Here is a 57,671-nt window from a genome sequence, read left to right as displayed (position 1 = left end):
GGATAGACAGGATGTTTTCTCGAAGAATTCATAATTTTTTTCGTTTCATAGTATCCGAATCTCTCAGCAAGCACTGACCGTAGATTATGAGGCGCAACCACTTCATCAATGATAAGATCTGAGGCCATCTTATAGATATCGATTTCCTCTTTATATTCTTGCTGCTTATTTTTAATAAATGCAGTTCTCTCTTTTGGATCCGCAATGGCTTCAATTTTATTCGAGTATACCGCATTGACAGCTGCTTCAGGACCCATTACAGCGATTTGTGCAGTCGGCAACGCAATACAGACATCTGGCTCAAAAGCAGGACCTGCCATCGCGTACAAACCTGCCCCGTAAGCTTTACGAACAACGACTGAAATTTTCGGTACGGTGGCGGAACTCATCGCCATAATTAACTTAGCACCATGCCGAATAATTCCTTGCCGCTCCACTTTCGTCCCAATCATGAACCCTGGCACATCTGCCAGGAACAGCAACGGAATGGAGAAAGCATCACATAATGTAATGAACTTCGTTACCTTGTCCGCTGAATCCACAAACAGCACGCCACCTTTTACTTTGGGCTGATTCGCTATAACCCCTACAGGCCGTCCGTCAATGCGTGCAAGAGTAGTAATAACCTCCGGTGCAAATAACTTCTTAATTTCGAATAGACTATTGTCATCTACTAATTGATCGATAGCCTCATACATATTGAATGGCGCATTTTGGTTCTCGGGAATAATTTCCTCCAATGAACGTCCTTCCTTCACCGCACGAGGTTCTGCAAATTTCGCAGGCCCTTCAAAATTTCCAGGGAAGTAAGAGAGATATTTGCGAGCTTCTACAATTGCTTGCTCCTCAGTATCTACTAGCACGTCACCACAACCACTTACAGTACAATGCATGCGGGCGCCACCCATTTCTTCTAGCGTTACCTTCTCACCTATGACTTTTTCAGCCATCCGTGGTGAACCTAAGTACATCGAGGCATTGCCTTCCACCATAATGACAATGTCACAGAAGGCTGGAATATAGGCACCGCCTGCTGCAGATGGCCCAAATAGAAGGCACAGTTGTGGGATGACACCCGATAAACGCACTTGATTATGGAATATACGACCGGCCCCACGACGATTCGGGAACATGTCTAGCTGATCTGTAATACGCGCTCCAGCGGAATCCACTAAATAAAGTAATGGTACACGAAGCTTTTCAGCAGTTTCTTGAATACGGATAATCTTCTCTACTGTTCTTGCACCCCAGGAACCCGCCTTAACTGTAGAATCGTTAGCCATGACACAAACTGTTTGACCATCGATTTTCCCGGTAGCTGTAACGACGCCATCTGCAGGTAGATCTTTCGTTTCACAGTTTGCAAATTTTCCATCTTCTACATAGTTACCCTCATCAAATAAAAGGCGTAACCGCTCTCTAACGAATAACTTAGCTTGTTGTTCTAATTTCTTATGATATTTTTCTGCACCACCCGCCATAACACGAGCGGTGATTTCTTGAAGTTTTTCATTATACGCAGTCTTTGTCGATTCGTTTGTCAATGAACTCCCCACCTTTCGTTACGATTGAATGGTAACTAACACTTCATCTTCATCTACAAAATCGCCTTCAGCACCGTGGATCTTATTCACCGTTCCATCCACTTCAGCTTCTAGCGGAATCTCCATCTTCATGGATTCCAAAATGACGACAACTTGTCCCTTCGTCACTGCGTCTCCTTCTTTCACTTCAATCTGGAAGATTGTACCTGCCATAGTTGCTTTTACTTCTTGCATATCATCACTCCTCATTTTCTAAGTACTAGCAATTATTGAAAATAACTTCTTTATAGATAGTGTATCTTAATCATGAAACCGTTTACAAGTGAATTCTAAACAGTCCCGACAATGTATGCTTGTCGGGACTGGAACTTTACTTACTTTTTGTTAAAAACCTTTGAACTGCTTCATGATGTGCATCACTTTCCCAAAGAACGGAACAGACGCGAGCTTCTTCTTGCATAGCGTGCTCAAGCCCGTTTGTTTTCCATTTCCTAGTGGCGATGGATTTATACGCACGATGTACATTTCTATGTACGTTAAGCTTTGGAGCTAGAAACTGATCAAGCGCTACTTCGGTATCCCCCTCATATACTTCAGTTGCCCAGCCAAGCTCTAATAATTGTTCAGGTGAATGAATGCTCGCTCTACTCGTAAACTGCAGCAAACGATCATGTGGACCATTTTTCTCGAATAATAATGTAGCTCCTCCCCACCCAGCCGTTATGGCCAGTGTACCTTGAATGAATCCGGCCCTTGCATGTGATGCAACCAAACGGTAATCACAAGCTGTTGCCAATTCACAGCCTCCGCCAACTGCTGCTCCATTTACTAGCGCTATTGTAGGCATCGGTAGTGTAGCGATCCGATATAAAATACTAGCCCCCCTGCTAAGCATTGGAAAAGCATCCTCTGCTGTGTGAAAGCCGTGAAAATCACTTAGATCTCCGCCTGAACAAAATGCCAGGTCACCTTCTCCTGTAATAACAGCAAAAGAAATTTCAGGATCATCCTCAATTTGATCTAGAAAGGATTCAAGCCCTTCCATGACATCATAATTTACCGCGTTTCGCATTGCAGGACGATTAATTGTAAAATAAGCTATGGATTGATCGATCTTTATAGAATAAGACAAAGAAATTCCCCCTTTTCCATTTAGCATACCATTTTTGCACAAAACAAAAAAGACTACCTTGAGCCATGGTCTCAAGGTAGTCTTTATTTCGTTGTGTAGAATCTAAATTATTCGCCTACAACGTCTTTTCCTTTGTAGTGTCCGCATGATTTGCAAACGTGGTGTGCCAATTTCATTTCGCCACAGTTGTCGCAAGTAGTCATACCTGGCGCTTCAATTTTGAAATGAGTTCGACGCATATTTTTCTTCGTTTTAGAAGTTCTTCTCTTTGGTACTGCCATTGGGGGGCACCTCCTTATAAGGGTTTACTCTTTATCGGTTTCAAAAAAATTAGCCAATCCCGCTAAGCGAGGATCCACTTTTTCTCCTGCTTCTTGTCGTTGCGCTTCCAATTCCTCATCGGTTGTATAGGACCAACCTTTGCCTTCCACCTGCTGCATCTCATCTGCATTTTCACAGAGTACTTGCATCGGGATTTCAAGCAAAATCAGTTCTTCCAATACAGGAGTAAAATCAATTATTTCCTCATCAACCGGATGAATTTCATCATCCGTCTGAAGTGTCCCCTCGTCCCAGCTGAATTGCTCAACTGTTTCAATGGAGAATGGATAATCGACGTCTTCCCACGTACGTGCACAAGGCAAAGTCATTGAACCTTCTAGCCGAAGCTGGCATGTTAACTTTTTCTCACCAATTGTACATGTTCCACTTACTCGAACAGGCTGAATTGCCCTAATTTCTTCATTCCGATTTTTCACGGAATCCAAATTCACTGCTTCGTCAAACAGTAGCGGGCCTTGCCTATGTTTCCGTAATTGATGAATGGACCATTTCATGTCTATCACCTCAAGACAACAATGTTGATTATAGTATTTAAAATAAGGGATGTCAAGATATTTTCTTGTCACCCTAATAAGTTTAACGTTATAATTCATTATACGCAAGTACAGAGGAGGATTCCATTGTTAGCTACTGGTATTGTCGTCGAATATAATCCTTTCCATAATGGCCATTTGTTCCATCTCAATGAAGCTAAAAGACTTACAGACGCAGATGTCATCATCGCGGTAATGAGTGGACATTTTCTTCAGCGCGGTGAACCTGCAATTGTTGATAAATGGACGCGGGCCCACATGGCTCTGGCCGGTGGTGCAGATCTCGTCATCGAGTTACCCTATGCTTTTGCCACCGCCCATGCACCTCAATTCGCGAGAGGAGCTGTTCAAATCTTAGACGCCCTTCAATGCGAGTATATTTGTTTCGGCAGTGAAGAAGGTCACATCGCACCATTTGTGCATAGTTTGGACACAATGAACACACATAAGAAACTTTACGAAGAAAAAATTAAGTGTTCGATGCAAGAAGGTCTAAGTTACCCGAATGCATTGCGGATTGCTTATGATGAAATTTCACGCACTACTGATGAACCACTCGCTGATTTATCAGAACCGAATAACATTCTAGGTTTTCATTATATGCAAGCCATAAAAGAAATTCGGTCGAACATGATGCCTGTCACGCTCGAGCGAAAAGGCACACATTATCATGATGAGGCATTACCTGAGGATTCTATTGCTAGCGCTACAGGAATACGAAAAGAACTGTTTGCAACCGATGTCGCGCACGTTCAATCTTTCATGCCTTCATCTTCCTATGAGCTACTTCATCAACAGCCTCATCAAAGCTGGGATCATCTCTACCCATTTCTTCGGTACATGATTCTTCGTGAAGGACCTGAACAATTGGCATCCATTGCAGATATCACGGAAGGAATTGAATTTTCTTTATGGCGCGCTGCAAAAGAACACGCCACTTTCCAAGAGTTCATGAAAGCTGTGAAATCCAAACGTTACACATGGACACGAATACAACGAATGTTAGTACATGTATTGACCGGTTATCAAAAATCAACCCGTGCACAAATTACCAGTCCGTCTTATTTACGGTTACTTGGAATGTCTAAAAATGGAAGGAGCTTTTTACGCTCAGTGAAAAAAGAAGTGACTTTGCCAGTTGTAAGTCGTGCAGGTTCACACAAGGACCCTTCACTACTGATGGATATTAAAAGTACAGACATTTATATGTGTGGTATGCAAAGAGAGCCAGGTCTAGATTTTAAAACACCACCCATTTTGTTGTGATACTTTACTTTTCTTCTAGCTTTTCCAAGTAACTTAATGCATCATCAATCGTTTTCACCGGGACAACTTTCATTTTTGTACCGATTTTATCCGCAGTTGCTTTCGCTTCATCATAATTTGAGAGAAGCTGCGGATTCTTCTTTTTCACTTCTTCCGGTAATTCATCTTCCGGCGCGAAGAAGATTTCGATACCTTCACGATCAGCTGCCATGATTTTGAAATCAATTCCACCGATCCGTCCCACTGAGCCATCTTCAAGCATCTCGCCAGTTCCTGCAATATTATAGCCTTTTGTTAAATCGACATCCACCAGGCGGTTCATCAATTCCAGCGTGAACATCAAGCCTGCTGAAGGCCCACCGATTTCTTCTGTACGGATATCTACCTTTGGTTCTGTTTCCAATTTGACCTGCTCTTCAAACTCTATTCCAAGGCCTACTCGACCATCCGTCTCCGGAAGTTCTTTTAATTCTACTGGAACATCCACCTTCCGTTCTCCACGTTCCACTTGTAAATGTACATTCTGACCTTTTGACATACCACTAATCTCTTGCATAAATGCATCTGTTGAAGCGAGCTTTTGTTGATCGATCGATTGAATGACATCCCCTACTTTAAGCTTGCCTGCTGACGCTCCTGCCGGTAATACACCCGCCACAAAGACGCCCGTGAACTTTCTATTGATTGGCAACCCTGCCTTATCAAACGCTACTGATATGGCATGTGTTTTAGAATCAGCCATTAGTTTTATCTGACGCACTCCATACTCTTCATCACTTTCACCATGCCTTCTCACTTGGGTAGCCGGCATTAGCTTCATTTTATCTGAGAACTTTGACCAAGCATACGTTACAGGTGTTGCCTTGCCAATTGCAATGGTCATTAAACTAAATGTTCCTACGTCGTCCGTATCCCCGCCAACTACTTCTACGAGTGGTGCCAAATCATAAGCTCCGCCTGGTCGAGAAATATACATATCTAACGGATAAAGTGCTAAAACAACTACTACTAGCAGGATTACCGCGGCTATCGCCCATTTACGCATTTTCATAAAAGCTCACCTCCATTAATAGCCTGTACGAATACTACATATATATTACGGTAGATGTTCTTGTATTTCAAAAATTAGGAAGGAGTGCGACAGATGCCTTTTATTTACAATCCTGCCGTATCGAACAATGAGTAACGTACTCTTCATCTGGGCGCTAATTGTTTTATTTATTTTGCAGCCAGATGTCGCACATGAAGGAGCCGTTTCGGGTGCCCAATTATTCACTCATGCGTTACTTCCCTATTTGCTACCATATATTATATTAACGCAGTGGTTATTGAAAATGCCTAGCAAGCAAGGCACTAGTCAATGGAGTCGTTACATAAAAGCTTATGTGCTCGGTTCGTTTGGAGGTTTTCCGGTAGGTGCCGTGACCGTTAGTGAAATGAAAAAGAATGGAGAGATTTCTGCAGCTGAAAGTAGTTTGCTTGTTGCTTCTTGTCATGCACCAGGACCTATGTTCATTATTGGCTTTGTTGGTAACGAATTATTCGGTAGTACTACAAGTGGTTGGAAATTGTTGATTGCCATTCATCTAGCTAATATCGTATTTTTCGTATTGGCTATGTCGCTTCTGGGTAGCCGATATCAGCAGACAGCTATACCCATCATCCCTCAACAAGATCATAAAACATCTCCTTTGCTGCGCTCGATCAAGGATAGTTCATCCGTTATATTGTTAGTGGCCACCACGGTCATCTTCTTCTCGTCTCTCGGTAATGTGCTTTCGCATTCCATATCTTCCGTCATCACTGTGGATATGGGAGTGACAAAAACTTTATTGCTTGCTGTCTTCGAGATGACTTCAGGCGTCCAGTCTGCTACCGAGCATTTTGCCGGAGATGCGATGTATCCAATGCTCATCGCGGCCATTCTATCAATTAACGGTATGAGCATCCACATGCAAGTCATGACGATCGCCAAGAGCGCTGGCATACGAATACTCCCCTATGTAATTGCAAGGGTCTGGAACACGTTACTCGTCCCTGTATTGTTCATTTGGATTTATTGAGCAAGTATCAAAAAAGGATGCCCTTCAAGGACATCCTTTTGCATATTTACATTACCATCCTTGCTATTCAAACTTTCTCTTCAGTGCTACATTGACATGTGGTGGTACGAGCGTGGAGACATCTCCGCCATAACGTGCCACTTCTTTAACGATACTTGAGCTGAGGAATGAATATTGACTTTTTGTCATCACAAAGAACGTTTCAATACTTTCGTCCAGTACCCGGTTCATCGATGTGATTTGCATTTCATACTCAAAATCTGAAATAGCGCGTAAGCCACGAACGATAACGGATGCGTTAATTTCTTGTGCGTAATCAATCAACAGTCCTGAAGACGTGTCAATCTTGACATTGTCATACTTTGATGTAGCTTCATGAATAAGTGCAACACGTTCCTCCACTGTAAACAATGGTTTTTTGGAAGAATTATTCATTACGGCAACATGCACTTCCTGGAATGTTTTTGCTGCTCTTCCTATAATATCTAAATGTCCATTCGTCACCGGATCGAAACTTCCCGGTACGATTGCGATTTGTGTCATCCTGTTAGCCTCTTTTCTTGTAAATCGTAATAGCAGTACTTCCATAAATAGCAGAACTGATTTGACTATATGTATCGTAATGTTCGGGCAAGTCTATATGTTTATCATGTTCACAAATGATGGTTGCATTTTCTGCTACTACCCCTTGTGCTATTACGTCTTTAATTACATCATAGTATTCGACCGTTGCATAGGGAGGATCTACAAATAGCAGATCAATAGAAACTTCTTTAGACTTAAGAACTGCAGCAGCCTGGCGTGCATCTCTCTTTTCAATCAGCAGACATTCTTCCATGCGGCACTTTTCTGCATTCGCTTTAATAATAGCGCACGCTTTAGGATTCTTTTCGAATACAATCGCCTGTTCCATTCCTCTTGATAACGCCTCAATCGCAATGGAGCCACTGCCACCAAATAACTCGACAACAGTTCCTCCATCGAAATAAGGACCGATTTTGTTGAAAACAGACTCTTTTACTTTGTCTGATGTCGGACGCGTAGACGTGCCTGGCAAGGATTTCAAAGACGTACCTTTTCTCGAACCGGAAATGACTCTCACTCTTTTCCCATCTCCTTTATCATCTTTTCAATTTGTTCGATAGAAATGGTTTCATCCGACTTATCTATTACTACAAAGAAGATTCGGCGCAACCAATTTTCATCAAAATACAACTTTTTATTAATTGAGGTATAAGGCTTTTCTGTATAATCAAATTTGCTACCATTCATCACGTAGAAAGGCTCTAATTTAGAAAAACGATAGGTGCGATTTGGACCGTCGAAATAAATTGACTGCTCGTTTGAACGCATTGAATAGCCCATCTTCGACAATAACTCTTCTGCTGGATAAAAACTTGTATCTTCCTTTACTATTACCTTCACTTCTGGAACTTCTTCTCCATCAAGCAATACAGTCCGTGGATCAAGTAGCAGAAATGGATAGTTATATCGCTGTTCCTTCATTGTCATATGAAAATACTGCGTGTCGAATGCAAGTATTTTTGACAACGACTGATCCAAATCGGATGACGAAAGTTTTTTACCTATTTTCTCTTGGACGTTTTGGCGAAATGTTTGATATTGCTCTGCCGAGATCGATTTTTTCAAACGAGTAAACGCTGCTTGTTCCGCTTTCGTTCCTACTGGAGCATCTCCAAGTATAGATGCAATCATACTGCTCATAGATGGTTCGTCCGCTTGTAAAATGAAACGTGAATGGACACTCATCCTGGCTACTTGTTTTATTACTTTCGATATATTGCCCGTTTTCTCCACAATAAAACGCTCTGCATACAGCGGCCGATTACCTGAAGCTAGCACTACGCTCACATGATTTCCACCGATGGCTTCCAGCATTTTAACTAGCTGGTCATTATACTTTTTATCGATACCTTCGCCGAAAATTGTCAGCTTGTTTGAAGAGTATGCAAGCGGCACATCCTCTGGTTGCCAATACAGTTCATTAACAAATCCTACGCCACGGTATAAACGGTAGGTAATACGCTCCTTGTTTTCCTTTCCTACACGTTCTAACCCCGTTACCCACATGCCACCAACACTTTGCTCATCAGTCACATGGAGGACAGTCGTCAATGGTTTTGCACCCTGAAGAACCACAAACGGCTTCTTAAATAGTTTACGTCCGGTAAGGGGTGTTTTCTTCGGCAATTTATAGACAACAGATTGTTGATCACGTTCTCCTTCTTCGAATGCCACATTAGAATCATTTAGTCGAGCACATGAAGAGGAATCCTCTGCTTCGCATCCACGCTCTACGCTTTCTTCTGGCCAAATAATCTCGTGTCTACCTTCCGACAAGTTATAAAAGTGGTGACGAATGTACAATCCATCTGCCCGATTGATGACTTCAATTTCCTGACGAAACGTACCTGAAACCGCGTCTTCTCCATTTGCATTGACCGATTGGCTGTAATGCAAATAAACGAGTCCACCGTTTACTGCCGCCAAAAGAAATACAAGCCTTATAATAACTTTCAACATACAACACCTCATCGCATGGTATGATGGACACGAACCATTACTAATTGCCTGAAAGGAAGCGCTTGATTATGATCCAACAACGTTTTATCGAACTAGGGGAAGGCTATAGCGACATCTACGAATTACTCGAGTTAATGTCTACGAACTCCCATCGAATTTACAGAGCCTATATTTTTTCATCTAAACATGATTCTAAAGAACAATTGTCGTTGGCAGTTTCTTTTTCTCCTGCAACTGAAAATAATCATTTCATGCCGATCTATATTTGCAGAGAAGGAATTCGCTATTCTGCAGACAAACCATCCAAACGTTATGACTTGTTTGTTAAGCATGCAGAGTCGCTGAATAAAAAGCCTGTCAGAGTGGAAATAAAACATTCATCTGAATTTGCTGAGAATGAGCTATTTTACCAATATATTACTGGGATCTTACGCTTAAATCACTTGTTGCCGCCGCTAAATTAATAAGCGGCAGCAAATTACAAGCCTGTTTTATAATCATATTCTTTTGCTTTATCGGGCTTTGCATTTTCATATATCGTGCTGACGAAGGGCCGCTGTGAAGGCAATACTTTCCGTACAGCCGACAAACGCTCCAACTTAGTGATCGTTGTTTCCACGTCTTCCATATCACAGTAAAGCACAACGTATTTCATTCGCTTTGAAATATAATGAACATGCCCAAATTTGCGCAGTGATTTTGCTTGTTTTAAATGATGGAGATAGACAATTATGCCTTGTCGATCAATCATGATTCTCCCCCTCTTTCTTACTCCATACAATACCATAGGTGAGAAAAGTCCTGCAACCTTGCACAGAAATTGTTTGCATGGACATAAGTGAAATTAAGCTGATCTTTCATCTTTGTTTGTACACCTTCTCTGGAATAGGTTACACTTAAGAAGACATTTATCTGAATTCAATCGGTCTATTCTTTTATAAGACGACTGGATACAAGTATTTTCTGTTCAGTTGAAGTATAAACATTGGCTAAACAAAAAAGTGAGGACTTACTATAATTATTGAGGAGGTTTTAGATTGGGAAGGAAAACAAATGTTGCATTAACTGTAGGCGCTGCAAGTGTGGCTGCATGGGCGGCTTCAAAAGTGATAGCAAAACCAGAACCTCGCACCGAAAAGAAAGCGCTTCGTTTTTCGGAAATAGCTGTTTTAACTGACGCACAACGATGCCAAGATACAGCAGTGAATTCACTTACCGCTTATACGAAAATAGCTGATTTAGGTGTTCACGGCTTCACGGTCGATGTACGACTTACGAAAGATGAAGAAATTCTTTTAGTGCCAACCCAAGAACTTGTGCTTCCCGATGAAATTGCCGACTATACATTAGATGAAATCCATATCGAATCTAGATACGATCATGATCTTGATACACTGAACGGAGATCTATCTGTCGTGTCATTACGTGAACTGTTGCACAAGTTCCCGCAACTCTTACTTGTAGTCTCTATGAGTGATTGCCCTACAACATATGAAGGAAGTTTAATCCCTTCCAAATTGTGGCGTTTACTAAAAGAGACGGATGCTATAGAACGCGTTGTAGTAACGAGCCAATATGATGAACAAATTGATCGTTTTAATCTATATGCGCAGAATTCTGTTGCTTTAGGTGCCGGTAGTGAGGAAATTAAAAAAGCATACGTCGCTTACACGAGTAAATTTGGTCACCTGTACCGCCCCAACGCAGATCTATTCTGCCTGTCCGAAAAACTCGGTGTGTTTCCGCTTGCTTCAGAAGGCTTCGTTCGCTTCTTACACGATCTCAATATAACTGTATTTTATGAGTTGGATGAGACGGACGAGCTTCCAAAACATGCTAAATTAGACGTTGACGGTTTTATAACAAATCACCCAAAACAATTATTGACGTTCTTCAATGAAAACTAAAGATACAAAGAGTCTAGTTGGTTTATCGAGGGTCCACTAGACACGCGCACAACTGGTACTTCGATTCAGGTGATCTTCTCCTTTGCGAAAATACCTTTATTTAAAAAGTAACCCCCTGCAGAATTATATCTGCAGGGGGTTACTTGTAATTATGAAATACTTTATGCTGAACAAGAACAGCTGCCACCTGAGCCGCAACCTCCGCCGCAAGAACTGTTAGAGAAAGTCCCATCGCCAGCTGGTACTTTCACAGCCTCTGAAACGGACTGGCCAATTAGGATACCTATTTCGTCCAACAAATCCTGCACGTCGTTTTCCGCCAGGCGCAAGGCAGCCACTTCATCTTGTAAATCAAGTTCACGCTTTTGAAGACGAATTTCCTTCATGATTACTCTATAATCTGGATGATAGCGACCAAAGCGCTGCACGTCCTCGTATTGTTCTTTCATTTTAGTGAAATCTATGATCTTTTTTCGTAGATCAGCGTTTGAATATACACGGTCACGTGCGTCTTGATAGGTTTTCACCACTTCAGAACACAGCAGCATCTCGGAAAGTTCTTCCGCCATATCGATGACTCGCATCCACTCATCTGTCATCATCACCAATTGCCGCACCTCCTATCACAACTATCATAACAAAAAACTGGCGTCTCGACTATTCATTAAGATTTTTACTTTTTGGCATTTCTATAACTAAACGATTTTTTCACTTCTTCCATATCGCAAAAATGCATCTTCTGATTCTCTATTTGCTGTATTTGTTCATGTCCTTTACCTGCAATGAGTACAATCTCTCCTGGTTGTGCTTGTGTGACAGCGTAGCGGATTGCTTGGTGACGATCGATGAAGACTTCGACAGGTGTTGCAAATCCTACCATGCCCGACAAAATATCCACAATAATTTGAGACGGCTCTTCTGTTCTCGGATTATCTGAAGTCAAAATTACATGTGAACTGTAGTGAGCAGCTACTGCACCCATTTGCGGCCGTTTCTCACGGTCTCTTTCCCCTCCACATCCAAATACAGTAATCAGCCGTTTTGTGGACTCTGACAATGCCTCCAACACCGCTTGCAAGGCATCGGGCGTGTGCGCATAATCTACATATACTTCAACCCCTGCCTCTTCGTACTTCTCTAGGCGTCCAGTCGGAAGTCGCAGAGCATGCAAATGAGGTTTTATCGCTCGTAATGAATAACCGAGCGCCATTAGAGCCCCTATAGCCGCTCTTGCATTCATTTCATTATGGTGACCTAGATTAGGGAGTAGTACCTTTGGTTGCTGCTTGCCATTAATATGTCGTCTGCTGAAATAAATGGGTGGTTCAGACAACCCTTCTCCTATAACACGACAAGTTTCGTCATCTTCATTGATCACTAGCTGATCAGCCAATGGAATTAGTAGCTTTTTTGCATCGATGTATCGCTGTCTACCTCCATGTTCAGCGTAGTGATCCATTCCAATATTTAAAAAAACACCTACAGTTAACGGACAGTGCGCTAAACGATTAGTGGATAACCCAATCGAAGATGCTTCGAGAACAATATGGGTCACCTGTTGCTCCATGCATCTGCGTAAAATAGGATGAAATTGTTCAGCTGGTATCGTCGTCATGGAATTTTGAATCGTCTCCGTCAGCTTCCCGTCAATATAAAGACCTGTCGTTCCTATAACAGCTGTTTTATGCCCGAGCTCTTTTAACAACTGTCCGATAAAGTGACTCACTGTTGTTTTACCGTTTGTTCCCGTAACGCCGATGATGAGTAATTCCTCAGCTGGATTATCTGAAAACTTCGCGCTTCCATATGAAATAAATAATGAACTATCGGGAATTAGAACAACCGTAACTTCCACCGGTATGCTTGTTAGGTCTATGTTATCCCGATCGATCACTAGTGTTTTGGCTCCGTTTGATATCGCCTCTTCAATAAATGTCGTTCCATCAGACACAACTCCTTTCTTTGCTACAAATACATAATCTTTCTTGACCCTCTTAGAAGATTCCGTAATTCCATCAATTGTTCGTCGAATTGAGCCTTGTAATATAGTGCATGGCCAATCCTTAAGTAATTCAGATAATAGCAAGGTTTCTCGCCCCTTCCCGAACATTTTATTCTTCAGAGAATATAATGAAACGAAGCATAAAGTATTCTATGAAAGGCATAAGAAGAATGTCACGAAGAAAGTTGGGATTCTATGATTATCCAGAAATTTGGAGGAATTGCCATGCAGAATCAACAACAACGAGCAAAGTGTATTCAGCATATTCGACAGGCCTTGTCGAAACACCGCGCCGTCATCGTTGTAGTCTCTGCAATGGGTAGAGAAGGCGACGCCTATTCCACAGACGATTTGCTTACCCTTACGGACTCCTTCTCGAAATCCAGCGAAGCGAGAGATTTGGCTGCTTCATGCGGTGAATTAATCGCTGCAGCCGTAATATCTGCAGAATTATCTACGGAAGGGATAGACAACACGATTATCTATGGACAAAATACAGGCATTCGGACATCGGGAGAATTCTGCAATGCAACGATTGATAAAATTAATAGTACACATATCGTCAATACACTTCAAACTCACTCATGTATCATCGTCCCTGGATTTCAAGGGATGAATATACAAGGAAAGTTTATGACTCTTGGTAGAGGTGGCAGTGATTTGACAGCAATCGCATTAGCTTCTGCATTGCACGCCCGCCATGTAGAGTTTTTCAAAGATGTACCCGGTGTCATGTCTGCAGATCCTCATACTACTTCTAACTATAAGCGATTCGATCGGCTCACATTTGATGAATTCCTCCCATTACTAAAATGTAATCGACCCGTTATTCAGGAAAAAGCAGCGGTTTATGCAAAGCAAAAAGCGATGCCCCTTCATATACGAGGCATCGCATCAAACGAGGAAGGTACATGGATTCTCCCTTAGTCGTCATGTATGGAATTTTCTGATTCAGTCTGCGCTATAAAAGACTGGGTGTAGTATTTATTATAAACACCAATGCCGGTATGCGTGAAGTTCGGATTCAGCAAGACATCCCGGTGTTTTGGAGAATTTAACCAGCCATGCACAGTTTCAATTGCATCGATATAATTAAATGCAATGTTTTCGCCTGCCTTGCCTGGAGTTAGTCCAACATCTTTTAAACGCTCGGCAAACACTTCTACAGGTCCTTCCTCATGAGAACTATATTTACGGAATATCATTTCCTGGCTATGCTTTCTTGAAAGTGTGGCCAGCTTATCACTATATGATAAAAGAGGTAGTTGATGTTCTTCACGCACTTGGTTAGTCAATTCAAACGTCTGTCGCTCCATCGCACGATCTACTTCAGTCTGAACAGTTGATGTTGGTTTTGGCGCTTCGATCATTTCTCCAAGATAGGTCATATCATAGGGTTGGTGTTTCACTAAAGTACTCGGGTTAATGAATCGCACACCTTCAATCCCGCCATCTACTTGATCTATATATAATTGCACAAATAAATTCTCATATGGTATCAGGATACGGTTTTTAATATCGTCGCTATTTAATGAAAATGTATAAATATTTTCTTGAATCGTTACATCAATCTCTGATTCAATCGGTGTAAAGCGGTGAATCTCCTGTACATTTTGTCCGATTTTAAACGGTGCTACATCTGATGCGCCATCAGCAGTATATATTTGATTCACTTTCCCATTCAAAACCCCCGCCATAAAACGTGGTTCTTCCGTATATACCCACCATTCATACTGAAAACTCGATGGTTCAATCCTAGAAGGTTTGCCAAATTGCTCTTCAATCTTATCGACTTTCTGTCCGACAAGTACTGACATGCCTTCTTCAGGTCTCGGCATACCTTCCCCACCGATCGACGGACCTTTTTCAGGCACTGCAATCGGCGAGCCATGTTGTACTGGTGACTCCAGCGGTAGATTTTCACTTACTTTATCAGTCATGAAATAATAGACTCCCATTACAATCAAAAGCAAAACAAGAATCTTCCATCCTACTCTCCACATGTTATCTCCCTTTCCACTTTATATGCTACTCTTATAATAGTATGACGTATCGGTAGAAATCATCTCGACTGAATATTTAGTCAAGATGAACATCTAGTCAAAATGGTAACTTTCTTATATTGTACAGAAGACACACACTATAGTCATCTATATAAGCCGGGAAAGAAAGCGTTGACACAATGTTGTCATTGCAAGTAAAATCGATTTGTTTTATGATATAATAGTATACGTATTCGTCAGGACGAACATAGAGGGGGATATACAGATGTATGTTGAAAATATTGGTCTTAAAGGCCTTGTAGCAGATTTACGAGTAATGGAAGAAATTATGAATAAGAACAATCTTGAAATTGACGGTCAATGGGATTATGAGCGTGTAACTTTCGACAAGAAGTATATTGTTAAAGAAGGTACATACTATTTGCGCGTTTTCGGTGAACTCGTTGAAGGCGACATCGATGGTAGAAAAGCTACAGTTCGTCTAAAGCAACCAGTTCTAGGAAAGCACTACTACCCACACGGTGTGGAGTATGGCGAAGAAGAAAACTTCCCTGCTAGCTTAGTTAAAGACTGTGAACTAACGTTAAAGAAAGTATATGATGAGTTAAAGCAATATAGTTTGTAATGATATGAAAAAGCCGAAGAGCTAAATGTTCTTCGGCTTTTCTACTATTACTCCACTAATTTGGTTATAATAAAAACAGTATCTACGTGGAGGACGATGACTTTTGAAATTTCTTACAAAACGAAATATCATGATTGCATTCAGTATCATCATACTATTGGTCATTATATTCTTTATTTTACCCGTTTCCATTCCCATTATTTTGGCGTTGCTAACGGCACTTTTTTTAGATCCACTTGTAAAATGGGTAGAGATACGATTTAAATGGAAACGTAAAGTTTCGGTCATTGTGAATTTTATTGTCTTTGTTGGAATCAGTGTGCTATTACTTTTCTATACCGTCACCACACTGATCGGTAAAATAGTTCATTTCACAAAAGAAATTCCGAACTACTTAAATTCCCTCTCAAGTGTATGGATTAACACACAAAGCAAACTATTTCAGTACACGGTAGGCATGCCTGAAGATATTTTGGCTATGCTCGAGAACGAATTCAATGAAATTATTGAATCCATTCGTATTTCGATTATCACACTTTTGAGTTATGATCGAATTTTGGCTTTGATTTCGGATATTCCAAATTTCCTTGTCAGCTTTATTGTGTTCATGATCGCACTATTTTTGTTCATGTTGGAATTGCCCAACTTGAAAAAGACTTTTTATTTTCATTTAACAGAAGCCACTGCAGAAAAAGTACACTATATGATGAGCAGATTACGGTTTGTCATACTAGGATTCGTCAAAGCTCAAATGCTTGTCAGTTTAATCATTCTAGCCGTTTCCTTTATCGGCTTATTAATGATTATCCCTAAATATGCTGTAGTTATGGCTTTGGTGATCTGGATTATTGATATCATTCCGATACTCGGTTCCATCATTATTTTGGCACCTTGGTCGATCTATCAGTATATTTCAGGCGATATCGCAATGGGTACAAAATTAGCAATTTTAGCCGTAATACTATTAGTTATCAGAAGAACTATCGAGCCAAAAGTAATGGGCTCCCAAATTGGCTTGTCTCCATTGCCTACTTTGATTGCGATGTTCATCGGTTTGAAACTATTTGGCATCCTCGGTTTCTTCATTGGACCAATGCTCGTCATACTCTTTAATACCGCAAGAGAAGCAGGCATCATTAAACTGAATTTCAAAATTTAATACTAAAAGGGATTCCTCAGTGAAGGAATCCCTTTTAGTATGCATAGCGTACAATAATACGAATTGGCTAGATAAAAAACTGAAGCCACTCCCTTTAGGGTGTGACTTCAGTTTTTACGCGAAATATTAAACACCAAGAATCGCTTTAAATACAGAAGTAGTTTCTCCACCTTTATAAAAGACATACAGCAACAAGTATACAGCGACTCCTGTAATGGCTGTGAAGAACCAGATGATACTTGTGACAGGACCGATTTTACGATGCCGTGCCAGATTGTTCTTCAAGCCTACATGAATCGTAATAACTCCAAAGAAGGCCCCTGTCGTTGCTAATATGATGTGGAAAACTAAAAATACTGTGTAATAAATTTTCAAGTCATCAGGTCCACCAAAAGCTGTATTGCCTATAAATACCGTTCTAGAGATATAAATGATAAAGAACAGTACTGCAGACACAACTGCTGCGATCATCGTTTTTTGGTGCGCTTCTATTTTTCTTTGTCGTATCAAATTCCAACCAATCGCAACCAAAATAGCAGATAAGATGATGAAAAACGTACTGATAGTCGGTAATAGTGGTAGTCACATCCGACACTAACTCCTCTTAGATCAATCAGCCATGCATAGTTAAGTTCTGGCGTTTGAGTAAATCTTGTCTAGTAATTTCGTCCGCATTATCTTTTTCATACTGTGACCAGCTTAAGAAAATACGTCCAATAATAACTACATAAACGAGTTCTTGGATGACTTTCATCAATATACCGCCTAATTGCTGATCATAGAGCGTAGGCATATTTGTAAATAGCTCAGGTCCAGAGATGCCAAGGCCTGACAGTCCAGCTAGAGTTCCGCTTGGCACACAGAGCGCCATCGCTTGCAGCCATGCTTCACCACTGCTGTATGTTTCGTACACAGGTACGTCCACGAAGATGATTAACGAACAAGCGGGTGTAATGAGCAAAGCGCTCAATATTACATAACCGATTTTTTTCAAACCATGTAATTGTGGTTGTCCTTTTACTGTATTCACTACAGGCCACCAGAGAAAAATAGCGGAGAAGAAAAGTGTGATGGTGAAAATAGTGTGTAATGGCAAACTTAACTTCACCTGATCTAATATGAGTGGATAGTGATACATCGAGAACATGAATGTAAATACTAACAAACTAATGAGCGGCTTAGTCAAAACCATGAATATTTTTTTGAAAATCGTCCGTGATAATAGCTTTTCCCATACCCAGTTCGGTATCCCGATGATGAAAAATGGTGCTACAATTAAAAGCAATATAGCCATTTGAGCCATATGAACGGAAAATAATATATGACCGATTAAATCCATTGGTGAACCTTTGACAATATACAGCAACACCATGGATGATAAAAAGTAAACAGCTTGTTGTTTAGTCAACGGTCGTGACCCTTCGAAACGATCTCGCCATTTAACTGTTATGAGATAATATAGAACGATTCCAAGTGCTATCGCTATTAAAAAATAAGGACTCCATAAAGCCCTAAACCCAAATATACTTAACGGCAAAACAACCACTCTCCTTTAATAATCCATTCGTTGAATCTATTCTGTGTATAGTGCCGAAGTATTCACTATATATTCCACCACAGCACAAAATTAACGAAAGTCTTTCCTACTGCCTATTATACGAGCTTACAACGCATAACTCAATGTACGAACTTTGACAATTTTACCTAAAAGTGAATAGAAAAAGAGCTTATGGAAGAATCCATAAGCTCTTTTGTTGCTTACCACCAAACGATTGTTACAAATGTAAGTGGGAGCAAGAACCCTAACATTGCACCTGTAAACATAAACATTTGTGGAATACCGTGTCCTTTTTCATTCATATGCATGAAGTAGTATAGTTGAAGTCCAACTTGTACAGCTGCAAAAAGGAATAATGTAGGAATGATAAAGAATTTTGAGAAACCAGGAACGTCATTGAGATGAGCAAACACCATAGAAAACGATACAAGTGTTAAGAAAATCATCAAAGAAAACATCGCTACTTGGCTGCGCATTGATTCTTTTGCTCGACGTTGAGACAGTGACTGTTCAGCAGGTGATCTTTTAATCATTTGAACTTCTGACATCAACCAATCACTCCCATCAAGTAAACTACAGTAAAGATGAATACCCATACTACGTCAATAAAGTGCCAGTATAGAGAAAATGTATAATACTTAGTTGCGTTATACAAGTTCAATCCACGCTTAGAGTTACGGAAGATCAACAAAGTGATCCATACCAAACCAACTGCCACGTGGAATCCGTGAGTTCCTACTAAAGTATAGAACGCGGAACTGAATGCACTATTACTGAACGTAAATCCTAATTGAACGTAATGAGAGAACTCATACACTTCTAACATCAAGAATCCAAGTCCTAATAAAGCGGTAATCCCTAACCAAAGTTGCATTTTTTTGAAATTAAAACTCTTCAAATGATACATCGCGTATACACTTGTTAGTGAAGATGTTAAAAGAAGCATTGTCATAACAAATACTAACGGTAATGTGTATAGTTCTTGCGTTGTGAAACCAAAGCCACTTGGACCTTTGTTTTTCAAAGCCATATACGTTGCGAACAACGTAGCGAAGAGAATTGTCTCTCCACCAAGGAATAGCCAGAAACCAACGAATTTATTCTTTGCTTCCAAAGTAGCTCTCTCAGGATGAGCAGGCCATGTTTCAGGGGTGAATTTTGTATTCAAATCCATTAGTTACGCCCCCTTTTAATATTTTCTTGATCCTGCAAGATTTGCTCTTTTGTTACGTAGTAACCAAGATCATCTTTCAATGAACGCATTGCCATTGTTATGAATGTGAAAGCAAGACCAAAGATCAATACTCCTAGTCCCCATGAAGTTTCTTGATGGAACATTGCACCGAATCCGGCAATGAATAATCCAAGAGTCATCAACATTGGGATAATTGAACCGTTCGGCATATGAATGTCCGTAATTGGTTCAGCTGGTGTAATCATTTCCTTACTACCTTCCATCTTCTCAATCCACAAAGTGTCTAAACCACGAACTAATGGAGTTGCTGGGAAGTTATAGAAAGGTGGTGGAGATGGAATCGCCCACTCAAGTGTACGTCCGTCGCCCCAAGGATCGTTTCCAACACGCTCATTTTTAATAGTTGTCATAATGATGTTGATCACCATTACTGTAAAACCAATTGCCATTAATAGCGCACCGATTGTACTTACGAAGTTCGCAAGGTTCCAACCTTGTCCATCCATAAATGTCCAAACACGACGTGGCATTCCCCAGAAACCTAACCAGTGCTGAATTAGGAATGTCAAGTGGAAACCGACAAAGAAGAATACGAAAGTAATTTTACCTAATAATTCATTCAACATAGTACCGAACATTTTTGGCCACCAGTAGTGAAGGCCTGCAAAAATAGCTAGTACTACCCCACCTACAATTACGTAGTGGAAGTGAGCTACGATGAAATAAGAATCGTGTAGCTGATAATCAAGTGGTGCTGCCCCTTGCATTACACCTGTTACTCCACCCATTACGAATGAAGGAATAAAACCTAAAGCATAAAGCATTGGAGTCGTAACTTTAATACTACCGCCCCAAATTGTCAGCAACCAGTTAAAGATTTTAACACCTGTAGGTACAGCAATCGCCATAGTAGCTACCGCAAATATTGCGTTCGCTGTCGGTCCAAGTCCAACTGTAAACATATGGTGAGCCCATACCATGAATCCTAGGAAACCGATTAGCACTGTCGCAAATACCATCGCTGTGTAACCGAACAGACGCTTCCGAGCAAATACAGAGAATACTTCAGAGAAAATACCGAATGCAGGTAAAATTAAGATATATACTTCAGGGTGTCCGAAGATCCAGAAAATATGCTCCCAGATAATCGTGTTTCCACCCATCGTATGATCAAAGAAGTTACCACCAAACATACGGTCAAATGTCAGGAAGAACAATCCAATTGTCAACGGAGGGAATGCGAATAGAATCATCGCTGACGCAACAAACGTAGTCCATGTAAATAAAGGCATACGCATATACGTCATCCCCGGAGCGCGCATGTTAATGATTGTTACTAGGAAGTTAATCCCCGCCATTAACGTACCGCCACCCGCGATTTGTAAACCAATTGCATAGAAATCAATACCATGTCCTGGTGAATGAAGTGATAATGACGCATAAGACGTCCATCCAGCATCTGGAACCTCTCCAAATAACCACGAAATGTTAAGGAATAATCCACCAAATGCGAACATCCAAAAACCTAATGAGTTGATGAATGGGAACGCAACGTCACGTGCTCCAATTTGTAGAGGCATGATCGCGTTCATAAAACCAAAGAGCATAGGCATTGCTGCCAAGAAAATCATGGTTGTTCCGTGCATTGTAATTAAGTCATTAAAAAGCCCTGCGCTTACGAGATCGTTGTTTGGTGTGATCAATTGAAGACGAATGATCATCGCTTCAATACCACCTAGAACGAAGAAGAATAATCCCCCGAGGAGATACAGAATTCCGATCTTCTTATGGTCGACTGTTGTCAGCCAATCCCATAGCGTTGCGCCAAAGCCACTTTTTTGAGCAACTGAACTCACTGTGTTACCTCCTATTCAATTTCCGCTTGAAAATTATTTTGCAACTTTTAAGCCCATCAAGTATTCAGCTAATGCATCCAAGTCTTCATCAGAAATTTGATCTTTACTGAATGAAGGCATCGTATTGCCAGGTTTATGTTTCTGTGTATCACGAATCCAGTCTTTCAGATTCTCTTCATCGTGTTCAAGGAAACCTGCTACACGATTACGATCACCGAATGTAGCCAAGTTCGGTCCTTGTGCACCAGACTCACCTACACCCGAAACTGCGTGACAACCGATACAGCTTTGAGAGAAGACTTCTTCGCCGTCAGCATTAGCAACAACAGGTTCTTCTGCTGTTTCTTGCATAGCTGCTACCCAGCTGTCAAATTGATCTCTCGGTAATGTTTTTACTTTAAAGTCCATCAATGCGTGAGAAGGTCCACATAGCTCAGCACATTTTCCGTAGAAAACGCCGTCTTTCAAGCCTTCAGATTCTTTCTCAAATGACAGATAAAATTTATTCACGTTTTCAACGTTCGTATCTAGCTTACCGCCAACTGACGGAATCCAGAATGAGTGCTTTACGTCCGCTGCAATCAAGTTGAAATAAACTTTTTCATCAGTAGGTACTACTAGTTCCTGAGCAGTCACAATACCTAGATCAGGATACTCGAACTCCCACCAATATAACTTTGCAGTAACGTCTACTACTAAGTTTTCAGCGTTACCATCATCATCTACTGCTTCCATTGCTTTCACATCACCTAATTTATACGTGTAGTGAACGGTAGGAATAGCAAGAATCAAAAGTAATACTATTGGAATGAATGTCCAAAGCAGCTCAAGTGTGTGACTTCCTTCCACTTGCTCTGGTATGTGATCTTCACCCAACTTCGAACGTCTGAAGCGGAATAATGCAACAGTGTAAATAATTACTACTACAATGATAACCAGTAACATAATTCCGGATGCTAATAGCAACAACTTGAACTGGTCATTAGCGACTTGTCCTGCTGGTTGGAAGGTTGAAATTTCTTCATTACCACAACCTGCCATGAACAAAGCGAAAACCGCTAGTAAAGAAAAGAGACGCCACTTTTTGAGTCCTTTAATCATCGCTAACTAATACCTCTCTTTCTAAAAAAATGTTTTTCTACTATGGAGAACTGAGTGCCCCTTTATGATGAATTCCTGTTTTAAAGAAAGAATTCCGATACGTTAGATGAATATAGAGAAAATAATCATGGATACAAACAAGATTGTCATATAATTTAAAGAATATACAAACATCCCCGTTGCCCACTTCAAATCTTCTTTGGCTTTAAATCCTTTAATAGCTAAATAAAGCCACCCAACATTCAACAGTGTTGCAAATACTATAAATCCGGTACCGAGCTGTGGTAACAAGAAAGGTAGTGGAAATAGTAACAATACCCACATGAGCATCGACTTTTTCGTCCGCTCAAATCCTTTTACTACTGGTAACATCGGAATGTTAGCCGCCCGATACTCTTCTGTTCTACGCATAGCCAACGCATAGAAATGCGGTGGTTGCCATATGAACATGATGAAAAACAATGCCCATGCTCCCATTGGCAGTGTAGGATCAACAGCTGCCCATCCGATTAGGGGTGGAATTGCTCCTGAAAGACTTCCTACTACGGTATTGCTTACGTGCTTACGTTTAGACCACATGGAATACAAAACAACATAAGCGAATACACCCAAGATGCCAAGCCAACCTGCCATAGGTGAAGCAGAGAATAATAATACTTCTCCAGCCACTAGGAATGTAACGGCTAACGTCATCACAGCGGGAGCTTTAAATCTACCTGTTACTGTCGGTCTCGATTTCGTTCTCGACATGACGGGATCAATATCGCGATCAATCAAGTTATTCATAGCACCTGAAGATGCAATGATCAATCCAGTACCCAGAATCGCAAATACCAGTAGATCGAAGTTATGGAGAAAACTTATACCAGTGAATTGAAATGCCAAAAAAAGACCGGTGAACGTAGTGATCAAATTCGAGTTGACAATTCCTATCTTGATCAGCGCCAAAAAGTCTTTCCACAAGGTAATTGTCTCTACTTTTGGATCTGCAACTGTCGAAAGCGTTCGACCGTTTGACATAATAACCCTCCTTTCATAGTTTTCAGCAAAGACCCTATCACCTACTATATCTAAAATCGTCCGAAATTTCCAGACCATTTCTCAATTTATAGCGGTTTGTGCAACCTTTGTGTCTTTATCCTTCACCTTCTATATAGTAATGCATTTCTGACTCTCATTTGTGAAGTTAAAGAGACTATTTTATGAACAATTTGTGAAAAGCCTTATACATCAGTGGTTTATTGCCTTCATGCATTGTGTTTCCTTCAGTTTTTCGTTATCATAAAGTTTGCAATAGATGCTTGGATTCTACAGAAACCCTTGAAATTCAACTATATATCTCTATATAAGTATTTCTGGAATTCGGGCAAAAATTTACGTAAATCGACCTTATAATGGTCAATTCAATAGAAGAAGGTGTTTCGTACTTGCGATACAACAGATATTTAAAATGGTTTGGTGTAGCTTCCACGATCGGAATGCTCGCGATCTTACTTGGTGGAGCACTAGTTACCAAAACCGACAGCGGTATGGGGTGTGGAAGACATTGGCCAGGGTGTAATGGACAACTCATTCCAGACGTCATCACAGCAGAAGTATTAATTGAATTCTCACACCGGTTAGTTACAGGTTCGGTAGGTATTTTCATCGTCATATTGGCTGTATGGTCATGGAAAGCACTTGGTCATGTCCGCGAAACAAAGTTTTTAGCTTTTATGGCAGTATTTTTCTTAATTCTCCAAGCTTTGATTGGAGCAGCGCAAGTATTGTGGGGACAAGGTGATTTTATACTGGCCTTGCACTTTGGGATTTCACTTATATCCTTTGCGTCCGTCTTCCTACTGACTTTATTGGTTTTTGAAGTAGACCAGAAGTTTGACGCAGATAAAATACGTATAGAGAAATCATTACGTTTCCACACTATTGGCGTAACCATTTACTCATACGTTGTGATCTATACCGGTGCTCTTGTTCGTCATACTAACTCAGGTCTTGTATGTTCTGACTGGCCTTTGTGCCGTAACAACGAATTCAGTTTACCGAACAATATGTATGAGTGGATCCAGATGGGTCACCGTTTAGCTGCAGCATTGATTGTCGTATGGATTGGGTTCATCGCTATCAAAGCCATTAAACAGTATAGTGATCAACGTGTGATTTACTGGGGTTGGATTACAGCATTTGGTCTAGTACTTGCACAAGCAACAACAGGGATGATTGTTGTACTGACTAAATTAAATCTCTACTTTGCATTGTTGCATTCATTATTCATCACTTTACTATTTGGTTTGTTAACATATCTAGTTCTTCTAGTATCTCGCAGCCGACTGAAGAAGTAACACAAGAGCGCGTAGTAGCTATTTACAGGCTGTTGTTCATTTTTGTATACAAATGTAGCAAAAAACAGCTTCCACTGTCCTAACGACATGTGGAAGCTGTTTTTTTAATGTTCTAATTCAATTAATAAGTCTCCTGACGAGATAGAATCTCCAGGACCTACATAGATCGCTTTCACAACTCCTGCAAAAGGAGCTTGAATCGTTGTTTCCATTTTCATAGCCTCTGTAATCAACAAGTGTTCGCCGCGTTTCACTTTCGCGCCAACAGATACTGCAACTTGTAAAACAGTTCCTGGCATAGTGGCTGCAATATGCGTTTCATTTGAAAGGTCAGCTTTTTGCTTTGCATCATCTTTTGTTTCCACTTGTAAATCTTGGATAATGATCTCACGTGACTGTCCGTTTAACTCGAAATACAGCGTGCGTGTTCCGTCCGGATTGGGTTCACCGATTGACACCAATTTGACGATAAGTGTTTTTCCGAACTCAATCTCTATCTCGATTTCTTCACCTAATCGTAAGCCATACAAGAACTCTGGCGTATTGATGACAGAAACATCATCAAACTGTTTTCTCGTTTCGATGTATTCTTCGAAGACTTTCGGATATAGAACGTAAGCGAGCGCATCGTGCATAGTAGCAGGCTTTGCCATTTTTTCCGTCAACTTCTTAAGGACCTCTGAGAAGTTAACTGGTGCCAATAACTCACCAGGACGTACAGTGATCGCTTTGCGACCTTTTAATATTACCTCTTGTAATTCTTTCGGGAAACCGCCATAAGGCTGGCCGATTGAACCTTCGAAAAACTCAATAACGGATTCTGGGAAATCAATAGATTGTCCTTTTTCAATAACCGTATGCTCGTCCAATTCGTTTTGTACCATGAACAACGCCATATCCCCTACTACTTTTGAAGAAGGTGTCACTTTAACAATATCTCCAAAGAGGAAATTCACGCGAGAGTACATTTTCTTCACTTCTTCCCAGCGCTCTCCAAGCCCGACAGCTTTGGACTGCTGTTGCAAGTTAGAATATTGACCACCCGGCATCTCATGTACATAGATTTCCGAATGAGGACTGTTCATACCACTCTCAAATGGTTTGTAGTATTTTCGCACGTCTTCCCAGTAGTGCGATAATTTTTCTAATGACTCTGTATTTGCACGGACATGACGTTCATTATTTTGCATTGCATACGCAAGTGAATTGGCAGAAGGCTGTGAAGTCATACCCGCCATGGAACCAATTGCTGTATCGACAATGTCTACTCCTGCTTCTATCGCTTTGGCATACATATAAATACCATTACCGCTCGTATCATGTGTATGCAAATGAATTGGCAGACTTGTTGACGCTTTCAATTCTGAAACTAAACGATAAGCTGCTTCAGGCTTTAACAATCCTGCCATATCTTTGATTGCCAGCATATGAGCTCCAACTGATTCGAGCTCTTTAGCCATCTCTTTGTAGTAATTGACAGTATATTTCGCACGATTGTCGTCCAGAATATCTCCCGTATAACAAATCGTCGCTTCTGCAATCTTTCCTGTTGAACGTGTTTCATCAATTGCTACTTCCATACCTTTGATCCAGTTCAAGCTGTCGAAAATACGGAATACGTCAATACCTGACGCAGCCGACTCTTTAATGAATTCACGGATGACATTATCAGGATAGTTTGTATAACCAACCGCATTAGCACCTCTAAAGAGCATTTGGAACAAGACATTAGGTACTTGCTTGCGTAATTTCTCTAATCGGTCCCACGGGCTTTCTTTCAAGAAGCGGTACGCTACATCGAATGTCGCGCCTCCCCACATCTCGAATGAGAAGAGATCTGGTAATAGATGCGCACTTTCTGTTGCAATTTGCGTTAACTCTTTTGTTCTCATACGCGTAGCCAGTAAAGACTGATGTGCATCCCGGAACGTAGTATCTGTCAACAGTACATCTTCTTGCTTTAACACCCATTCGACTAAGCCATCCGCACCTTGCTCATCCAGAATCTGTTTTGTACCTTTTTGTATCGGCGCATTATAATCAATTTTTGGAATACGTACCGGGTGCAAAACTGGACGTGTCGGATCATCAATACCAGGGAATCCGTTTATCGTAACATTTCCAAGATACGATAAAGCTTTCGTTCCTCTATCTTGCTTTTTGGCAAATGTAAATAGTTCTGGCGTTTCATCGATAAAGCTCGTATTGTAATTGCCCGATAAAAAGTTTTCATGGCATACGACATTTTCAAGGAAAGGTATATTCGTTTTAATTCCCCGAATTCTGAATTCCTTCAAATTTCTGTGCATTTTGCTTGCAGCATCCCTAAAAGTTGGAGCCCAAGTTGAAACTTTCACTAGTAATGAGTCATAGTAAGGACTAATAACAGAACCTTGATACGCATTGCCGGTATCCAAACGAACACCAAACCCGCCACTCGAACGATAGACCATTACTTTGCCTGTATCAGGCATGAAATCATTCAACGGATCTTCCGTTGTAACACGTGATTGAATAGCATAACCAAATAACGGAATATCTTGTTGCTTTGGTATGTTCACCTGTTCAGAATGAAGAGTTTCACCTGCTGCGATTAGTACTTGTGACTGAACGATATCAATTCCTGTAATCATTTCAGTGATTGTGTGTTCCACTTGAATACGCGGATTGACTTCGATGAAATAGAAGGAGTCGTCAGCTACTAAAAACTCTACTGTACCCGCATTGATATATGATACATTTTTTGATAGTTTAACAGCAGCATTGCAAATCTCATGGCGTAACTCTTCTGTCAATGATATAGAAGGAGCAATCTCCACTACCTTTTGATGGCGACGCTGAATAGAACAATCACGTTCGTACAGATGGACTATTTCTCCATATGTATCACCTAATATTTGCACTTCTATGTGTTTTGGGTTCGTAATGTATTTTTCGACATAGACTTCATCAGAACCAAATGCAGATTTCGCTTCAGATTTCGCCCGATTATAAGCCTCTTGCACTTCTTCCGGTGATTCGACGATTCGCATACCTCGTCCTCCGCCACCTAATGAAGCTTTAATAATGATCGGATAGCTATGCTGTTCACCAAATGCTGCAACTTGTTCTACGGAGGTAACCGGTCCATCACTACCTGGTATCACCGGGATATCAGCCAGTATTGCTTGTTCTCTAGCCTTTACTTTATCGCCAAACATTTCTAAATGGCTTGAAGTTGGACCAATAAAGATAATCCCCTCTTCTTCCAGACGTGCAGCAAACTGAGCATTTTCCGCTAAAAACCCGTAGCCTGGATGGATCGCATCGACATCCGCTTTTTTGGCGATGTCGATAATTCCTTCAATATCCAAGTATGCATCGATAGGTTTCTTGCCTTCACCCACTATAAATGACTGATCTGCTTTGTAGCGATGTAGTGATGCACGATCTTCAGCTGAATAAATACCAACTGTCGCTATGCCTAATTCTGTACACGCTCTAAATACACGAATTGCAATCTCGCCGCGGTTCGCGACTAGCACTTTCCTAATCTCTCTTCTCTCCACCAACATATCAATCCCCTCAACTTGTTCTCTCATACTTCACAAACATTGAAACGTTCATCAGTATGCCTAGCGCAATTGACAAGAACACAACAGATGTACCACCATAACTAATAAATGGCAACGTAACTCCTGTTAACGGTATCAATCCTGTCAATCCCCCTAAGTTTACCAATGTTTGAATAGCAATCAAGCTACCTACGCCAGCTGCGAGCATTCTTGCATGAGCGTCTTTTGTACGCAATGCAACAGTAAACGCTCTCATCACGATGAAAAAGAGACCTCCAAGAACAAGTGTTGTTCCGAGCAATCCAGTTTCTTCAGAGATTACTGCCATAATAACATCAGTATGGGGCTCAGGTAAATAGCCAAGTTTCTGAATACTGTTTCCTAAGCCTACTCCTTTGAGCCCTCCAGCACCAATTGCAATGTATCCATTGACTATTTGTAGACCTGAACCTTGTATGTATTCAAAGGGATCTGTAAAGGCGAGAAAGCGCCCCATACGTGAAGCAGTCATGACTGTATCCCACTTAATCCACAGTACAATACCGATCAATACGCCAAGTAAAGCAAAGAAACGGCTGATGATCAAATAGTTTTTCACTTTCATCCCGCTTGCCATGATGACCGATATAGCAACAAGAAATAAAATCATCGTCGCTCCAAAATCCGGTTCCAACAGAACTAATAAAAGAGATGCTGTTAAAACAGAAAACGTCGGAAAAATAGTAGTTTTAATTTCATCCAATGTTCCTCCGTAGTATTTATTCGCAAATACACCCGAGAAATATACGATAAACGCAATTTTTGCTACTTCTGTTGGTTGCAAATTCCCTATTCCAAACGGTAAGGAAAGCCAACTTTTAGCTCCTACAGCGTCACCAAATCCGATGAACTTGACAAGGATTAATAAAGTAAACATGATAATTAGCGTGCCATATAAGAACTTTTTATTTCGATAGTGTCTGTAAGGAATTATGGACACCATTAGAAATGCCGGAATAGCAATAGCTAAGTTCATTAATTGTTTTTTAAAGAAATGGGATGGTTCAAAATTATAAATATTCATGGCCCATACCATGCTTGCACTGTAAATCATAATTAATCCAAATAAACAAAGCAGTAAATATACGATAAATAATGGATAGTCAAAATTGCGTAAAATTCGATTCATATAAGTCTTCATTTTCTTTAAACCTCATCGTCCTAAATAAAAAACTCAAACCGTTGGAGTAGTTTGAGTCTTCCATTTATTTATTTGTATACAGTTCGTGTAAAACATTTAACTCTTTTTCCAAAACAGAGATTATTTCACGGCCCTTGTCATGCTCCACTAGACCAAGCTTAACAGCAAAATCAATCTCACGAGATAGTCCGTACATTTGCGTATCGAGTACTTCCTCATATAGTGGACATTGCGGCATCGTTAAATTATCCATTTGAACTTTAATCAGCTTTGCAATTTTCTCCGCATCGATTTGCAGTTGTTTCATGGCTTGTTCTTTGTACGTATCTTGAACTTCTATATCCATGGAGACGCCCCCATTATTCATTATTCCCGCAAGGTGTTAATGTCTAAATTGTATCTTTTGCTCTTGCAAAATGCAAGTGTTACCCAATGAAAAAATTGAACTGAAATGAATTCCTTTTCACTTCTTCTATGAAAAGGTATACTAAAACTAGTGACTATGTATTGAGGAGGATATATTTTGGAGCTTATTATACCAATTACGGGAAATGTGAAACATGCAATAACTTTAGATCCTACTGTTTGGATATTTGATGATCGACGTATCGATCTGGATGAATTCTTCTCAGAGGGTTTTGTCGAAAAGGATGAAATGGAAGAGTATAAAGAAAAAATGGGTAAGCACTGGTCCAGAGAAATTATGGAAGGCGCTACTTATCCACCCACTTTAAAAAGTGAAAAAAGATTTGAAAAAGATAAAATGTTATCAAGCAGCTTCGGTATTGTATTAAAACCATTCATACACAATGCTGTACCATCAGCAAACGCAACCACGTTTACTCTCATTACTAAAGATGAAAAATACACATATCCACTTGAGGAAGCAAGCAACATTATTTTCAAATTCAGTCATAAGGGTAAGCCTCTTCGTGAAGACGGCCCTGTACATGTTCTGTTTAAAGACGGATCGAATCAAGATTCACCGATTCGTTATGTTCTGGCTATCCAAGTAGATTGAAGGAGAAATTCCAATGCGCGTAAAATGTGTCATATGTGACCAAAACGATCAATTAGAAGATAACAATCCACTAGCCAAAAAATTACGAAACCGCCCCATACATACGTATATGTGTCCAACATGTAAAGAGCGGATCAGTAACTTGACAGAAAAACGAATTGCGACTGGTAACTTTGTTTTCTACCGTAGTTCAGATCTTACCGAAAAGGATTTTTAATCTATTAAAAAGACTCCGTTACTGAGTAACGGAGTCTTTTTTATGTTCATTCATTCGTCGAACACGATAGATAATGAGAATGGCAGCAGCCACGAACAGTCCTTCTACGATTGGAAGGAAGAAAGCTAAGAATGTTAGTATTATACATCCAATAAATAAGAATGTATAAATGATCACATTTCGACCAAAACTGATCTTTCTCGCAAATCCAAGCTTATACACAATAGCAGACATGATGAAAACGAGTGCAAACAGAATATAGCCGGCTGACGTGAAATTGGGTGAATACTCATAAATTATGCGAGCGGTTCCCGACAACCGATTGTAGACCATTTCTGAATCCTCTACTCTCATTCCATACATTCCCTTCTATTTCTATTATTCGCCAAGTTTCTTCTTTTTATTTATACGTTCGCGTTCACTCTTGTCTAGAACTTTTTTACGCAAACGAATAGTTTGTGGTGTAACTTCACAGTACTCGTCATCGCCAATATATTGCAATGCTTCTTCAAGCGACAAAATACGAGGTTTCTTCGTTGTGACTGTTTGATCTTTCGTAGCTGAACGAACGTTAGTAGCATGCTTGATTTTCGTCAAGTTGATCGTCAAGTCGCTATCACGGTTACTTTCCCCTACTACCATACCTGCGTAAATCTCCGCGCCTGTTTCTACAAACATTGTTCCACGGTCTTCTAGCTGCATTACACCGTAACCAGTAACTGTACCGTTCTCCATGGAAACAAGTACACCGTGACGTCTGCCACCAATCTTACCTGTAGTGATCGGCTTATAGCTGTCAAACGTATGGTTCAGAATACCATATCCGCGTGTTAACGTAAGGAATTCTGTTGTATATCCAATCAATCCACGAGCAGGAACAAGGAAGATCAAACGTACTTGTCCATTTCCGTTATTGATCATATCCAACATTTCACCTTTACGTTCACCAATTGATTCAATAATAGAACCCGTGTGTTCTTCTGGCACATCAATCTGTACGCGTTCAAAAGGCTCGCAGCGCTTGCCATCGATTTCGCGGATGATTACTTGCGGCTTAGAAACTTGAAGCTCGAAACCTTCACGACGCATGTTTTCGATAAGAATCGACAAGTGAAGCTCACCACGACCGGATACAATCCACTCGTCTGGTGAATCTGTTTGTTCTACACGCAATGAAACATCAGTCTCAAGCTGTTGATCCAAACGTTCTTGTATCTTGCGCGCAGTTACCCATTTCCCTTCACGACCTGCAAAAGGACTGTTATTCACTAGGAAACGCATTTGTAACGTAGGCTCATCGATATGAAGTTCAGGCAGAGCTTCCTGGTGATCAGTCGGACAAACTGTTTCGCCGACATCAATGTCACCCATTCCCGAAACGGCTACTAGGTCACCTGCGTATGCTTCTTCAACTTCAACTCTCTTCAAGCCTAGGAAACCGTATAATTTGGTTACACGTAAAGTCTTTACAGATCCATCACGCTTAAGAACTGCGACTTGTTCTCCAACTTTCATCGTTCCACGGAAAATACGTCCAATTCCGATACGACCAACGTAATCGTTATAGTCAAGTAGTGATACTTGGAACTGAAGCGGCTCATCACGATTATCGATCGGTGATGGAATGTTTTCAAGAATTGATTCATATAGAACACGTAAAGTGTCTTCTTGTGTTTCAGGATCAGGAGAAAGACTTGCTGTACCATTGAATCCGGAAGCAAATACAACCGGGAATTCCAATTGCTCATCGTTTGCATCTAGCTCGATGAATAATTCAAGTACTTCGTCTACTACTTCTTCTGGTCTTGCAAATTCACGGTCAATTTTATTTACAACAACAATTGGCTTCAGGTTTGTTTCTAGAGCCTTTTTCAATACAAATCGTGTTTGTGGCATACATCCTTCAAACGCGTCAACAACTAGAATTACGCCGTCCACCATACGCAAGATTCTTTCTACTTCGCCACCAAAGTCAGCGTGTCCTGGTGTATCCAAGATGTTGATTTTTGTGTCATTATATTCAATAGCTGTGTTTTTAGCTAGAATCGTAATTCCTCGTTCACGCTCTAGTTCGTTTGAATCCATTGCGCGGTCATCTACGTGCTCATTCGACCGGAAAATACCGGATTGTTTAAGTAATTGGTCGACCAATGTCGTTTTACCATGGTCTACGTGGGCAATAATTGCAATATTTCTAAGATCAGTACGTTCGTTTGTCATTTTTTCACTCCGTTTATCTTTATTTCAGATGTTCAACTGTGTTATTATAGCACAAGATAGTCCAATTAAATAATATTTTAATTTATATGGAGGGATTTTTTTGAAAGACATTAAGTGGATTTTCGTAATGTATTCACTCGGCGCCGTACTTTCCATGTCCGCAATTGGTATTGGAGTAGGTATGCGTAGCATATTAGTTGTCGTTCTCGCAATTGTCGCTCTACTTTTAATAATGGGTAATGGATTTAAAACAAAAGCACGTATGCGTAGAGAAGGCACGCTATAAATAACTCAAAGGGACTGTACATTAAACCGTGTAGGTTTAACAAACAGCCCCTTTTTTATTTTAGTCGGATATATTTTGATAAAATTTCTTCATGTAGTCCTGGACGTGTGACAATAAATGTGTCAGATCCAAGGAGGTGCGGTGTCACACCTTCTAAATTTGTTGCTACAGCTCCTACTTCTTGCGCAATGACGATTCCACCAGCTATATCCCAAGGTGCTAGCCGCATAGAAATATACGCGTCAATCCTTCCAGACGATACATACGCTAGTTCAATCGCTGCCGAACCATATGAACGCGTCCCGCGGCAACGTGTGACGAGCTCAATAATCTTTTCATTTTCCACTCGATGGTTGGGAGCAACCCAACTAGCATTGATACCAATAATCGCATCTTCAAGTGGTGTGATTTCCAACTGCGGGAGACGCTCATCATTGAAATAAGCACCTTCATCCTTTGCAGCATGGTATAACTCATCCCGCATTACATCATATATGTAGCCCAGCATCCCCACGCCGTCTACATAAATCCCCAATGAAATCGCAAAGTTTCTTCTTTGATGGATAAAATTCATCGTTCCATCAATTGGATCCAGGAACCAAACTACTCCGTCAAGCGAAGTGATCTTATCTCCAAATCCCTCTTCTGAAACCATTTTATGCTCTGGAAAATCTTGTTTTACCCGTTCAACAAAAAAGCTTTCAACTTCTCTATCGATATTGGTAACTAAATCATTAGCATCTGCCTTTGAATCGATGTCAATTGTACTAAAAAAAGACACGCGTATTTTGTGGCCAGCCTCTTTGATTAACGATTTCGCATATCGATCTATCGCATTAAGATTCATTCTGCCACCTCTTCCCATTCCGACTATCGCTAGTATAACACAGAGGCAACGGAACAAAAGAGATAACAGTTACAGCATATTAAGTAAAAAGACACCCCGTCACATTTTCTTCAATTCTGAAGTAAATGGGGATGTCTTTGATTAAGCCATACTTACATCGAAAAAACATTAAGTGTCTCCAATTCATTGTGAATTTCCATCAAACGCAGTTTACTTTTATCTACTTGAACTGTGTCTTCGTCTTGTAGTGCATCGTATAGAGTAGCTAATTCATAATCCAATTCCAATTGTAAAGTTCTCACGTATTCTCTCTCAACATCTTCTTTTCGGATAAAATGAACGACCTGTTTCATAAGTAGCACCCCTTTTAGGTAATATTTGACCTCAACCGCCTTAATAGTAAGATATGCAAAAATTCCGACTTTTAGTGGTTAGAAGCCTTGTTATTTTAAATTATTCCCCGTTTACTGATAAGATAAACGTTGTCACTAGAAACTGGAGGAGATTTTCTTGATTCAGCCTTATTGGTCATCAAATGATTTTGATGTTTTTAACATTGATGGCTTAGATCATCGCATGAAAGCTTTGCAGGAAAAGATACAGCCGAAGTTCATAGAATTAGGTAATCATTTTGCACACCGCCTTTCCGCACACGGTACGGGTGAGTTTTTTCCTCATGTCGCAAAACACGCAAGACGAACTGTCAATCCGCCACGAGATAGCTGGGTGGCATTCGCTCCTGCTAAGCGAGGCTATAAAGCGTTACCTCACTTTCAGATTGGCTTATGGGGCACTCATTTATTCATCGTACTAACAATTATTTATGAAAATCCCGATAAAAAAGGGATTGCTGAGCGATTGGAGAAAGATATAAACGTAATGTCTTCGTTACCGAACGATTTTGTGGTGTCCGGAGATCATATGAAACCTGAAGCTGAGCGTATAAGCGAAGTGGGTACAGAAGGACTTGAGAAGTTACTGGATCGTCTACAAACTGTGAAAAAAGCAGAGTTTTTAGTCGGCCGTCACCTGTCAAGAGATGAGGCATCCAAAATGAGTGAAGAGCAATTTTATGAGTATGCAGAGGATACGTTCACGAAGTTATTGCCTGTTTATGATGTAGTTATTCATTCCTTTGACTGAAAATCAACATGGTAAATAAGACCACACCGTTGATCAACGTTCTAGGCGAATGTTACCTTTTACGATCGACTAATATGGAATTCTGGAGAAAAGAGTCCATGTAAAAGTGAGATTAAAAATAAGAGGTTGGGACAGAACAGAAAAAACGTAAGGGGGAATGTAAGTCCTTTACGCTTTTTTCTGTTCTTATCAGTAAATATTTTTTTAGAGTATCAGAGTGTACCGGAACGGAGAAAGGCCGACTCCTGAGGGATCAGCGTGCGTCTTGAGACCCTGGACAGGTGCCTTAATTTCTGCAAAGTACACAGAAATACGGCAGGGAAACGGGTTGAGATAGTTATGTCCCAGCCTCTTGTTAACGCCTTTTCATACTCCGAATCACTTTTTTCATATCTTGCTCCACACGCGTCGACTCTGTGATTTTCTGTAACGCTTTATTATACGTAAACAAATCCAATGAATTCTCCTTAGCCAAATAATCCATTGTTTTATCAGGGAGCTTTACAAAACAAATAGACAACGCCCAAGCAACCGCCATTTTGACGTAGTATCCTTCATGTTGCACACGATCTAGTAAACCGAGTACCCTATCGATATAGTCGGGCTCACTATAATAAATAAGTAGCATGACAATTCCGAAGCGCAGTTCATACTCTTTATCAGAATCCATATATGGTTGGAGGAATGACCAAACACGTTCTTTATTGTGCTTGGTCACTTTTAACCCCGAACAAAAACTATCGCAAACGGACCAATTATCTATTTTCGGGACAAATTTCGCTACATACATCAAAAGCTCTTCCAAGTCCGCTTTCACGTAACCTATGACCAAGCCTTGTAACATCACTTCTTCAAAATACTGATCTTTCGCCGTCTGTAGATACGCCCGCCAATCATCTTTCGCAATCTCTTTTGCGAGTTTACGGAGCTCTGGCATACGCACTCCAAGTATATGATCGACATTCGGAATGAGTGCTGATGAAAACTTCTGATAGTCGGAATCAATTCGTTCAACTAGTTGTCTTCTAATGGTCTTGTGCATATCGTATCACCTTTTAGTTTATATTTATTTTTTCGGCTCAATAGTAGGTAGTTTTTTATCAACTAGCTTAGGGGAAAATGGTGTGATTGTGCAAAAACAATTGATGTTGACTATGATACAGCTTTTGGTCTTCTTGAGGGAGTACAATTCTTCACAGGAGTCCACTGGATTTCCTTCCAAATCGACTGGCTCTAGTAAGGTTAAAGTTGCACAGCATGTATCTATATCGAGCTTTTCCAATCTAAAATACGGGGTCTTTATACAGTGATAATGGGCGCTGAATGGTTTGTGTAATTCACAATCATGAAGTGTAAAGGGGATCGTATCGTAGAGAGGAAACGAACAGACATATTGAAATCCATGACAAAATTTCCCCATCAATTCTTGCTCTTCCAACAATTTTTTCATCTCCACACACATCACACTTGGTTTATTCATTTATACCCTTCCCTTCTTATATACCTATCTACTATATATATGACAACGCTGAAAGATGGGTTAGGTGCGGTCAAGCATTAATTAGAAATTATTGGAATACACATTAGGTAGTTTTATTCTGTTTCGCAACATACACTGCATAAGGAAGTAGGTTCTTTGCTACTTCAAAAACAATTTCGTCATTTCCCGGTCTCCAATTCACTTCGAATATCCAGAGCTTATTATTTTCATCGACACCAATATCAATCCCGAGCTCATCAAATTTCACATCGAATGTACTTTCAAATTCATTAGTGAATCGGTCAGCAAACTTTTCTAAAGTCTGCCTCATATTCCTTCGTTCATCGCCAAATTCTCTTTCTAAAAACGACCTCAATACCCCCATACTACCACCACGTGAAATATTACTAGTCACTCGATCCATTGTGCCGATCCGAGGATAAATAAGCGAAATCATCCATTTCCCCTCCCCGTCCTTTTGAACATGTAGTCTAAAATCATACGGATTTCCTTCTTTTGTTCGGCAGGATATATATGGCTGGACTAAATAGTCTGTCTCACTGATTATGTCATGAAGATCGGAAATAAGTTGTTTTCGATTAGTGGCTGTCTTCTCTGTGTCAACTATCTTATGAAACTGCTCGCCATCTTGCTCGATAAACCAAATCCCCCTTCCTTGACTGCCGGATACTGGTTTAATCATCACTTTTTTATATTTCGTCAATGCTTTCAACACAACATCAGGTTGCTCGACCCGTACGGATGGAATTAAATAATCCTCAAATTCTGGCATTTTACTGATCCTTCTATAAACACTCATCTTATTGCCGACAGAGTGTGAAGTAAAAGGGATTATATCACTTAATTTTGTGTATACGTCGATTTCCTCATCGGTTTTCATCGCACATGCATTGTAAATGACGTCTGGAAACAATAAGTCTTTTTGAATCCACTCGCCCTGTTCATATACATAACCTGAAATTACTTTCTTCTTAAAATTCACGTTACGTGGTGAAAAATAGTAAAAATTTACTCCTTCCATTTTAGCAACAGCTGCCCAAGCGAAAGCTTTCTTTACTTTGCTCGGGTGTTTCTTTGAATGCAACATCCCCACTGTAATCATCTGCGCTCACTCCTCATCAGTTTCTATATAGAACTTAATATTCTTCGCTGCTTGCAAGGCGTTTCGTTTCGCTTTTGATGATGAATCACCGGAAGCTATGACATAGCCATATCGATTTCCCATCGAAATAGGTGGTGTCATGAATGTGCCTTTTCGCGGCTTCACGTAGACCTCCCGCACTCCTTCATGCTTCATTGCATTATTTTTTCCTGTTACTTTCAATAACGTGCCATAAGCATTCACGGTAATATAGTGCGTATAAATATGATTTTCGTGCCTTCTTTTCAAATTTACTTCTTCACCTATAAATAGCTTCAATGTTTCTTCCATTAAATTAATTCCATACGCCTCTTCTATCATGCGATTCATGGCACCACCCGATATTCTCGGATTCAACTCAATCAACTTCCAGGTATCCCTGACATATCGTAGTTCAAGGTGACAAGCTACATTTTTCGCTCCAAGATCCTTGCAAATGGATTCCACTGTTTTAAAAAGCTTGGCATCTAAGCTTTTCTCTAATGATAGTTGAATATCATAACCTGTAATGATGAACTTCAGATCTTTTTTAATATCCTGTTTTATCACCGCAATTAAATGAAGCTTCCCGTTCACCACTACTAATTCAACTAAATACTGCGGGCCATCCAAATACTCTTCGATCACAATTTGCTGGGCAGGATGGACTTTCAACATACTCTTCATAACACGCGTCATTTCCTCTTGATTATCAACTAGATACACATCTCTTGATGCCTTTGAAAGTGGCGACTTGATAATGAGAGGGAATATCTCTTGCTCGCTGATGAATTGCTTCAAATCTGTCGACGGTTCATAAATGATGAATTTTGGTGTCGCTTCGTTTTTAGCTAATGCGGTTCTAGTTAACACTTTATCCTCCATTTTCAGATAAGCATCAACGGAAATTTTTGAATAACAAAATTCATTCGCAAGATGGGCAGCCATCGATACAAATGGATCTACGAAACTGAAAATTCCTCTCAACTTCATTCCCGACTTCTGTAATTCATGAATCTGTTGTCGAATTATCTCTTCTGTTATGCCGTCAACGTGAATCATTTGTGTAACTTCCGGAAATTCATCTCTTTGTTCGAGATACTTCTTATTCTGGGTTAACAACACCGTGGCATAGCCTATCCTTTCTGCAGCCTTTATGGCCTCCCTGCTCGAACCACTCTTCGTGGTTTCCACAAACAAAATAGTATCCATTTCACACTCTCCTTAGCTAAAGCCTGTTGATCATTTGTATGGGTTAATGAAAATACAAACAAAACAGTCACTTAATCTGGCGTTCTTCTATTCATATGAAAGGTTACAGCTAGTCAGATAGGCCTCGAACATGCGTAAGTATAGTTTTTATGCCTGTGAAACTTTGAATAAAAATAGTAAATTAAGCAAATGATCATTGAATTGTTCAGATTAGTAAGTATAATAGTATAATGTCCTGTAGAATAGTTTAAATATTCTAATCAGTAGAACTACTTTCAACAAAACTAATTCACCATTAAGGGGAGATCAACTATGACAGCGACTACTGAAAAAATCGTCCAGTCTTTACAAGAAGTTTTAACCAATGAACAAGTGACCATTAATGAAACCGTGCGTGAACTTCACGGCAAAGATGAATCCTACCATACAATGAAATTACCTGATATCGTCGTATTCCCTTCTTGTACGGAAGATGTAAGCAAGATTATGCGCGTATCAAAGGAGCTAAACGTAGCTGTCATTCCATTCGGACTTGGCTCGAGCCTAGAAGGTAGTGTCATTCCGGATAATGGTGGAATCACCATCGACTTTTCAAACATGAACGCCATTCTAGACGTACGTGCAGAAGATTTCCTCGTGACTGTACAGCCAGGTGTCACGCGGACTCAATTAAATAAAGAATTGAAGAAACATGGTTTGTTCTTCTCTGTTGATCCAGGGGCAGACGCGACACTTGGGGGCATGGCAGCAACGAATGCTAGCGGCACGACTTCCGTCAAATACGGCGTGATGCGTGATCAAGTACGTGACCTTGAAGTAGTAACAGCAGACGGAACAGTCATACATACGGGAAATAAAGCGGCTAAGTCTGCATCTGGTCTTCATTTGAACGGATTATTCGTTGGTTCGGAAGGAACTCTAGGGTGCTTCACCGAGCTGACATTGCGCGTCTATGGTATTCCTGAATTTACAACTGCAGCTCGTGCTTCTTTCCCGACTGTCAAGGATGCAGTAGAAGCAGTTGTTTCGATCTTACAAGCAGGTGTTCCAATCGCACGTGTTGAATTAGTCGATGAATCCTCGATGCGTCAAGTAAATATATTCAGCGAAACGAATTATCAAGAACAGCCGACACTATTCCTTGAGTTTCATGGCAATGAAGCGGGACTTCAACAAGACGTCGAATTTACGAAAGAAATCGTGGCGGATCACCACTGTGAACATATCGAATTCGAAACAGACAATGCGGAACGAAATCGCCTGTGGGAAGCACGCCACAATCTGGCATACGCTTATATCCACGGGAATCCTGGTAAAAAATTAATGGTTACAGACGTCTGTCTGCCGATTTCAGAACTAGCAGAAGCTGTCAATCATGCGCGCGAGGTAGTCGAGTCGCTTGACATGCCTGGAGGAATTGTCGGCCATGTAGGCGATGGCAACTTCCACGTCTTGCTGATGATGGATATGAATGATCCAGCAGAACTAGCGAAAGCCGATGAATTAAATGAAAAGATCGTTCACTACGCACTTGAACGTGGCGGTACTTGCACAGGAGAGCACGGCGTCGGAATTGGCAAACAGAAATACCAGCAGCAAGAACATGGTCCTGCACTTCTCGTTATGCAGAAAATTAAACAGGCTCTTGATCCTGATAACTTGCTCAATCCAAATAAAATTTTTCACGTTGAATCCGAGGTGATCGAACTATGAAAGCACTCGAAGCAATCGGCTCTATCGCAGGAAAGTACTTTGCCTTTTGGGTCATCCTAGTCGCCTTGATCGCGTTCATGTTCCCTACTCCTTTTCTCGGATTAGGTGCATACATTACGATTTTACTCGGCGTTGTCATGTTTGGAATGGGACTGACGTTACGAGCAGTGGACTTCAAAATCATTTTGACAAATCCGCTCCCCGTAATCATTGGTGTAGCGGCACAGTTTGTCGTTATGCCGTTGGTTGCATTCGGTCTTGCCTATTTATTGAAGCTGCCACCTGAACTAGCAGCCGGTTTGGTATTGCTTGGATCCGTTCCAGGGGGTACTGCTTCAAACGTTATGGTCTATCTAGCAAAAGGAAATCTCGCATTATCAGTGGCGATGACATCCCTTTCTACTTTATTGGCACCACTTGTCACGCCACTAGTATTACTATGGTTAGCTGGCCAATGGTTGCCAGTCGATGCGTTATCGATGTTCAAATCGATTGTACAAGTCATCATTATTCCGATTGCACTAGGTTTACTCATTCAACGATTCTTCCCTAGGGCGGTTGCCAAAAGTGTATCCATCGTCCCGATCATTTCGGTTGTCGCGATCCTTATTATTGTTGCTGCGGTCACTTCTGCAAATGCAGGCAACGTCGTGAGCTCAGGTTTCATCGTATTTATCGCTGTGTTCTTGCATAACGGTATCGGATTACTTCTCGGTTATTTGATTGCACTTGGACTTGGATTGAACGAAAACGACAGACGGGCCATTTCACTCGAAGTCGGCATGCAAAACTCAGGTCTTGGTGTAGCACTCGCTACTGCTCACTTCGGTCCACTTGCCGCACTGCCAAGCGTATGGGGTGCGATCTGGCATAATATCTCTGGTCCAATACTTGCAACGATCTGGTCGAAGAAGCCGACTACGAATGTCGAAGAACAGAAAGTCCTGATTCAAGCAAAGGCAAATTTATAATAAGAAGAAAACGTCAGACCTCGATATCGTTGTCGAAGTTTGGCGTTTTATATATAAAAAAGTAGATTAAAATATTTTATTATGATTATTTGCAAATTTAATTGTTTACTATTCTCCTAGTGTGCTATCGTTAGTTTTGGAGATTTACAAAGAATAGTAATTGTAGATATGGAGAGATTAGCGTGAAGAAGAAATGGCTCGTTGCATCTTTGGCCTTTGTTTGGATTATAGGTGGCGTAATATTATGGAACGACTGGAATGGCAGAGAACGTGCATTATCTGACAATGCAGATAGAAAAGCCCCAAAAGTTACTGCACATGATCCGTCTAAAAACATGACTGAAGTAGAACCAGAACATAAACTAGAAGAAACGATTATCAATACGGCGACAATCGGTATGGTTGGCGATGTATTATTGCATAATCCAATTTACACGTATCCTAACTTTGATTTTGCATTCGAAGCAGTAAAAGAGAAAATGGCAAGTATTGATTTTCTCTTGGCGAACCAGGAATCTATGCCTGGCGGTGCCGAACTTGGATTATCTACCTATCCAAAATTCAACAGTCCAAAACACATACTACCCGCTTTACAAAATGTTGGCGTTGACATGGTTACATTCGCCAACAATCATACATTTGATAAAGGTGAAATAGGCGTGCACAAAGCGATTGAACATGCGCAAGAATACGGCATGCAGTATGTAGGCGCGTATGAATCATTTAAAGACCGCAAGACTCAACGGATTGTCGAAGTCAACGGTATCAAAATCGGAGTGCTCGCCTATACGTACGGCACAAATGTAGAACTAGACTTGCGTGGTAAAGAATACTTAGTTAACTACATCGATCGTGAACGGATGGAAAATGAAATTCAGCAAATGAAACCTATGGTAGATGTTACAATCGTATCTCTGCACTGGGGTCCTGAGTATCAATTGGAGACGTCCGATGATCAAGCAGAACTTGCGCAATTCGTTTCGGATGCGGGTGCTGATGTGCTGTTTGGACATCACCCACATGTCTTACAACGCTACGGAGAAGTGGGTAATACCAAAGTGTTCTTCTCACTAGGTAATTTCTATTCTGCCCAACCGTTCGACTATACGAACTTCGGTGGAATCGCAAGACTATCTGTAACGAAAGAACAAACAGGTAATCAAAAGACTGTAACTATCGAAGATCCACACTTCTTACCGACTGGCGTCATTAAAGATCAAGAGAACCGATTTAAAGTTGTCCCTCTTCATGAAGCCAATTCAACCATTCATTACAATGAAGAATGGGTGGAAAACCATGTCGGTGTACCGAAATGGTAAACAGATAAAACACATAACGCCTTTCTAATCACTCGATTAGAAAGGCGTTATGTGTTTTATTGAATAACATTTTATTATTTACCTAACACTGTCTTAACATCTTCTATCAACAATTCATTTTCGGTCGCTGTTAAGCCATCGTATCTTTTCACAATTTCACCATCAGGATTAACTAAATAAAAATAATAGCTGTGCGCACGTTGATCTAATGCTCCACTTTCCAATATAGAAAGGAATGTGTTTCTAGACAATTCTTGAATGGTTTTAAAATCATAGCCCGTCAAAAAACTCATCGTACTAAGATCCGCTCCAAAATCTGCAGCATAATTCCTTAATACATCTGGTGTATCATTTTCAGGATCTATACCGAACGAGACAATACGGGGTTCCAAACCTTCTTCTTTTAATCTTTCTTGAACATCGACCATATTAGCGGTCGTTCTTGGGCATACTGTAATGCAGTTTGTATAGGAGAAGTAGGCAATCCACCAGTCACCCTTTAAATCCTTCAAGCCAAGCGGTTCGTTATCCTGTGTAGTGAATTCAAAATCTGGGATTGTTTCAGACATATTCGTTTCAATCTTCTTATTGCAGCCGCTTAGAATAAGAATTGTCGTAAATAAAATAACCGCAATTTTTACTTTCATTAAGATCCTCCCTTTTTTAGTATGTCGCAATAAATAAAGTGATGTTCTACAACTAACTTCTGTCTATTATTGCTCATTTTTCATTCATTGATCTCATGTCTTGAATGATTGTATCATTTTTATTCCAACTTATCGTACTTGACCTGTTTAGTCGAATCAAATACATACCGACACTGTATCACAATCTACTACTTCTTCACTTACAATATCAAAAAAAACTCAATAAAAAATGACAATTGAATATCTTGTTGTCTAAATATGATAAATAAGGGTAAGAATAAATAGTACGCTTTATGTGAAACTCACAATGTTCAGTAAAAAAGCTTTTACTTATAAGGAGGGGTTAGAGTGGCAGATCAACAACCACCCAAAGACGTAAATGGGAAGTCGCAACACGAGCAAGATATGGGTCGAAGAAATTTTCTGAAAAACACTGGACTTGTAGCGGGTGGACTCGTCGGTGGATCTCTTTTCGGAGGTTTAATTTCTGGCGGTTTGGATAAGAAAAATGAGAATACACCTCAAAACGATAGCAACAAAGGTATCGAAGTAACACAAGCTCGTCAATTCTTCACGCGTCATCAAGATTTCAAAGTATTAAATGCAGCGACAGAAATAGTCTTCCCTGAGGACGAACTCGGTCCTGGTGCCATTAAGTTAGGAGTACCCTATTATATCGACAAACAACTAGCTGGACGCTGGGGCGTTAATGCATACGATTATCGACACGCTCCATACGCTATTGATTTAAAGGAAGTCGATCAAACGGCAGGACCAGGCGGTGAACAATCGATTTTGGATCGCGGCATGATCTTCTTGCTTGGACTACGTAAAATAGACGAAGAAAGTCAAAAGCGTTTCGACGTCACTTTTGACCAAGCAACCGAGGAGCAACAAATCGAAATCATGACGGACGTCGAGGCAAACAACGTGCAGATGAGAGGTGTAAAAGCTTCTGAGTTTTTCATTTTGTTAAAACAAGCGACATTAGAAGGCGCTTATTGCGATCCATTGTACGGAGGCAATATTAATATGGAAGGCTGGAAAATGAAAGAGTTTCCGGGCGCAGTGGCTTCCTACGCTAATTATATTGAATCAGACGAATTTGCAAAACTGGATCCCGTCAGTCTAAGAGATTACCAAGGGCACTAAAATAGAAACGGTGAGGAGGATATGCAATGGTAAAAAAACTAAAAAAAGTAGATGCAGTCATCGTGGGTTCAGGGTGGGTCGGTGGAATTGCGGCGGCTGAACTAACAAAAGCTGGATATAATGTGGTCATATTAGAACGAGGTAAAAATAAAAAGCATGAAGACTTTATCGGTACGAAAGACGAATTACGCTATTCTAAACGCTATGAACTCATGCAAGAATTGAATAAAGACACGATTACTTCACGTAACTCCATAAACAAAGAAGCCATACCGGTTCGGAATAATATGAACGCACGTCTCGGAAACCATACAGGAGGTGCAGGTGTTCACTGGAACGGAATGTCTTTCCGTTGGATGCCGTATGATTTCGAAATATATAGTAAGACTGTAGAGCGTTACGGTAAAGATAAAATCCCGAAAGAATCGACGATGCAAGATTGGGGCATTACATACGATGAGCTCGAGCCGTATTTTGATCAATATGAAAAAACAGCAGCCATCTCAGGTGAAGAAAACCCACTTGGTGCTCCACGGTCCGATAAGTATCCGAATCCACCAATGAAGGATACGCCGAATATTCGTCTGTTCACCAAGGCAGCAAAAGCACTCGGTTACCATCCATATCGCATCCCATCCGCTAATGCTTCACAAACGTACACCAATCCAGACGGTGAAACGATCAACGGTTGCGTATACTGTGCCTTTTGCGAAGAATATGGTTGTGACTTTGGAGCGAAAGCAGATCCGATCGGTACGGTGCTCAAGACGGCACATAAAACGGGTAAGATGGAGATTCGTAATGACGCGTTCGTTAATCGAGTAAGCCACGACGGAAAGAAAGCGAACGGGTTAGTCTATACCGATACAACGACTGGTGAAGAATTCGAACAACCAGCAGATATCGTAGTACTTGCAGGTTTCGTCTTTACGAACACAAAGCTGTTGTTACATTCTAAAATTGGACAGCCCTACGACCCAAAAACAGGACAAGGTATGATCGGCAAGAACTTCACAGGTCACTTCAACAACTTGTCAACGTATATCGGTGCACGTGGATTCTTTGAAGATAAAAAATTCAACAACTTCATGGGTGCTGGCGGAATGGGTTCTTCAATTGGCGACTTCAGTGGAGACAATGAAGATCATACAAACCTCAACTACTTGCATGGCTATGAAGTACACTACAGTCAGCTTGGTTCACGACCTATTGCCAATAATGCAGTTCCATATGATACACCTGGTTGGGGTAAAGAATTTAAAAAGAATTCAATAAAATATTATAACCGCAACCTATTCATCACAGCACAGTCTGGCTTCTTGCCAAACAAGAATTCGTATATGGATTTGGATCCAACATATAAAGACGCACTAGGTAATCCACTTCTTCGTGTCACGGTGGAATATGCAAAACAAGACATCGAACGTGCGAAAGCAGGAGTTGCACGTTGTGAAGAGATCATGAAAGAAATGGGCGCAGACAAAATGAATGTCGATGTAGTAAAAGACGATACTGTATTCGACCATAAATTCTATACGGATCACTTCTTCGGTGGTGCGATCATGGGAGCTTCTCCTGAAAACTCCGTAGTCAACACCTACTCTCAAATGTGGGACATGGAAAACCTATTTGTTGTAGGCGGATCTTCATTCCCTCATACAGGTAACTACAACCCAACCGTTACGATTGGCGCATTCGCATATCGTGCAGCTGAAGGAATGATTAAGTTCTTAAAAGAAGGCGGCAATGTGGCGGTTACACCACTTGAAAAGAACGCTTAATTTTGGATAAATAAATATGCCATCACCTTATCTGAATGGACAAGGCGATGGCATATCTTTATGTCTGAATAAATCTTTGCTCAATCATCTCACTTAATATGCAATGTAACGTCTTCCCTCAAACTAGAAAGGATCGGTGAACGTTCAATTGCAATAGCCGCGATCTCTGCCAGTTGTCCTTTATTCGTAGTAGACTCAGCAGATAACACGATCATCGGCTTCATAATACCGCTATTGCCGCTTTTAATCCCTAGAAATGGCGCTTTATCGCATACTCCAGTGAATACAATTTCCGCTCTGTCTACAGTCACTCCCTGATTATACGCTTCTAAATGGAATGTAACCCCGAAACTAGTAGTGGCCGCAGCGATTAATAATTCAATCGGCATGACTTGTTTTTCTCCTGGCTTTGCAATACCTTCCAGATTAATCTCCTGCAGATCTTTCGTTTCGAGGAACATCATTTCCCCTACTACATACTGGCAAGTCCCCTGCCATTCACTGATTGCGAGTGACGGATCTTGCTCTATCAATTTCTTCATTTCATTCATAATTTTTGTAGTACTCATTTTCAATGCCTCCAGATTATTCTTATGGTGTCTATTATACATGTACAACGTCTATTTGCTAATTAGAGGCGTATTTCCGTTGCCACACACTTTTCTCATGGGACAACTCATTTCTATTTCCAGCGTTAAGTACAGTACCTAAACTCATGATGTTTTGATCGTTAACCAATATCCTCTCTACCTATAGTATTACCCCCACCAAGACTGTAGCTTATCTCATGTGTCATAGACGTCTCCCCCTTTGCACACTATATAGAGTCAAAAAGAAAAAAGAATACAGGGTGTGGAAATATTTTTTCCACACCTATTAATTTTTTTGTAGTTTGTTTAAGTTCTTAGGTTATTGCTAGTAACAAAACTGTCCCATAGAGTAGAACAAAACCCTCCCTTGAGGCGACTATTTTTACCCACTCGTCGTTCCTATATGAACAGTCATACATCCTATTTTGCTAGTTGATAATTTTATCAATAAAAACAGTAGACAAATTTCATTAAAAGTTTGTCTACTGTTTAAATTTTTCTTTATTTTTTTATACTTTATTTTTCAAACATACTCTCAATCAGATCTTCCATATCCTCTGCAGCATGCAGTTCTTTCGACTGAAGGGCATCCAGCTCACCGCTCTCCATCGCTTCCACGCTAAATTTCTCCGTCTTCTCTTCTACACAGTTGACGAATACTGTATAGGCTTCTTTCAGTTCATTGCCTTCCGTTTCAAACGCATTCGGTACTTCCAATGCATACATATCGGCCAGAATCTGCTTGAACTCTACTACTTTCTGCAACCATTGTTCTTTCATTGCTGGTATATCCAGCTCTTGTTTTGAAATGAATTCTTCGGAAATGCCTTCATACTCTTCTGACGCTATGATCAAGCGTTCGTGTAATCCAATGATTTTCTGTAAGTAATCTTTTCTGCTAAGTGCCATCGTATCATCTCCTTGTATGAGTATACATATTTAGTATTTCATCATGTAACTCCCAATGCAAGCAGAAGCGTATGAAGAATCTCTCTTACTTCTTGAAGATGAACTTCTTTCACTCACGATCCCTAGAACAGACTTCGTATCCAAAATATAGTTCCTGCGCGACGTAGAGTAGAACAGTCTTTTTATCTTTCAGTTAGACTCTACATAAACCGTTATGTATAAACACCAGACCGACCCTATATAGCGAGCGGTTGGTTGACGGCTTATGCAAAACAGCTGCCGGTCTGGTATCTTTCTATTTCTTACTTCGATCATGCTTCCATTGTTCTTACGTAATCAAACCAGGCTGGCTCTATAAGCGAGCGGTTGGTTGACGGCTTGTGCTGAACAGGTGCCATCCTGGTTTGCGTGATAGTTTTGGCATCACCTCCTTTACAGCATATACTCCATTATTTTTCCACTATCCATTGTCCAGAGCTTGTATCCCTTCCCATAGTGAACACTTGCTCCACGACACCTTCACGTCCATATTGATAACGTATTTCCACTTTGTCATCGGCAACCGGAATAGCCTTACGATAGGCTGCTTCAAGGAATAGCTCTCCAATTCGGCTCGATTGTGCGAATACCGAGGACTCAGGTAGTTTCTCCAATCCCGTAAGCTGATCATATAAATATAGGTCAAAGTACTGTTCAGGTGTATAGTCGCTCTTAAGTTGATCTGTCAGATAATCTATATAGATCGATTCGGTTTTTTCTTCGGTTGCCACGCCAATCAGTTTGCCGTAAATCTTGTGTACAGGCGTAACAGTCGCCCCTTGTACAGAATCTTTTGCCGGGAAATGGTTCAATAATAAATATTCACGGGCGTTCAATAGCTGATCATATCCTCCAGCAATTGTGACGTTTTGATCCTTATACTGATCCATCAATTCGGATGATAACTGGTTACCGTTGACATTCAACTTGCCATCTTTCAATACCACACGATCTCCAGGGACTGCAACGACTTCATAATAGACACCTGTATACGTCGGTAAGTGACTATTCGTATTCGTAAATGTCCGTACGATGTCGCCTGGTTTATAAACAGAGGCATCGTACAGATCCGCCTTACGTTCTATAACTGGGTGATACGTATCTGTGCTCCACTGGAGTGAAAAGGATTCATCATCTACGTACAAAAGACCGTCCACTTTCTTCACTACAGGTAATGAAGAAAATTCTTCGTAATCAATAGTAGATAACTGATCCTTCTTTTGTAAGGCAGAAATTAAAGCCATATCGTCAAGTGGATCATAAGGCGTACCCGGACCTTGATCAGAAGATAGCTGATTGTCTGAAACTAGATTAAACACTAGCAACAAGGCGACTACCGGCAGTGCCGCCGTGACTAGCAACGCTTGCCAAGAAAACTGTCGCCTTCGCGAAGGTTGAAGGTTTTCATGTACCCGCTGTTTGATTCGTCGTTCCTGTTCCGTTGTATCTCCCATCATCTGGTCCAGTTTTCTTTTAAAATCATTCATAGGTTTCTACCTCCTCTTCCGCAAAAAAATTCTTGAGTTGCAACTTGGCTCTGCGTAATCTCGTCTTGACAGTATTTTCATTGAGCTCAAGAAATTCTGCGATCTCTGCAACCGATTGCTCGTCATAATAATATAAAAGTAATGGCTCACGGTATTTCAATGGCAGCTGGAATAAATGCTTTTCAAGTGAAGCAAGTTGCTCTTGTTCCAACAATTGTTGCTCTGAGCTTTTGGTCAATACAAAAATCGTTTCGAACACTACGTCTTTTTTGTGCTTCCAGGAGCGCAAATAATCTTTTGCGCGATTAGCAGTCATTTTGGTTAAATACGTTTTCATAGAAGCTTCATTACGAAACTGATCACGTTTCTGGAAATACGTAACGAAGACTTCTTGCACAACGTCTTCCGCGGTCGACCAGTTTTTCACGTATAAATAAGCGATGCGTACTAAATAACGCGAATGCTCATTCATGATTTGATCCATTTCATTCATTTGGGCTAATCACTCTCTTCTATGGCCATCTCATGTCTCCGTCAACATACGTTGCAAAATCCTTAAATGACCTTTTTTCTGTCATGCCAAAGCGGTTCACTTCATAATTAGACAATTCCATATTGGCATAACCTTCGACTGTTGTATAGCCGATCAATAATCCTACTTCTTTAGCCGCCGCAATGAACTCTTCATTATATTGTCCATACGGGTAGGCAATAGAAACAGCTGAAGGTACGTGTTGTAAATTTGTCTGCAAGTCTTCGATAATTTCTTCTTCCGTATGTTCGAATACTAAACCTGCTCCACTTTCTACACCTAGTTCATGCAGTGCACATGTATGGGCTTCGAACTGAAATACATCTTTCATTTCATTTAAGTCTTCCGCATTCAAATACTTCAGTAGTCCTCCACCATCAAATGCCGGACCGTCTTTTTCTCTATCGATACGGGCAGAAATAATATGTTGTGGCGATGTAAAGCCATATTGTTTCAAGACGGGATATGCATATTCTTTGGATGACAATAAACCATCATCGAATGTAATAACCAATGCTTTCTCCGGCACAATGAGTCGGCCCTCCAAGTAATCATACAACTGTTGTGAGGTCAATGTCGTAAATTGTTCATCTGCCAAATACGCCATTTGTTTTTCAAAGCTTTCGAGTGAAATCGTGCTCATCTCCGTCTTCATTTGTTTACGAGGTAATACTTGATGATAGAGCAGTACTGGTACCCCTTCATCCATCTTTACAGTCGACTTATGGATATACCCTGTCCGCTCACCCACTTTGATGAGATACCAGTCCTTTTCTTCCTGTATAACAGGGTAGCGATAGCCTTTTCTTAATTGGATCAAGACATCACTTTTACGGTTTGCTTCTGTATACACAGGTGTTTGTTGGGCAGTTTTCACAGCGCCCAGTCGTTCGCTATGTACAGGAACTTTCATCACGTTCTTTTCTACCTTTGCCTGACCTTTACGAATGAAAGCTGGCATCTTGCCTACTCGAATTTCGTAATATTCCTCATCTTCTCCTATGAGCGCAACCGCTTGATTGGCTTGCAGTTCACCGATTCGGATAAGGTTCTCTTGCTTCATATAAATGGGTTGGTCGTTTGTTAGCGTCAATACCTGTTCAAATTCTTTCTCTGTAATGAACGGTTTACTTTGTATAGTTTCTGCAAAAGCTGTAGCTGATTGCTCATGGAACAATGGTACTTCATTTAAATTCCACTTAGCTTCATTTCCCATTATAAATAACAGTAAGCTTGCAAGTACTAGCACACAGCTATATATTTTCTTCATGTGAATCCCCCTATTGTCATTTGCGCACCCTACAGACGGAGGATTCCAGAAAAAGTTTCAAAAGTTTTTTAAAAGTTTTTTGGAGATGATAGTTCTTAGTCAGAACACGATTAACTTTTCTTGAATTCCTTTACTTTTTCACAATAAAAAGCACTCCTTCGCTCGTAGAAGAACGAAAGAATGCTAACCACTCGATTAATTCACTTTACGACCTGTTTTCCCTACCTGATCCCAGTAATCGTCGCGAATTTGTACTTTCAAGATCTTTCCTGACGCTGTTTTTGGAAGTTCTTCCACAAACGTCACGCCTGTCACCGCTTTAAAATGCGCTAAATTCGACCTCGTGAAGTCCATAATATCTTGCTCAGTCGCTACTGAACCGCTCCGCAATACGATTACGCATGCGGCGTTTCTCCCCACTTCTCATGCGGCACGGCAATGACCGCAGCGTCTAGAACAGCAGGATGGTCATAAAGCACACCTTCGATTTCAATAGAAGAAATGTTTTCACCGCCACTGATGACGATGTCTTTCTTGCGGTCGACGATATTGACGTAGCCGTGCTCATCAATCGTCCCCATATCCCCCGTCATCATATAACCATCACGCAACACTTCGTCAGTCGCCTCTTTATTCTTCCAGTAGCCTTTCATGACACCATGACTACGGACTGTGATTTCACCTGTCTGCTGACCATTCTTGGCTACTTCTTCTCCATAGTCGTCAACTAAACGGACATCTACACCAATCATCGAATAGCCTGCTTTGGCTTTTAACTGAAGCTGCTCTTCATCTGTTAAATGTTGGACAGTTGAGCGAATCGTAGAGAACAAACTTAATGGTGAAGTTTCCGTCATACCGTATACTTGAATAAACTCCCAACCAAGTTCTTTTTCGACCCGTGAAATGAATGACGGTGGCGGAGCGGAGCCTGCAACAATTACTCGAATCTTATTATTGAACGTCGGCTTATGCTCTTCGCAATACTGGAAAATCAAATTCAATACAGCCGGTGCCATATGCAAGATCGTGACTTTATACTTCTGAATCGCTTCGATAATAGTCTGCGGTGACGTTTTGCGTAAGCAAACTTGAGAAGCTCCGTTCGCCGTATAATAAAATGGTGATCCCCATCCGTTCACATGGAACATCGGAAGCACATGCAGCAGAACATCGTCATCGGTCACACGCAAATGATGCATGGCACTCATAGCATGCAAATAGTTGTTCCGGTGCGTTAGCATAACCCCTTTCGGATTACCTGTCGTGCCACTCGTATAAAGTAAACTGCACACATCATCCTCTTGCACATCTGCCCGGTCAAACGATTCCGTAGAGAATGATTCAAGCCACACGTCATAATCTACCGTGTCCTCGTCATCCTGCTTATGATGAACAATAATTTTCTCTACCGTATCGAGCGAGTGCTCAATTGGTTTAATAAGATGATATAAATCCTGATCAACAAATAATAACTTCGACTCGCTATGATTTAAAATGAATACATAATCCTCAGGCTTCAATCGTGTATTTAACGGCACCATGACGCCGCCTACTTGATAGAGTCCATAAAATCCTTCAAGCATTTCAATAGAATTTCCACATAAATACGCTACATGATTTCCTTTTTCAATACCCAAGTCACATAACCCGCGTGACAACTGATTCACTCGACCGTTTAACTGCTCGTATGTAAAAGAACGACCTTCTTCTCCAAAAATCGCTTCCTTCCCCCCATACAACGTAACAGCACGATCTAGAAATTGCGTCAAAACTAATGGAACATTCATCTGCATACCTCCTCATTCTGTTCTATTACAATTGTATAGTAAACGCTTCCACTTTACTATATTTTCTAATACTTTAAAATTATTATAATCAATATTTTAGTAGAAACATTCTTCTACCGGTATTTTCATCTATATAATCTGTAGGATGTTTCAAGTTAACCTTACAAAAAAGGCATTCATTTACTCTATATCAGAGTAAAGAATGCCTGTTTACTTGCATGAACAAAAACTCTACTTCCCTAAAACCTTCTTCACATCCGCCACCAGCAAATTATTGTCCGTATCGCTCATACCGTTATACTGCTTGACGATCTCTCCGTCAGGATTAATTAAATAAAAGAAAAAACTATGCGATCGCTGGTCAAGTGCTCCCTTTTCCAGTAAAGCTTTAAACGTATGAATCGATAGATCTTGAATTTCTTCAAAATCATAACCCGTTAAAAACGTCATCGTCTCTAGGTCAACACCATAGTCCTTTGCATATTCTCGTAAAACTTCTGGTGTATCATTTTCCGGATCAATGCTGAATGAAATAATACGAGGTGTTAAACCGTCATTTTTTAATTCTTCCTGAATACCGACCATATTAGCCGTCGTTCTCGGACAAACGGTCGTACAGTGCGTATAAGAGAAATAGGCAATCCACCAATCGCCTGTCAAATCATCCAAGCCCAGTGTATTCTCGTCTTGTGTAGTGTAGTCGAAATCTGGTATCTTCTCTGACATATTCGTTTCGATTGTATTATTACAGGCACTCAGAAAAAGAGCGACTGCCAAAAGTATGAGGACGGATCGTATAGTCATAGGCATCTTTCCTCGCTTTAATATATATGAAAGAAAGGAGAGAGGTTGTGATCCCTCTCTCCTCTTGTCAAATTATGCTTTTGCTGTTTCCTCTATTTTAACCAACTGGCCTCCACCGTTCTCTAAGAACTTAATCATACCTTCTGCGGCACGATACGCTAGAGCGCCAACTGTTGCTGTAGGATTGGAGCTACCCATAAGTGGGAATGAAGAAGCCCCCACTACGAATAAATTATCCATATCCCATACTTGTGAATAGTTATTTACAGCAGATGTTTCAGGATTGTCTCCCATCACTACACCGCCACCTGTATGGTCAGATAATGACGTCTTATCAAATTCCGTTTCCTCTGTAATTTCAGGAACATTTATATGATCCGCACCCATTTGCTCCAGTAACTCTTTTCCTCTTTGGTGGGCATATCTGACAATGTTGCGGTCTTGATCATGGAACTTGCTCGTGACACGCAGTAATGGATCGCCGAATATATCCGTATACGTCGGATCCAAGTCCATATAGTTTTCGCGCCAAGCGAGGGCACCGTTTTGTTGCTGAACGTCTATCCGACGGTTCGCATAGAAAATGGACTTGTCCTTGAACTCTTTCCCCCAAGATGGAACACCTGCCGGAACATGGTTATTCGTAATCGGTCGATCTCCTCTTTGAGACGTACGCAAACAGAAACCATGCAAGAAATCGAGTTTCGTATGATCGAGTTGCTCCACGTTGAAATCGTCCATCGTCACGCCAAGTGCGCCGGTACCTGCATAGCGGTTGAATTTCTTCTCATCAAAGAATCCACGTACACGCGTATGCGTCAAGTTCCGTTGGTGAGCAGTCAAGTGGCTTCCAATCACGCCTGTTCCGTCTTTCGGATTGTATGGCTTGCTGATTTCGGATAACAGCATGAGACGAGTATTGGTGAAGGTAAAGCCGGCCACAACGACAATATCTGCCGGTTGAATGAACTCTTCTCCTGTTTCCGTATCTACATATTTAATACCAACCGCTTTTCCGTTTTCATGTACAATCCGAACCGCATACGAATTATTGCGCAACTCATAATTACCGCTTTTATGTGCTGTAGCTAAAACCGTAGCAATTGGATCCGCTTTCGCCCCAAAGTCACAGCCAAACGCTTCACAAAACGCACAGTACACACATCCGTTGATCGTCTCTCCGTCCGGATTCGTATACGTCTCGGATATGTTAGCAGAAGCTATACGGTACGGATGATAGCCTAGTTCTTTTGCCGCTTTCGTAAAGGTACGAATGATATCCGTTTCTTTCATTGGGGGTGTCGGGTAATCATCCGAACGCTGACCCGGTCGCAATGGATCCGGTTCACCAGAAATACCAGCTGTTTTTTCAAACTGGTCGTAATACTTCTCTAGTTCATCATATGTAATACCCCAATCTTGGAGTTGCATATCTTTTGGAATGATTTTTTCTCCATACTTTTCTACCGTCTTCGTATGCATTTCGAAATCCGTTGGAAGCCAACGATATACCATGCCGTTCCAGTGAACACCTGAACCACCAGTAGCTGTACCATTAATCGCATTCGTATCGTTACTTCGGTTAGGAGTCGCCGTCTCATCCAGCGTATTGCGGATTGTCAACGTTTCTTTGTTCAACTCTTGGAACATGAGTTTCCGCACATCGTAGCGAAGTTCATCTTTTGCACCGACGAAATCTTCTCGCTTCTGCGCTTTCCCTCTTTCTAATCCAACTACCTTATATCCTTTTTTCGTTAATTCAGCTGCTGCAATACCGCCTGCCCAGCCTGAACCTACGACGACTGCATCTACTTTATCTAATGTTTTTACCATTCTGTTCTCCCCTTTCCTATAAATTATTTAGGTTGATAGTCTGTCAGGCTCACTTGATCCATTTTCACGAACTGATCTTCTTCTATCATATGGGCATATGATGCGATAGCACCTGGATATTCTTTCATTTTCCAACCTTTCATATCTCGATTGCCTCCATATAACGGATCACAATACGCGCCTTCAAGTGTAGTAGAACGCAATAAATTAAAGAATCCTTTCGAACTAATGCCTTTGACTTCCACTTTGTCATCTGCAAAGTCCGTCATGATTTCTAATTGCTGATCTTCCGTCGCTTTAACGAAATTCGTATCAAATCGTTTTTGACTCTCGGCATCCATGGTACGTAACCCATTAATGAAAATCTGCCCGCGATCAAGACTAGAGTCAGAGGCTGCTGCTTTAGAACCTATAAAAGGACCTTGTCTGTAATCGCCTACATTGGATCCATAAGGACCTGCCAACTGTTTATCGATATAATAAGGAACGCCTAATTCAATCGCTCCTGGACCGTTATCATCCTCAGGGAAGATTCGCTCAACGGCCTGCTCCAAAATAGCAAAATCGGCAATACGCGTGAAGTACATACGCGCTTCTTCATATCGCTTTTCTTTACCGCTTCCTTTATCCGCAGCGGTATTCGAGTTAGTATCATTTTTAGAACGATTGCTAAACAGACCGCCGAGTAACGCACCACCGGCTACACCTCCGACAGCAATTCCTGTGTTTTTGACGAAACTGCGGCGTCCCGGATCGGAAACTTCATTTGTATTCTTCGGGTTGTTCGAATTATTATCAGCCATTAGCTTGTCCTCCTTTTTTATGTAAATAAGTCAACACTATACTAGCGATGCATACTGGAATATACTTGCAACCATTAGAATGGTATATGTGTATGCAATGAAGAGATCATTATGTATTTGTTCGCAATGCTAGTAGAAAAAAGAATATTCAACTCTCCAGTAAGTTGTAAGAATAATACTTTATTAAGGAAATGTACTGTTCCATGCACAGTGTACGACCTTTATCTGTATTTTTCAAACTATTAAACTTTACCCTGTTATTAGAGAAAATAACACTATGATTAGGTCGAGTGTAATTATTTTTTAAAACGTAACATCTCTGCCCCTTGTTCTCATACACTATAATGAGGTGAAAAATATGGCGAGAGTAAAATACAGAGATTCAGATGTCTCATTAATGGCTAGAATGATGAGAGCCGAAGCCGAAGCCGAAGGAAATCAAGGAATGTTATATGTCGGAAATGTCATCGTGAATCGTGCAATTGCCGATTGTCTGGACTTTAATGATGTACGGTCCATATATGATGTGATTTTCCAAATACAAGGGAATAATTATTCATT

The 57,671-nt window shown here is 40.7% G+C and carries 58 protein-coding genes and 1 pseudogene (2 of these 59 only partly in view); 18 read left to right on the top strand and 41 right to left on the bottom strand.

Translation table 11 applies throughout. The annotated features are described in order from the left end of the window. The 5 genes from CSV74_RS01135 to CSV74_RS01115 all read right to left on the bottom strand — a co-directional run. Positions 1 to 1,481: the 5' portion of an acyl-CoA carboxylase subunit beta gene (locus tag CSV74_RS01135; protein WP_099690562.1), read on the bottom strand. 7 nt of this gene lie to the left of the window's left edge; the window shows 1,481 of its 1,488 coding nt (coding positions 1-1,481); its start codon is at positions 1,479 to 1,481; its stop codon lies beyond the left edge, outside the window. Positions 1,482 to 1,562: 81 nt separating this feature from the next. Further along, positions 1,563 to 1,778, bottom strand: coding sequence for an acetyl-CoA carboxylase biotin carboxyl carrier protein subunit (locus tag CSV74_RS01130; protein ID WP_099669455.1), 216 nt, complete (start codon positions 1,776 to 1,778; stop codon positions 1,563 to 1,565). A gap of 136 nt (positions 1,779 to 1,914) precedes the next feature. Then, positions 1,915 to 2,676, bottom strand: a complete 762-nt coding sequence (locus CSV74_RS01125; RefSeq protein ID WP_029052385.1) for an enoyl-CoA hydratase/isomerase family protein — start codon at positions 2,674 to 2,676, stop codon at positions 1,915 to 1,917. Positions 2,677 to 2,783: 107 nt separating this feature from the next. Further along, a complete protein-coding gene (gene rpmF, locus CSV74_RS01120; protein ID WP_029052386.1) occupies positions 2,784 to 2,957 on the bottom strand; it encodes a 50S ribosomal protein L32 in 174 nt (57 codons plus the stop codon). Positions 2,958 to 2,981: 24 nt separating this feature from the next. Continuing rightward, on the bottom strand, positions 2,982 to 3,512 hold the full coding sequence (locus CSV74_RS01115; RefSeq protein WP_099690293.1) for a YceD family protein: 531 nt from the start codon (positions 3,510 to 3,512) through the stop codon (positions 2,982 to 2,984). A 126-nt stretch (positions 3,513 to 3,638) separates the two neighbouring features. Here CSV74_RS01115 and CSV74_RS01110 point away from each other — a divergent pair, with 126 nt between their 5' ends. Further along, entirely contained in the window at positions 3,639 to 4,817 is a 1,179-nt protein-coding gene (locus CSV74_RS01110) for a nucleotidyltransferase (protein WP_233190720.1), read from the top strand. A 4-nt stretch (positions 4,818 to 4,821) separates the two neighbouring features. On the opposite strand, the gene CSV74_RS01105 is transcribed toward CSV74_RS01110, so the two are convergent. After that, on the bottom strand, positions 4,822 to 5,868 hold the full coding sequence (locus CSV74_RS01105) for a SepM family pheromone-processing serine protease (protein WP_099690292.1): 1,047 nt from the start codon (positions 5,866 to 5,868) through the stop codon (positions 4,822 to 4,824). Positions 5,869 to 5,995: 127 nt separating this feature from the next. Between CSV74_RS01105 and CSV74_RS01100 the strand changes: the two genes are divergently transcribed. Beyond that, a complete protein-coding gene (locus CSV74_RS01100) occupies positions 5,996 to 6,880 on the top strand; it encodes a hypothetical protein (protein ID WP_099690291.1) in 885 nt (294 codons plus the stop codon). A gap of 63 nt (positions 6,881 to 6,943) precedes the next feature. On the opposite strand, the gene coaD is transcribed toward CSV74_RS01100, so the two are convergent. The 3 genes from coaD to CSV74_RS01085 are packed head-to-tail and all read right to left on the bottom strand — an operon-like array spanning position 6,944 to position 9,424. Then, positions 6,944 to 7,423: a pantetheine-phosphate adenylyltransferase gene (gene coaD / locus CSV74_RS01095; protein WP_029052391.1), complete on the bottom strand. Its 480-nt coding sequence runs from the start codon at positions 7,421 to 7,423 to the stop codon at positions 6,944 to 6,946. Between the two features lie 4 nt (positions 7,424 to 7,427). Next, positions 7,428 to 7,982, bottom strand: coding sequence for a 16S rRNA (guanine(966)-N(2))-methyltransferase RsmD (gene rsmD, locus CSV74_RS01090; RefSeq protein ID WP_099690290.1), 555 nt, complete (start codon positions 7,980 to 7,982; stop codon positions 7,428 to 7,430). Further along, complete coding sequence (locus tag CSV74_RS01085) at positions 7,979 to 9,424, bottom strand: hypothetical protein (RefSeq protein WP_099690289.1); 1,446 nt, start codon at positions 9,422 to 9,424, stop codon at positions 7,979 to 7,981. Before CSV74_RS01085 ends, rsmD begins: the two co-directional genes overlap by 4 nt. Positions 9,425 to 9,492: 68 nt before the next feature. On the opposite strand from CSV74_RS01085, the gene CSV74_RS01080 reads away from it, so the two are divergent. Beyond that, positions 9,493 to 9,888, top strand: coding sequence for a DUF7147 family protein (locus tag CSV74_RS01080; protein ID WP_037561317.1), 396 nt, complete (start codon positions 9,493 to 9,495; stop codon positions 9,886 to 9,888). Positions 9,889 to 9,902: 14 nt separating this feature from the next. Here CSV74_RS01080 and CSV74_RS01075 read toward each other — a convergent pair whose 3' ends face one another. Next, the gene (locus CSV74_RS01075) at positions 9,903 to 10,175 is read right to left on the bottom strand and encodes a YlbG family protein (protein WP_029052395.1); all 273 of its coding nucleotides are present in this window, start codon (positions 10,173 to 10,175) and stop codon (positions 9,903 to 9,905) included. Between the two features lie 286 nt (positions 10,176 to 10,461). Here CSV74_RS01075 and CSV74_RS01070 point away from each other — a divergent pair, with 286 nt between their 5' ends. Then, positions 10,462 to 11,331: a PI-PLC domain-containing protein gene (locus CSV74_RS01070; RefSeq protein ID WP_099690288.1), complete on the top strand. Its 870-nt coding sequence runs from the start codon at positions 10,462 to 10,464 to the stop codon at positions 11,329 to 11,331. 161 nt (positions 11,332 to 11,492) lie between these two features. On the opposite strand, the gene CSV74_RS01065 is transcribed toward CSV74_RS01070, so the two are convergent. Together CSV74_RS01065 and CSV74_RS01060 are read right to left on the bottom strand one after the other, a co-directional pair. Next, positions 11,493 to 11,936 carry a YlbF/YmcA family competence regulator gene (locus tag CSV74_RS01065; protein WP_099690560.1) on the bottom strand — a complete coding sequence of 148 codons (444 nt, stop codon included), beginning with the start codon at positions 11,934 to 11,936 and terminating at the stop codon, positions 11,493 to 11,495. A 68-nt stretch (positions 11,937 to 12,004) separates the two neighbouring features. After that, complete coding sequence (locus tag CSV74_RS01060) at positions 12,005 to 13,417, bottom strand: Mur ligase family protein (protein ID WP_158231724.1); 1,413 nt, start codon at positions 13,415 to 13,417, stop codon at positions 12,005 to 12,007. A 111-nt stretch (positions 13,418 to 13,528) separates the two neighbouring features. Here CSV74_RS01060 and CSV74_RS01055 point away from each other — a divergent pair, with 111 nt between their 5' ends. Then, the gene (locus CSV74_RS01055; protein WP_099690286.1) at positions 13,529 to 14,260 is read left to right on the top strand and encodes an amino acid kinase family protein; all 732 of its coding nucleotides are present in this window, start codon (positions 13,529 to 13,531) and stop codon (positions 14,258 to 14,260) included. On the opposite strand, the gene CSV74_RS01050 is transcribed toward CSV74_RS01055, so the two are convergent. Further along, on the bottom strand, positions 14,257 to 15,273 hold the full coding sequence (locus tag CSV74_RS01050; RefSeq protein WP_158231723.1) for a CAP domain-containing protein: 1,017 nt from the start codon (positions 15,271 to 15,273) through the stop codon (positions 14,257 to 14,259). The genes CSV74_RS01055 and CSV74_RS01050 overlap by 4 nt on opposite strands. A 328-nt stretch (positions 15,274 to 15,601) precedes the next feature. On the opposite strand from CSV74_RS01050, the gene CSV74_RS01045 reads away from it, so the two are divergent. Together CSV74_RS01045 and ytvI are read left to right on the top strand one after the other, a co-directional pair. Then, positions 15,602 to 15,961 (top strand): YugN family protein, encoded by a 360-nt coding sequence (locus CSV74_RS01045; RefSeq protein ID WP_029052401.1) that lies wholly within the window; start codon positions 15,602 to 15,604, stop codon positions 15,959 to 15,961. A 103-nt stretch (positions 15,962 to 16,064) separates the two neighbouring features. Beyond that, complete coding sequence (ytvI, locus tag CSV74_RS01040) at positions 16,065 to 17,120, top strand: sporulation integral membrane protein YtvI (RefSeq protein WP_029052402.1); 1,056 nt, start codon at positions 16,065 to 16,067, stop codon at positions 17,118 to 17,120. A 126-nt stretch (positions 17,121 to 17,246) separates the two neighbouring features. Here the strand turns inward: ytvI and CSV74_RS01035 are convergent, their stop codons facing one another. The 7 genes from CSV74_RS01035 to cyoE all read right to left on the bottom strand — a co-directional run bounded on the left by CSV74_RS01035 (position 17,247) and on the right by cyoE (position 23,850). After that, on the bottom strand, positions 17,247 to 17,684 hold the full coding sequence (locus tag CSV74_RS01035; protein ID WP_099690285.1) for a DUF420 domain-containing protein: 438 nt from the start codon (positions 17,682 to 17,684) through the stop codon (positions 17,247 to 17,249). 49 nt (positions 17,685 to 17,733) lie between these two features. Beyond that, positions 17,734 to 18,657 (bottom strand): cytochrome c oxidase assembly factor CtaG, encoded by a 924-nt coding sequence (gene ctaG / locus CSV74_RS01030; RefSeq protein WP_029052404.1) that lies wholly within the window; start codon positions 18,655 to 18,657, stop codon positions 17,734 to 17,736. A 221-nt stretch (positions 18,658 to 18,878) separates the two neighbouring features. Beyond that, positions 18,879 to 19,226 carry a cytochrome C oxidase subunit IV family protein gene (locus CSV74_RS01025; RefSeq protein ID WP_037561321.1) on the bottom strand — a complete coding sequence of 116 codons (348 nt, stop codon included), beginning with the start codon at positions 19,224 to 19,226 and terminating at the stop codon, positions 18,879 to 18,881. Beyond that, positions 19,226 to 19,852, bottom strand: coding sequence for a cytochrome (ubi)quinol oxidase subunit III (locus CSV74_RS01020; RefSeq protein WP_029052406.1), 627 nt, complete (start codon positions 19,850 to 19,852; stop codon positions 19,226 to 19,228). The genes CSV74_RS01025 and CSV74_RS01020 overlap by 1 nt, the downstream gene beginning before the upstream one ends. Beyond that, positions 19,852 to 21,729 carry a cytochrome c oxidase subunit I gene (locus tag CSV74_RS01015; RefSeq protein ID WP_099690284.1) on the bottom strand — a complete coding sequence of 626 codons (1,878 nt, stop codon included), beginning with the start codon at positions 21,727 to 21,729 and terminating at the stop codon, positions 19,852 to 19,854. Before CSV74_RS01015 ends, CSV74_RS01020 begins: the two co-directional genes overlap by 1 nt. A gap of 33 nt (positions 21,730 to 21,762) precedes the next feature. Beyond that, positions 21,763 to 22,830: a cytochrome c oxidase subunit II gene (gene coxB, locus CSV74_RS01010; RefSeq protein WP_099690283.1), complete on the bottom strand. Its 1,068-nt coding sequence runs from the start codon at positions 22,828 to 22,830 to the stop codon at positions 21,763 to 21,765. A 102-nt stretch (positions 22,831 to 22,932) separates the two neighbouring features. After that, positions 22,933 to 23,850, bottom strand: coding sequence for a heme o synthase (cyoE, locus tag CSV74_RS01005; protein WP_099669471.1), 918 nt, complete (start codon positions 23,848 to 23,850; stop codon positions 22,933 to 22,935). Between the two features lie 374 nt (positions 23,851 to 24,224). On the opposite strand from cyoE, the gene CSV74_RS01000 reads away from it, so the two are divergent. Beyond that, positions 24,225 to 25,169, top strand: coding sequence for a COX15/CtaA family protein (locus CSV74_RS01000; RefSeq protein ID WP_037561324.1), 945 nt, complete (start codon positions 24,225 to 24,227; stop codon positions 25,167 to 25,169). A 104-nt stretch (positions 25,170 to 25,273) separates the two neighbouring features. Here the strand turns inward: CSV74_RS01000 and CSV74_RS00995 are convergent, their stop codons facing one another. The 3 genes from CSV74_RS00995 to CSV74_RS00985 form a co-directional block, all read right to left on the bottom strand. Beyond that, a complete protein-coding gene (locus CSV74_RS00995) occupies positions 25,274 to 28,750 on the bottom strand; it encodes a pyruvate carboxylase (RefSeq protein ID WP_233190714.1) in 3,477 nt (1,158 codons plus the stop codon). Then, positions 28,734 to 29,903 carry an FtsW/RodA/SpoVE family cell cycle protein gene (locus CSV74_RS00990; RefSeq protein WP_099690281.1) on the bottom strand — a complete coding sequence of 390 codons (1,170 nt, stop codon included), beginning with the start codon at positions 29,901 to 29,903 and terminating at the stop codon, positions 28,734 to 28,736. Before CSV74_RS00990 ends, CSV74_RS00995 begins: the two co-directional genes overlap by 17 nt. Before the next feature lie 64 nt (positions 29,904 to 29,967). Then, positions 29,968 to 30,249, bottom strand: coding sequence for an Fpa/YlaN family protein (locus CSV74_RS00985; RefSeq protein ID WP_029052412.1), 282 nt, complete (start codon positions 30,247 to 30,249; stop codon positions 29,968 to 29,970). 177 nt (positions 30,250 to 30,426) lie between these two features. Here CSV74_RS00985 and CSV74_RS00980 point away from each other — a divergent pair, with 177 nt between their 5' ends. Both CSV74_RS00980 and CSV74_RS00975 read left to right on the top strand, forming a co-directional pair. Next, complete coding sequence (locus tag CSV74_RS00980) at positions 30,427 to 30,924, top strand: hypothetical protein (RefSeq protein ID WP_029052413.1); 498 nt, start codon at positions 30,427 to 30,429, stop codon at positions 30,922 to 30,924. 13 nt (positions 30,925 to 30,937) lie between these two features. Then, positions 30,938 to 31,141, top strand: coding sequence for a YlaI family protein (locus tag CSV74_RS00975; RefSeq protein ID WP_029052414.1), 204 nt, complete (start codon positions 30,938 to 30,940; stop codon positions 31,139 to 31,141). An 18-nt stretch (positions 31,142 to 31,159) separates the two neighbouring features. Here CSV74_RS00975 and CSV74_RS00970 read toward each other — a convergent pair whose 3' ends face one another. Both CSV74_RS00970 and typA read right to left on the bottom strand, forming a co-directional pair. Then, positions 31,160 to 31,495, bottom strand: a complete 336-nt coding sequence (locus tag CSV74_RS00970; RefSeq protein WP_369823674.1) for a YlaH-like family protein — start codon at positions 31,493 to 31,495, stop codon at positions 31,160 to 31,162. Between the two features lie 24 nt (positions 31,496 to 31,519). Further along, positions 31,520 to 33,361: a translational GTPase TypA gene (typA, locus tag CSV74_RS00965; protein WP_029052416.1), complete on the bottom strand. Its 1,842-nt coding sequence runs from the start codon at positions 33,359 to 33,361 to the stop codon at positions 31,520 to 31,522. 100 nt (positions 33,362 to 33,461) lie between these two features. On the opposite strand from typA, the gene CSV74_RS00960 reads away from it, so the two are divergent. Beyond that, a complete protein-coding gene (locus CSV74_RS00960; RefSeq protein ID WP_029052417.1) occupies positions 33,462 to 33,647 on the top strand; it encodes a YlaF family protein in 186 nt (61 codons plus the stop codon). A 55-nt stretch (positions 33,648 to 33,702) separates the two neighbouring features. Here CSV74_RS00960 and CSV74_RS00955 read toward each other — a convergent pair whose 3' ends face one another. Then, complete coding sequence (locus tag CSV74_RS00955; RefSeq protein ID WP_099690279.1) at positions 33,703 to 34,494, bottom strand: inositol monophosphatase family protein; 792 nt, start codon at positions 34,492 to 34,494, stop codon at positions 33,703 to 33,705. Between the two features lie 152 nt (positions 34,495 to 34,646). After that, positions 34,647 to 34,847: a hypothetical protein gene (locus tag CSV74_RS00950; protein ID WP_099669478.1), complete on the bottom strand. Its 201-nt coding sequence runs from the start codon at positions 34,845 to 34,847 to the stop codon at positions 34,647 to 34,649. A gap of 160 nt (positions 34,848 to 35,007) precedes the next feature. Here CSV74_RS00950 and CSV74_RS00945 point away from each other — a divergent pair, with 160 nt between their 5' ends. Continuing rightward, positions 35,008 to 35,637 (top strand): YktB family protein, encoded by a 630-nt coding sequence (locus CSV74_RS00945; RefSeq protein ID WP_099690559.1) that lies wholly within the window; start codon positions 35,008 to 35,010, stop codon positions 35,635 to 35,637. A 355-nt stretch (positions 35,638 to 35,992) separates the two neighbouring features. Here CSV74_RS00945 and CSV74_RS00940 read toward each other — a convergent pair whose 3' ends face one another. The 4 genes from CSV74_RS00940 to CSV74_RS00925 form a co-directional block, all read right to left on the bottom strand. After that, positions 35,993 to 36,679, bottom strand: a complete 687-nt coding sequence (locus CSV74_RS00940) for a DNA alkylation repair protein (protein WP_099690278.1) — start codon at positions 36,677 to 36,679, stop codon at positions 35,993 to 35,995. A gap of 24 nt (positions 36,680 to 36,703) precedes the next feature. Next, positions 36,704 to 37,117, bottom strand: a complete 414-nt coding sequence (locus CSV74_RS00935; protein ID WP_099690277.1) for a CotY/CotZ family spore coat protein — start codon at positions 37,115 to 37,117, stop codon at positions 36,704 to 36,706. Positions 37,118 to 37,220: 103 nt separating this feature from the next. Beyond that, a complete protein-coding gene (locus tag CSV74_RS00930; protein WP_099690276.1) occupies positions 37,221 to 38,240 on the bottom strand; it encodes a YheC/YheD family endospore coat-associated protein in 1,020 nt (339 codons plus the stop codon). Between the two features lie 6 nt (positions 38,241 to 38,246). Next, positions 38,247 to 39,470, bottom strand: coding sequence for an ATP-grasp domain-containing protein (locus CSV74_RS00925; RefSeq protein WP_099690275.1), 1,224 nt, complete (start codon positions 39,468 to 39,470; stop codon positions 38,247 to 38,249). Positions 39,471 to 39,782: 312 nt separating this feature from the next. Between CSV74_RS00925 and CSV74_RS00920 the strand changes: the two genes are divergently transcribed. From CSV74_RS00920 to CSV74_RS00910, 3 genes are all read left to right on the top strand, one after another. After that, complete coding sequence (locus CSV74_RS00920; protein WP_099690274.1) at positions 39,783 to 41,183, top strand: FAD-binding oxidoreductase; 1,401 nt, start codon at positions 39,783 to 39,785, stop codon at positions 41,181 to 41,183. Further along, the gene (locus CSV74_RS00915; protein WP_099690273.1) at positions 41,180 to 42,154 is read left to right on the top strand and encodes a bile acid:sodium symporter family protein; all 975 of its coding nucleotides are present in this window, start codon (positions 41,180 to 41,182) and stop codon (positions 42,152 to 42,154) included. Before CSV74_RS00920 ends, CSV74_RS00915 begins: the two co-directional genes overlap by 4 nt. Positions 42,155 to 42,336: 182 nt before the next feature. Then, positions 42,337 to 43,473, top strand: a complete 1,137-nt coding sequence (locus CSV74_RS00910) for a CapA family protein (protein ID WP_099690272.1) — start codon at positions 42,337 to 42,339, stop codon at positions 43,471 to 43,473. A gap of 74 nt (positions 43,474 to 43,547) precedes the next feature. On the opposite strand, the gene CSV74_RS00905 is transcribed toward CSV74_RS00910, so the two are convergent. Further along, a complete protein-coding gene (locus CSV74_RS00905) occupies positions 43,548 to 44,120 on the bottom strand; it encodes an SCO family protein (RefSeq protein WP_099690271.1) in 573 nt (190 codons plus the stop codon). Positions 44,121 to 44,468: 348 nt separating this feature from the next. On the opposite strand from CSV74_RS00905, the gene CSV74_RS00900 reads away from it, so the two are divergent. Continuing rightward, positions 44,469 to 45,272, top strand: a complete 804-nt coding sequence (locus tag CSV74_RS00900) for a gluconate 2-dehydrogenase subunit 3 family protein (RefSeq protein WP_233190712.1) — start codon at positions 44,469 to 44,471, stop codon at positions 45,270 to 45,272. 26 nt (positions 45,273 to 45,298) lie between these two features. Continuing rightward, positions 45,299 to 47,053, top strand: a complete 1,755-nt coding sequence (locus CSV74_RS00895; protein WP_099690270.1) for a GMC family oxidoreductase — start codon at positions 45,299 to 45,301, stop codon at positions 47,051 to 47,053. A gap of 89 nt (positions 47,054 to 47,142) precedes the next feature. Here CSV74_RS00895 and CSV74_RS00890 read toward each other — a convergent pair whose 3' ends face one another. The 9 genes and pseudogenes from CSV74_RS00890 to CSV74_RS00850 form a co-directional block, all read right to left on the bottom strand. Further along, positions 47,143 to 47,622 (bottom strand): OsmC family protein, encoded by a 480-nt coding sequence (locus tag CSV74_RS00890; protein ID WP_051210572.1) that lies wholly within the window; start codon positions 47,620 to 47,622, stop codon positions 47,143 to 47,145. A 537-nt stretch (positions 47,623 to 48,159) separates the two neighbouring features. Then, positions 48,160 to 48,552: a hypothetical protein gene (locus tag CSV74_RS00885; protein ID WP_099690268.1), complete on the bottom strand. Its 393-nt coding sequence runs from the start codon at positions 48,550 to 48,552 to the stop codon at positions 48,160 to 48,162. Positions 48,553 to 49,001: 449 nt separating this feature from the next. Then, a complete protein-coding gene (locus CSV74_RS00880) occupies positions 49,002 to 50,078 on the bottom strand; it encodes a S26 family signal peptidase (RefSeq protein WP_099690267.1) in 1,077 nt (358 codons plus the stop codon). Continuing rightward, positions 50,071 to 50,571, bottom strand: coding sequence for a sigma-70 family RNA polymerase sigma factor (locus CSV74_RS00875; RefSeq protein ID WP_099690266.1), 501 nt, complete (start codon positions 50,569 to 50,571; stop codon positions 50,071 to 50,073). Before CSV74_RS00875 ends, CSV74_RS00880 begins: the two co-directional genes overlap by 8 nt. A 19-nt stretch (positions 50,572 to 50,590) precedes the next feature. Next, positions 50,591 to 51,880 (bottom strand): polysaccharide deacetylase family protein, encoded by a 1,290-nt coding sequence (locus CSV74_RS00870; protein WP_099690265.1) that lies wholly within the window; start codon positions 51,878 to 51,880, stop codon positions 50,591 to 50,593. A gap of 195 nt (positions 51,881 to 52,075) precedes the next feature. Next, positions 52,076 to 53,670 (bottom strand): annotated as a pseudogene (locus CSV74_RS00865) (long-chain-fatty-acid--CoA ligase). Between the two features lie 231 nt (positions 53,671 to 53,901). After that, positions 53,902 to 54,474, bottom strand: coding sequence for an SCO family protein (locus CSV74_RS00860; RefSeq protein WP_099690264.1), 573 nt, complete (start codon positions 54,472 to 54,474; stop codon positions 53,902 to 53,904). Between the two features lie 72 nt (positions 54,475 to 54,546). Next, on the bottom strand, positions 54,547 to 56,307 hold the full coding sequence (locus tag CSV74_RS00855) for a GMC family oxidoreductase (protein WP_099690263.1): 1,761 nt from the start codon (positions 56,305 to 56,307) through the stop codon (positions 54,547 to 54,549). Positions 56,308 to 56,330: 23 nt separating this feature from the next. Then, positions 56,331 to 57,110, bottom strand: a complete 780-nt coding sequence (locus CSV74_RS00850) for a gluconate 2-dehydrogenase subunit 3 family protein (RefSeq protein WP_099690262.1) — start codon at positions 57,108 to 57,110, stop codon at positions 56,331 to 56,333. Positions 57,111 to 57,468: 358 nt separating this feature from the next. Here CSV74_RS00850 and CSV74_RS00845 point away from each other — a divergent pair, with 358 nt between their 5' ends. Then, positions 57,469 to 57,671 carry the 5' portion of a cell wall hydrolase gene (locus CSV74_RS00845; RefSeq protein ID WP_099690261.1) on the top strand. It continues 238 nt past the right edge of the window, so the window shows 203 of its 441 coding nt (coding positions 1-203); its start codon is at positions 57,469 to 57,471; its stop codon lies off the right edge, out of view.

The sequence above is a fragment of the Sporosarcina sp. P19 genome, from assembly GCF_002743165.1.
GTDB lineage: Bacteria > Bacillota > Bacilli > Bacillales_A > Planococcaceae > Sporosarcina > Sporosarcina ureae.
This window is presented reverse-complemented; position numbering and strand designations above follow the sequence as displayed.

What these genes read in the sequence shown, in the direction of transcription:
- CSV74_RS01130 (WP_099669455.1), bottom strand. Translation starts at nt 1,778, where the DNA reads ATGCAAGAAGTAAAAGCAACTATGGCAGGTACAATCTTCCAGATTGAA.
- rpmF (WP_029052386.1), bottom strand. Translation starts at nt 2,957, where the DNA reads ATGGCAGTACCAAAGAGAAGAACTTCTAAAACGAAGAAAAATATGCGT.
- CSV74_RS01115 (WP_099690293.1), bottom strand. Translation starts at nt 3,512, where the DNA reads ATGAAATGGTCCATTCATCAATTACGGAAACATAGGCAAGGCCCGCTA.
- CSV74_RS01105 (WP_099690292.1), bottom strand. Translation starts at nt 5,868, where the DNA reads ATGAAAATGCGTAAATGGGCGATAGCCGCGGTAATCCTGCTAGTAGTA.
- CSV74_RS01100 (WP_099690291.1), top strand. Translation starts at nt 5,996, where the DNA reads ATGAGTAACGTACTCTTCATCTGGGCGCTAATTGTTTTATTTATTTTG.
- coaD (WP_029052391.1), bottom strand. Translation starts at nt 7,423, where the DNA reads ATGACACAAATCGCAATCGTACCGGGAAGTTTCGATCCGGTGACGAAT.
- CSV74_RS01085 (WP_099690289.1), bottom strand. Translation starts at nt 9,424, where the DNA reads ATGTTGAAAGTTATTATAAGGCTTGTATTTCTTTTGGCGGCAGTAAAC.
- CSV74_RS01080 (WP_037561317.1), top strand. Translation starts at nt 9,493, where the DNA reads ATGATCCAACAACGTTTTATCGAACTAGGGGAAGGCTATAGCGACATC.
- CSV74_RS01075 (WP_029052395.1), bottom strand. Translation starts at nt 10,175, where the DNA reads ATGATTGATCGACAAGGCATAATTGTCTATCTCCATCATTTAAAACAA.
- CSV74_RS01055 (WP_099690286.1), top strand. Translation starts at nt 13,529, where the DNA reads ATGATTATCCAGAAATTTGGAGGAATTGCCATGCAGAATCAACAACAA.
- CSV74_RS01050 (WP_158231723.1), bottom strand. Translation starts at nt 15,273, where the DNA reads ATGACTGATAAAGTAAGTGAAAATCTACCGCTGGAGTCACCAGTACAA.
- CSV74_RS01045 (WP_029052401.1), top strand. Translation starts at nt 15,602, where the DNA reads ATGTATGTTGAAAATATTGGTCTTAAAGGCCTTGTAGCAGATTTACGA.
- CSV74_RS01025 (WP_037561321.1), bottom strand. Translation starts at nt 19,226, where the DNA reads ATGTCAGAAGTTCAAATGATTAAAAGATCACCTGCTGAACAGTCACTG.
- CSV74_RS01020 (WP_029052406.1), bottom strand. Translation starts at nt 19,852, where the DNA reads ATGGATTTGAATACAAAATTCACCCCTGAAACATGGCCTGCTCATCCT.
- coxB (WP_099690283.1), bottom strand. Translation starts at nt 22,830, where the DNA reads ATGATTAAAGGACTCAAAAAGTGGCGTCTCTTTTCTTTACTAGCGGTT.
- cyoE (WP_099669471.1), bottom strand. Translation starts at nt 23,850, where the DNA reads ATGTCAAACGGTCGAACGCTTTCGACAGTTGCAGATCCAAAAGTAGAG.
- CSV74_RS01000 (WP_037561324.1), top strand. Translation starts at nt 24,225, where the DNA reads ATGGTCAATTCAATAGAAGAAGGTGTTTCGTACTTGCGATACAACAGA.
- CSV74_RS00995 (WP_233190714.1), bottom strand. Translation starts at nt 28,750, where the DNA reads ATGAGAGAACAAGTTGAGGGGATTGATATGTTGGTGGAGAGAAGAGAG.
- CSV74_RS00990 (WP_099690281.1), bottom strand. Translation starts at nt 29,903, where the DNA reads ATGAAGACTTATATGAATCGAATTTTACGCAATTTTGACTATCCATTA.
- CSV74_RS00985 (WP_029052412.1), bottom strand. Translation starts at nt 30,249, where the DNA reads ATGGATATAGAAGTTCAAGATACGTACAAAGAACAAGCCATGAAACAA.
- CSV74_RS00975 (WP_029052414.1), top strand. Translation starts at nt 30,938, where the DNA reads ATGCGCGTAAAATGTGTCATATGTGACCAAAACGATCAATTAGAAGAT.
- CSV74_RS00970 (WP_369823674.1), bottom strand. Translation starts at nt 31,495, where the DNA reads ATGAGAGTAGAGGATTCAGAAATGGTCTACAATCGGTTGTCGGGAACC.
- typA (WP_029052416.1), bottom strand. Translation starts at nt 33,361, where the DNA reads ATGACAAACGAACGTACTGATCTTAGAAATATTGCAATTATTGCCCAC.
- CSV74_RS00955 (WP_099690279.1), bottom strand. Translation starts at nt 34,494, where the DNA reads ATGAATCTTAATGCGATAGATCGATATGCGAAATCGTTAATCAAAGAG.
- CSV74_RS00950 (WP_099669478.1), bottom strand. Translation starts at nt 34,847, where the DNA reads ATGAAACAGGTCGTTCATTTTATCCGAAAAGAAGATGTTGAGAGAGAA.
- CSV74_RS00940 (WP_099690278.1), bottom strand. Translation starts at nt 36,679, where the DNA reads ATGCACAAGACCATTAGAAGACAACTAGTTGAACGAATTGATTCCGAC.
- CSV74_RS00935 (WP_099690277.1), bottom strand. Translation starts at nt 37,117, where the DNA reads ATGAATAAACCAAGTGTGATGTGTGTGGAGATGAAAAAATTGTTGGAA.
- CSV74_RS00930 (WP_099690276.1), bottom strand. Translation starts at nt 38,240, where the DNA reads ATGATTACAGTGGGGATGTTGCATTCAAAGAAACACCCGAGCAAAGTA.
- CSV74_RS00925 (WP_099690275.1), bottom strand. Translation starts at nt 39,470, where the DNA reads ATGGATACTATTTTGTTTGTGGAAACCACGAAGAGTGGTTCGAGCAGG.
- CSV74_RS00920 (WP_099690274.1), top strand. Translation starts at nt 39,783, where the DNA reads ATGACAGCGACTACTGAAAAAATCGTCCAGTCTTTACAAGAAGTTTTA.
- CSV74_RS00915 (WP_099690273.1), top strand. Translation starts at nt 41,180, where the DNA reads ATGAAAGCACTCGAAGCAATCGGCTCTATCGCAGGAAAGTACTTTGCC.
- CSV74_RS00905 (WP_099690271.1), bottom strand. Translation starts at nt 44,120, where the DNA reads ATGAAAGTAAAAATTGCGGTTATTTTATTTACGACAATTCTTATTCTA.
- CSV74_RS00895 (WP_099690270.1), top strand. Translation starts at nt 45,299, where the DNA reads ATGGTAAAAAAACTAAAAAAAGTAGATGCAGTCATCGTGGGTTCAGGG.
- CSV74_RS00890 (WP_051210572.1), bottom strand. Translation starts at nt 47,622, where the DNA reads ATGAGTACTACAAAAATTATGAATGAAATGAAGAAATTGATAGAGCAA.
- CSV74_RS00885 (WP_099690268.1), bottom strand. Translation starts at nt 48,552, where the DNA reads ATGGCACTTAGCAGAAAAGATTACTTACAGAAAATCATTGGATTACAC.
- CSV74_RS00880 (WP_099690267.1), bottom strand. Translation starts at nt 50,078, where the DNA reads ATGAATGATTTTAAAAGAAAACTGGACCAGATGATGGGAGATACAACG.
- CSV74_RS00875 (WP_099690266.1), bottom strand. Translation starts at nt 50,571, where the DNA reads ATGAATGAAATGGATCAAATCATGAATGAGCATTCGCGTTATTTAGTA.
- CSV74_RS00870 (WP_099690265.1), bottom strand. Translation starts at nt 51,880, where the DNA reads ATGAAGAAAATATATAGCTGTGTGCTAGTACTTGCAAGCTTACTGTTA.
- CSV74_RS00860 (WP_099690264.1), bottom strand. Translation starts at nt 54,474, where the DNA reads ATGACTATACGATCCGTCCTCATACTTTTGGCAGTCGCTCTTTTTCTG.
- CSV74_RS00855 (WP_099690263.1), bottom strand. Translation starts at nt 56,307, where the DNA reads ATGGTAAAAACATTAGATAAAGTAGATGCAGTCGTCGTAGGTTCAGGC.
- CSV74_RS00850 (WP_099690262.1), bottom strand. Translation starts at nt 57,110, where the DNA reads ATGGCTGATAATAATTCGAACAACCCGAAGAATACAAATGAAGTTTCC.